This window comes from Nocardia kruczakiae NBRC 101016 (assembly GCF_001612965.1).
GTDB lineage: Bacteria > Actinomycetota > Actinomycetes > Mycobacteriales > Mycobacteriaceae > Nocardia > Nocardia kruczakiae.
In genome coordinates this window covers 1-57,671 of the sequence record NZ_BDBL01000048.1, presented here as the reverse complement: position 1 = coordinate 57,671, position 57,671 = coordinate 1, and the positions used below count along the sequence as shown (strand labels likewise).

47 protein-coding genes and 1 tRNA gene (1 of these 48 running past the window's edge) are annotated in these 57,671 nt (G+C 68.3%); 21 read left to right on the top strand and 27 right to left on the bottom strand.

Annotated elements, in window-relative coordinates:
- The 3 genes from NK1_RS28295 to NK1_RS28285 form a co-directional block, all read left to right on the top strand.
- Positions 1-831, top strand: partial view of an MBL fold metallo-hydrolase gene (locus NK1_RS28295; protein ID WP_063013585.1) — the 3' portion only. The gene continues 321 nt to the left of window position 1, outside the view; the window shows 831 of its 1,152 coding nt (coding positions 322-1,152); the start codon falls outside the window, past its left edge; its stop codon occupies positions 829-831.
- A 32-nt stretch (positions 832-863) separates the two neighbouring features.
- Complete coding sequence (locus NK1_RS28290; RefSeq protein WP_063013582.1) at positions 864-1,148, top strand: antitoxin; 285 nt, start codon at positions 864-866, stop codon at positions 1,146-1,148.
- A gap of 110 nt (positions 1,149-1,258) precedes the next feature.
- A complete protein-coding gene (locus tag NK1_RS28285) occupies positions 1,259-3,601 on the top strand; it encodes an ATP-dependent DNA ligase (RefSeq protein WP_063013580.1) in 2,343 nt (780 codons plus the stop codon).
- A 108-nt stretch (positions 3,602-3,709) separates the two neighbouring features.
- On the opposite strand, the gene NK1_RS28280 is transcribed toward NK1_RS28285, so the two are convergent.
- The 9 genes from NK1_RS28280 to NK1_RS28240 all read right to left on the bottom strand — a co-directional run bounded on the left by NK1_RS28280 (position 3,710) and on the right by NK1_RS28240 (position 14,768).
- Positions 3,710-4,384 carry a DUF8020 domain-containing protein gene (locus NK1_RS28280; RefSeq protein WP_245660886.1) on the bottom strand — a complete coding sequence of 225 codons (675 nt, stop codon included), beginning with the start codon at positions 4,382-4,384 and terminating at the stop codon, positions 3,710-3,712.
- A gap of 224 nt (positions 4,385-4,608) precedes the next feature.
- The gene (locus tag NK1_RS28275) at positions 4,609-5,346 is read right to left on the bottom strand and encodes an energy-coupling factor transporter transmembrane component T family protein (protein WP_063013578.1); all 738 of its coding nucleotides are present in this window, start codon (positions 5,344-5,346) and stop codon (positions 4,609-4,611) included.
- Positions 5,343-7,622: an ATP-binding cassette domain-containing protein gene (locus NK1_RS28270; protein ID WP_084461682.1), complete on the bottom strand. Its 2,280-nt coding sequence runs from the start codon at positions 7,620-7,622 to the stop codon at positions 5,343-5,345. The genes NK1_RS28275 and NK1_RS28270 overlap by 4 nt, the downstream gene beginning before the upstream one ends.
- Before the next feature lie 82 nt (positions 7,623-7,704).
- Positions 7,705-9,180, bottom strand: a complete 1,476-nt coding sequence (locus NK1_RS28265; RefSeq protein WP_063013576.1) for a flavin-containing monooxygenase — start codon at positions 9,178-9,180, stop codon at positions 7,705-7,707.
- Between the two features lie 81 nt (positions 9,181-9,261).
- The gene (locus NK1_RS28260) at positions 9,262-10,041 is read right to left on the bottom strand and encodes a metallophosphoesterase (RefSeq protein WP_063013574.1); all 780 of its coding nucleotides are present in this window, start codon (positions 10,039-10,041) and stop codon (positions 9,262-9,264) included.
- Positions 10,042-10,228: 187 nt separating this feature from the next.
- Entirely contained in the window at positions 10,229-11,005 is a 777-nt protein-coding gene (locus tag NK1_RS28255) for an RluA family pseudouridine synthase (RefSeq protein ID WP_245660884.1), read from the bottom strand.
- Between the two features lie 70 nt (positions 11,006-11,075).
- Positions 11,076-12,875, bottom strand: a complete 1,800-nt coding sequence (locus NK1_RS28250) for an acyl-CoA dehydrogenase (protein WP_063013572.1) — start codon at positions 12,873-12,875, stop codon at positions 11,076-11,078.
- Positions 12,876-12,975: 100 nt separating this feature from the next.
- Positions 12,976-13,554, bottom strand: a complete 579-nt coding sequence (locus NK1_RS28245) for a TetR/AcrR family transcriptional regulator (RefSeq protein WP_063013570.1) — start codon at positions 13,552-13,554, stop codon at positions 12,976-12,978.
- Positions 13,551-14,768, bottom strand: coding sequence for a cytochrome P450 (locus NK1_RS28240; protein WP_063013568.1), 1,218 nt, complete (start codon positions 14,766-14,768; stop codon positions 13,551-13,553). Before NK1_RS28240 ends, NK1_RS28245 begins: the two co-directional genes overlap by 4 nt.
- A 147-nt stretch (positions 14,769-14,915) precedes the next feature.
- Between NK1_RS28240 and NK1_RS28235 the strand changes: the two genes are divergently transcribed.
- From NK1_RS28235 to NK1_RS28225, 3 genes are all read left to right on the top strand, one after another.
- Positions 14,916-16,352, top strand: a complete 1,437-nt coding sequence (locus NK1_RS28235) for an amino acid permease (RefSeq protein WP_063013566.1) — start codon at positions 14,916-14,918, stop codon at positions 16,350-16,352.
- Between the two features lie 189 nt (positions 16,353-16,541).
- Entirely contained in the window at positions 16,542-17,120 is a 579-nt protein-coding gene (locus NK1_RS28230) for a C40 family peptidase (RefSeq protein WP_063906126.1), read from the top strand.
- A gap of 131 nt (positions 17,121-17,251) precedes the next feature.
- Positions 17,252-17,527, top strand: a complete 276-nt coding sequence (locus NK1_RS28225; RefSeq protein WP_063013562.1) for a hypothetical protein — start codon at positions 17,252-17,254, stop codon at positions 17,525-17,527.
- A gap of 33 nt (positions 17,528-17,560) precedes the next feature.
- Here NK1_RS28225 and NK1_RS28220 read toward each other — a convergent pair whose 3' ends face one another.
- On the bottom strand, positions 17,561-18,442 hold the full coding sequence (locus NK1_RS28220) for an MHYT domain-containing protein (RefSeq protein WP_245660882.1): 882 nt from the start codon (positions 18,440-18,442) through the stop codon (positions 17,561-17,563).
- 356 nt (positions 18,443-18,798) lie between these two features.
- On the opposite strand from NK1_RS28220, the gene NK1_RS28215 reads away from it, so the two are divergent.
- From NK1_RS28215 to NK1_RS28200, 4 genes are all read left to right on the top strand, one after another.
- Positions 18,799-19,242, top strand: a complete 444-nt coding sequence (locus NK1_RS28215) for a nitroreductase family deazaflavin-dependent oxidoreductase (RefSeq protein WP_218023184.1) — start codon at positions 18,799-18,801, stop codon at positions 19,240-19,242.
- Between the two features lie 65 nt (positions 19,243-19,307).
- Positions 19,308-19,796 (top strand): MarR family winged helix-turn-helix transcriptional regulator, encoded by a 489-nt coding sequence (locus tag NK1_RS28210; protein WP_063013560.1) that lies wholly within the window; start codon positions 19,308-19,310, stop codon positions 19,794-19,796.
- A 229-nt stretch (positions 19,797-20,025) separates the two neighbouring features.
- On the top strand, positions 20,026-20,775 hold the full coding sequence (locus NK1_RS28205; protein WP_063013558.1) for a neutral zinc metallopeptidase: 750 nt from the start codon (positions 20,026-20,028) through the stop codon (positions 20,773-20,775).
- A 140-nt stretch (positions 20,776-20,915) separates the two neighbouring features.
- A complete protein-coding gene (locus NK1_RS28200; protein ID WP_063013556.1) occupies positions 20,916-22,142 on the top strand; it encodes a fatty acid desaturase family protein in 1,227 nt (408 codons plus the stop codon).
- Between the two features lie 18 nt (positions 22,143-22,160).
- Here NK1_RS28200 and NK1_RS28195 read toward each other — a convergent pair whose 3' ends face one another.
- Both NK1_RS28195 and sigJ read right to left on the bottom strand, forming a co-directional pair.
- A complete protein-coding gene (locus tag NK1_RS28195) occupies positions 22,161-23,387 on the bottom strand; it encodes a cytochrome P450 family protein (protein WP_063013554.1) in 1,227 nt (408 codons plus the stop codon).
- Positions 23,388-23,536: 149 nt separating this feature from the next.
- Positions 23,537-24,424, bottom strand: a complete 888-nt coding sequence (sigJ, locus tag NK1_RS28190; protein WP_063013552.1) for an RNA polymerase sigma factor SigJ — start codon at positions 24,422-24,424, stop codon at positions 23,537-23,539.
- Between the two features lie 111 nt (positions 24,425-24,535).
- On the opposite strand from sigJ, the gene NK1_RS28185 reads away from it, so the two are divergent.
- Positions 24,536-25,306: a hypothetical protein gene (locus NK1_RS28185; protein WP_157104479.1), complete on the top strand. Its 771-nt coding sequence runs from the start codon at positions 24,536-24,538 to the stop codon at positions 25,304-25,306.
- An 18-nt stretch (positions 25,307-25,324) separates the two neighbouring features.
- On the opposite strand, the gene NK1_RS28180 is transcribed toward NK1_RS28185, so the two are convergent.
- From NK1_RS28180 to NK1_RS34780, 5 genes are all read right to left on the bottom strand, one after another.
- Positions 25,325-27,103, bottom strand: coding sequence for an ABC transporter ATP-binding protein (locus tag NK1_RS28180; RefSeq protein WP_063013603.1), 1,779 nt, complete (start codon positions 27,101-27,103; stop codon positions 25,325-25,327).
- The gene (locus NK1_RS28175; RefSeq protein WP_218023183.1) at positions 27,093-27,539 is read right to left on the bottom strand and encodes a lasso peptide biosynthesis B2 protein; all 447 of its coding nucleotides are present in this window, start codon (positions 27,537-27,539) and stop codon (positions 27,093-27,095) included. Before NK1_RS28175 ends, NK1_RS28180 begins: the two co-directional genes overlap by 11 nt.
- Entirely contained in the window at positions 27,536-27,787 is a 252-nt protein-coding gene (locus tag NK1_RS28170; protein ID WP_063013601.1) for a lasso peptide biosynthesis PqqD family chaperone, read from the bottom strand. The genes NK1_RS28175 and NK1_RS28170 overlap by 4 nt, the downstream gene beginning before the upstream one ends.
- 21 nt (positions 27,788-27,808) lie before the next feature.
- Positions 27,809-29,524 carry an asparagine synthase-related protein gene (locus NK1_RS28165; RefSeq protein WP_063013546.1) on the bottom strand — a complete coding sequence of 572 codons (1,716 nt, stop codon included), beginning with the start codon at positions 29,522-29,524 and terminating at the stop codon, positions 27,809-27,811.
- 158 nt (positions 29,525-29,682) lie between these two features.
- Positions 29,683-29,823: a keywimysin-related RiPP gene (locus tag NK1_RS34780; protein ID WP_157104478.1), complete on the bottom strand. Its 141-nt coding sequence runs from the start codon at positions 29,821-29,823 to the stop codon at positions 29,683-29,685.
- A 741-nt stretch (positions 29,824-30,564) separates the two neighbouring features.
- Between NK1_RS34780 and NK1_RS28160 the strand changes: the two genes are divergently transcribed.
- Complete coding sequence (locus tag NK1_RS28160; protein WP_063013544.1) at positions 30,565-31,827, top strand: diguanylate cyclase domain-containing protein; 1,263 nt, start codon at positions 30,565-30,567, stop codon at positions 31,825-31,827.
- Positions 31,828-31,848: 21 nt separating this feature from the next.
- Here the strand turns inward: NK1_RS28160 and NK1_RS28155 are convergent, their stop codons facing one another.
- From NK1_RS28155 to NK1_RS28150, 3 genes are all read right to left on the bottom strand, one after another.
- Entirely contained in the window at positions 31,849-33,051 is a 1,203-nt protein-coding gene (locus tag NK1_RS28155) for an FAD-dependent monooxygenase (RefSeq protein WP_063013542.1), read from the bottom strand.
- Between the two features lie 105 nt (positions 33,052-33,156).
- Positions 33,157-33,456 (bottom strand): hypothetical protein, encoded by a 300-nt coding sequence (locus NK1_RS34035; protein WP_157104477.1) that lies wholly within the window; start codon positions 33,454-33,456, stop codon positions 33,157-33,159.
- A 249-nt stretch (positions 33,457-33,705) separates the two neighbouring features.
- A complete protein-coding gene (locus tag NK1_RS28150; protein ID WP_157104476.1) occupies positions 33,706-33,852 on the bottom strand; it encodes a hypothetical protein in 147 nt (48 codons plus the stop codon).
- A gap of 231 nt (positions 33,853-34,083) precedes the next feature.
- On the opposite strand from NK1_RS28150, the gene NK1_RS28145 reads away from it, so the two are divergent.
- A complete protein-coding gene (locus tag NK1_RS28145; RefSeq protein ID WP_157104475.1) occupies positions 34,084-34,596 on the top strand; it encodes a serine hydrolase in 513 nt (170 codons plus the stop codon).
- Positions 34,597-34,759: 163 nt separating this feature from the next.
- Here NK1_RS28145 and NK1_RS28140 read toward each other — a convergent pair.
- From NK1_RS28140 to NK1_RS28130, 3 genes are all read right to left on the bottom strand, one after another.
- Positions 34,760-34,832, bottom strand: a tRNA-Arg gene (locus NK1_RS28140).
- A gap of 135 nt (positions 34,833-34,967) precedes the next feature.
- Positions 34,968-35,708, bottom strand: coding sequence for an oxygenase MpaB family protein (locus NK1_RS28135; RefSeq protein ID WP_245660881.1), 741 nt, complete (start codon positions 35,706-35,708; stop codon positions 34,968-34,970).
- A gap of 142 nt (positions 35,709-35,850) precedes the next feature.
- Positions 35,851-36,825 (bottom strand): Acg family FMN-binding oxidoreductase, encoded by a 975-nt coding sequence (locus NK1_RS28130; protein WP_063013536.1) that lies wholly within the window; start codon positions 36,823-36,825, stop codon positions 35,851-35,853.
- Positions 36,826-36,961: 136 nt separating this feature from the next.
- Here NK1_RS28130 and NK1_RS28125 point away from each other — a divergent pair, with 136 nt between their 5' ends.
- A complete protein-coding gene (locus tag NK1_RS28125) occupies positions 36,962-37,816 on the top strand; it encodes a universal stress protein (protein WP_063013534.1) in 855 nt (284 codons plus the stop codon).
- A gap of 22 nt (positions 37,817-37,838) precedes the next feature.
- On the opposite strand, the gene NK1_RS28120 is transcribed toward NK1_RS28125, so the two are convergent.
- Complete coding sequence (locus NK1_RS28120; RefSeq protein ID WP_063013532.1) at positions 37,839-38,774, bottom strand: TIGR03564 family F420-dependent LLM class oxidoreductase; 936 nt, start codon at positions 38,772-38,774, stop codon at positions 37,839-37,841.
- A 107-nt stretch (positions 38,775-38,881) separates the two neighbouring features.
- Between NK1_RS28120 and NK1_RS28115 the strand changes: the two genes are divergently transcribed.
- On the top strand, positions 38,882-41,119 hold the full coding sequence (locus tag NK1_RS28115; RefSeq protein WP_084461670.1) for a M20/M25/M40 family metallo-hydrolase: 2,238 nt from the start codon (positions 38,882-38,884) through the stop codon (positions 41,117-41,119).
- Between the two features lie 16 nt (positions 41,120-41,135).
- On the opposite strand, the gene NK1_RS28110 is transcribed toward NK1_RS28115, so the two are convergent.
- The gene (locus tag NK1_RS28110; protein ID WP_063013528.1) at positions 41,136-42,602 is read right to left on the bottom strand and encodes a flavin-containing monooxygenase; all 1,467 of its coding nucleotides are present in this window, start codon (positions 42,600-42,602) and stop codon (positions 41,136-41,138) included.
- 455 nt (positions 42,603-43,057) lie between these two features.
- Here NK1_RS28110 and NK1_RS28105 point away from each other — a divergent pair, with 455 nt between their 5' ends.
- From NK1_RS28105 to NK1_RS28095, 3 genes are all read left to right on the top strand, one after another.
- Positions 43,058-44,692, top strand: coding sequence for a long-chain fatty acid--CoA ligase (locus NK1_RS28105; RefSeq protein WP_063013599.1), 1,635 nt, complete (start codon positions 43,058-43,060; stop codon positions 44,690-44,692).
- A 298-nt stretch (positions 44,693-44,990) separates the two neighbouring features.
- Positions 44,991-45,476 (top strand): PaaI family thioesterase, encoded by a 486-nt coding sequence (locus tag NK1_RS28100; protein WP_063013526.1) that lies wholly within the window; start codon positions 44,991-44,993, stop codon positions 45,474-45,476.
- 254 nt (positions 45,477-45,730) lie between these two features.
- Entirely contained in the window at positions 45,731-47,365 is a 1,635-nt protein-coding gene (locus NK1_RS28095) for an acyl-CoA synthetase (protein ID WP_063013524.1), read from the top strand.
- Positions 47,366-47,410: 45 nt separating this feature from the next.
- Here the strand turns inward: NK1_RS28095 and NK1_RS28090 are convergent, their stop codons facing one another.
- Positions 47,411-47,803 (bottom strand): SCO5389 family protein, encoded by a 393-nt coding sequence (locus tag NK1_RS28090; RefSeq protein WP_030513337.1) that lies wholly within the window; start codon positions 47,801-47,803, stop codon positions 47,411-47,413.
- A 57-nt stretch (positions 47,804-47,860) separates the two neighbouring features.
- A complete protein-coding gene (locus NK1_RS28085) occupies positions 47,861-48,904 on the bottom strand; it encodes a nitronate monooxygenase (protein ID WP_174552763.1) in 1,044 nt (347 codons plus the stop codon).
- A gap of 202 nt (positions 48,905-49,106) precedes the next feature.
- Between NK1_RS28085 and NK1_RS28080 the strand changes: the two genes are divergently transcribed.
- From NK1_RS28080 to NK1_RS28070, 3 genes are all read left to right on the top strand, one after another.
- On the top strand, positions 49,107-49,979 hold the full coding sequence (locus NK1_RS28080; RefSeq protein ID WP_063013522.1) for a M23 family metallopeptidase: 873 nt from the start codon (positions 49,107-49,109) through the stop codon (positions 49,977-49,979).
- 53 nt (positions 49,980-50,032) lie between these two features.
- Positions 50,033-51,010 (top strand): helix-turn-helix transcriptional regulator, encoded by a 978-nt coding sequence (locus tag NK1_RS28075; protein ID WP_063013520.1) that lies wholly within the window; start codon positions 50,033-50,035, stop codon positions 51,008-51,010.
- 220 nt (positions 51,011-51,230) lie between these two features.
- On the top strand, positions 51,231-57,671 hold a 6,441-nt coding region (locus tag NK1_RS28070; protein WP_063013595.1), incomplete at its 3' end, for a non-ribosomal peptide synthetase.

Below are 57,671 nucleotides of genomic sequence, written 5' to 3'. Positions count from 1 at the left end.
GCGGTGACCTGGTTCGGCCACGCCACCGCGCTGATCGAGGTCGACGGCTACCGCATCCTCACCGACCCGGTGTGGAGCGAGCGGGTCTCGCCGTCGCCGCTGGTCGGCCCGGCACGGCTGCATCCGGTGCCGGCGCCGCTGTCGTCACTGCCCGCGCTGGACGCGGTGGTCATCTCGCACGATCACTACGACCATCTGGACCGTGAGACCGTGCGCGCGCTGGCGGCCGGTCAGGACGCCCCGTTCGTGGTGCCGATCGGGATCGGCGCGCATCTGCGCAAATGGCAGGTGCCGGAGGCGCGCATCATCGAATTGGATTGGAACACTTCCACATCCATCGCCCGTCCGGGGCACGGTGAGCTCACCGTCACCTGTACCGAGGCGCGGCACTTCTCCGGGCGCGGCTTCACCCGCAACACCACGCTGTGGGCGTCGTGGGTCTTCGCGGGCCCGCGCCGACGGGCCTACTTCGGCGGCGACACCGGATACACCAAGGCGTTCGCCGAAATCGGCGCGACCTACGGTCCGTTCGATCTGACCCTGCTGCCGATCGGTGCCTACGACGTGCACTGGCCGGATGTGCACATGAATCCCGAGGAGGCGGTGCGCGCCCACGCCGACGTGTGCGTCGGGGACGCCGAATACGGCATGTTGGTGCCGATTCACTGGGCCACGTTCAACCTGGCTTTTCACGGCTGGTCGGAACCTGTCCGCAGACTTGTTGCGGCGGCGCGTGCAGCGGGTACCCGGGTAGTAGTGCCGCTTCCCGGCGGGCGGATCGATACCGATGCGGTATCACCGCAGGTCTCCTGGTGGGAGGATGTGCGCTAGCAACGCAGTCGACGAGTGAAGGAGTGGGCTTCATGAGTTTGATGGATACGCTCAAGGGTCTGGTGGGTAAGGGCCGCGACGCGGCCTCGCAGAACGCGGACAAGGTGCACGGAGCGATCGACAAGGCGGGTGGCTTCGTCAACGAGAAGACCGGGGGCAAGTACTCCGATCACATCGACAAGGGCACCGAGGCCATCAAGAAGAACGTCACCCAGCAGGGCGGCAACACCCCGCCGCCGGCGCCCGAGCCGCCCGCCGCGCCCCCGCAGACTCCGCCCGCCACGCCGCCGCAGGCGCCGCAACCGCCGGAGGGCTGAGGGACGAGGCGGGATGCCCGGTTCGCCCGGGCTCACTCGCCGATCGACGACGGGTACCGTCCGGAGGTTGCCTCCTCCGGCGGTGCCCGTTCTCGCTTTACACTGCGACTATGGCGGCGCGCCGCGAGTTCGGGGGCATCGAGGTCGGTCTGACCAACCTCGACAAGGTGCTGTACCCGGCGACGGGCACCACCAAGGGTGAGGTGATCGACTACTACACCGCCATCGCGCCGGCTCTGCTGCCGCATATCGCCGATCGTCCGGTGACGCGTAAGCGCTGGCCCAACGGGGTGGGCGAATCCTCGTTCTTCGAGAAGAATCTGGCCGCGCACGCACCGAAATGGATCGAGCGGCGGCCGATGGAACATTCCGATCGCCGGGTGAACTATCCGGTCATCGATTCGGTGGCCGGTCTGGCCTGGCTCGGACAGCAGGCGTCGTTGGAAATCCATGTCCCGCAATGGCGTTTCGTCGACGGCTCGCGCGGACCGGCCACCCGCATCGTCTTCGACCTCGATCCCGGGCCCGGCGTGGAACTGGCCGATTGCGCGTCGGTGGCATTGTGGATTCGCGACACCGTGCGCGACGCCGGACTCGACGCCTATCCGGTGACAAGCGGCAGCAAGGGGATTCACATCTACGTGCCGCTGGATCGGGTACTGAGTCCCGGCGGCGCCTCGACGGTCGCCAAACAGCTGGCGACCGGCCTGGAGAAGCTGCATCCGGCGCTGGTCACGGCGACGATGGCGAAGGCCGTGCGGCCGGGCAAGATCTTTCTGGACTGGAGCCAGAACAATCCGGCGAAGACCACCATCGCGCCGTATTCGATGCGCGGGCGCGAGCAGCCGACGGTGGCGGCGCCGCGCAGCTGGGACGAAATCGCCGATCGACACCAGCTGCGGCAGTTGCGTTTCGACGAGGTGCTCGAACGCTGGCGCTCCGACGGGGATCTGCTGGTGGGTCTGGATCCGCCCCTGGGCAGTGCCGGTGCGCCGGATCCGCTGCAGACCTACCGATCCATGCGGGATCCCGCCCGCACCCCCGAACCGGTTCCGCCCGGCCCGCCCGACCCCGGTGCCGGTGATCGCTTCGTGGTGCAGGAACATCACGCCCGGCGACTGCACTGGGACGTGCGGCTCGAACGCGACGGTGTGCTGGTGTCGTGGGCGGTGCCGAAGGGGCCGCCGACCTCGCCCTCGCAGAACCGGCTGGCCGTGCACACCGAGGACCACCCCCTGGAATATCTGCATTTCCACGGCACCATCCCGCGTGGCGAATACGGGGGCGGGCAGATGACGATCTGGGATACCGGCACCTACGACACCGAGAAGTGGCGCGCGGACGAGGTGATCGTCCAGTTTCACGGCGAGCGCCTCAACGGCCGCTACGCCTTCATCCGCACCGACGGCAAGCAGTGGTTGATGCACCTGATGAAATCACAGGCCGCCGAGCCGGAAGAGGATGCGGGACAGGGCGGTTCGACCGACGGACAGCACGGCGCCGCCGAACGTCGGCGTGGTGGTTCCGAAACCGTTGTCGCGGGCCGTGATTCCGCCGCGCGGGCGGGAGCCGAGTTGCCGCGCGGGCTGTCACCGATGCTGGCGACCTCCGGGGAGGTGGCGAAACTGGGAGCCCGGGACTGGGTGTTCGAGACCAAATGGGACGGTTTCCGGGTGATCGTCGAAATAGACGACGACAGCGTGGTGATCCGCAGCCGCGCGGGCAATACCGTCACCGGCCGCTATCCGCGGATCGCCGAGCTGGGCCGGCAACTGCGGGGGCATCGGATCGTGCTCGACGGCGAAGCGGTCGTCTTCGACGCCGAGGGAGCGTCGAATCTGGCCCTGCTGCAAGCGGATCCGGCGCGGGCGGACCTGGTCGCGTTCGATGTGCTGTATCTGGACGGCACCTCGCTGCTGCGCAAGCGCTACGCGGATCGGCGGCAGGTGCTGGAGGCGCTGGCCGAGGGCGTGACCTCGCTGCTGGTTCCGCCGCGTCTGGACGGTTCGGGTGCGGACGCCATGGAATACAGCCGCGAGCATCGTCTCGAGGGAGTCGTCGCCAAACGCAAGGATTCGGTCTATCTGCCCGGCAAGCGCGGCCAGTCGTGGATCAAGACCCGCAACTGGCGCACCCAGGAGGTGATGATCGGCGGCTGGCGGCGCAGCGCCGCAAGAGAATTCGCCTCCCTGCTGGTGGGCGTCCGCCACGAAGGCGAGCTGTATTACATCGGTCGCGTGGGCACCGGCTTCAGCGATCGGGAGATGTCGGAGCTGACCGCGCGGCTGCGCCCGCTGCGCCGCAAGACCAGTCCCTTCGCCAACGAGCTGACCGCCGACGAACGCAAGGACGCCGTCTGGGCGACCCCGAAGATATCCGGCACGGTGCGGTATATGAACTGGACCGAATCCGGGCGGCTGTGGCATCCGGCGTGGGTGCCGGAGGAGAAGTAGCGGGAGCCGCACGCTGCGGCAATGTGGCTCTCGCGAACCAGGACTCGGCGGCCGCGACCGGGTGGTTCGCGGCCGCCGGGCAGGGATCGTAGGAGAGCCGCCGCGACCTCAGTACGTGGTGTCGTTCCACTTGGTCGTGCCGGCGGGGGCGGCCAGCGTGCTGACGAGGTCGACCCCCGCGATGATCAACGCGGGGCCGCCGACCACGATCGTGCCGATGATGGCTCCCACCGTTGCGCCGGTGATGAATCCGGCGATGATGCCGGGGCCGGTGGGCAGGGCGGCGGCCGCACCGATCACACCGCCGATGACCGCGCCGGCGGCAGTGCCGACGAAGCTACCGATTGCCGTCGCGAGTCCGAACTGGGTGGCGAAGGCGTTCATCGCATTCTGATTCTCCCGGGGCGATGCCACCGGCGTCACCGGAACCGGCCGGGCCGCCGCGGCATCCTTCACCACGGTCAGATCCAGGACCCGGGCGTCGTTGCGCACCTGATGGGGCATGGGGTACTCCAGGCCGTCCTGCCGGAAGGACAGCGGCAGCGTGACGAGTGTCCGGCCGTCGGTGTCGGTGACGTCGACGGTGCGTCCGTCCGCGTCGACGCGGAAAAAGCCGCCGTCGAGAGTGGTTTCGACGGTGTTGCCCGTCAGATGGGTTTCGTAGCGCACCGTGGGTGCGCCGGTATCGGCATGGACGGTACCTGCCCCGAGGGCAACGGCCACCACTGCCGGAAGGGCAACAGCGGCGAACTTGCGCAGAAACATTCCGGTTCCAATCTCCATCAGGAAGACATTCGGCAGCCGAAAACGACGCGCGCTGAGAACCCAATACCCCCGACGTATTTCAACCCCTGCGCGTGGAGCCGTGGTCCGGCTAACTCACTGAAGTAACCGTACCTTCACCCGGTCGTAAAGTGGAGCGAATTCGATCCGCTGACTTGGTTTTTCGCGCAGCGAACAGGTTTGCCCGGTTCTGTGGGAGATCGCTGACCATTTGCCTCGGCGAGTTACAGCAACACGCCGATTGCCGCCGCGCCGCCGCACACCACCACCGACACGATCAGGGCGAGGTAATCGGCGCGGTGGGGTCCGGCCGGATGGGCGGTCAATTCGCCCGTCCCGCCGCGCGCCGTGATGGCCTCACCCAATTCGCCGGCCCGGCGGGTGGCGACGGCCATGGCCGCGGTGAGAATGTCCACGAGAGGATTCGCGGCTCCGCGCGCCATGGAACCGTCCTTGGGACGGAGCCGGCGGGCGGCGCGCAACACCCGGATCTCGTCCATCAGCAGCGGCAGTCCGCGCAGGGTCAAGGCCACCACGACCGCCCACTCGTCCACCGGAATCCGCAGCACGCGCAGCGGCGCACCGAGTTTGGCGAGGGCGGGGGCGATCTCGCTCATCGGGGTGGTCCACGCGATCAGGAACGAGGTGGTCAGCAAGATCAGCCCGAACAGGGTGACCTGGACATACCGCAGGACGGCGGTTCCGCCGGTGGGGATGGTGATCAGTCCGCCGAGTGCGATCAGCGCCCAGAACCACCACGGCAGCCGTGGCAGCGTGCCCAGCGGCAGCCGGGCGGCCAGGCCGATCACGATCAGGAAGGCGACCACCACACCGAGTACCGGCCACGTGGGCTGCAACATCAGCAGGACGCTGATGAAGAAGGCGACGATCATCTTGGTGCCGGCCCAGAGCCGATGGATCGGGCTCTCGACCGGAACTTCGCGCAGCAGCACCATACTCATCGCGCACCTCCGAGGGCGTCGCCGTGCCGGCCCCGGCTGTGCCGCTTCCTGCCCCGCGACCGGTCGGATTCGGGGCGAGCGCCGTCCGTGCCCGCCTGAACGGGTTCGGATCGCGTGCCCGCGATGCCGACTTCCCCGCGCCCGTCGCCGTCGGCGGGCGGACCTACCACCGGTTCGGCCGGTCCCGCAGACGCCGCCGGGGCGCCGGCGGTATCGGCAGGACTGTCGGCAGCGGCCGCGACGGCGGGCAGGCTTTCCAGAATCAGGCCGGATTGCAGGTGGACCGTGCGGTCGCAGACGCTCTCCATATCGGCCACGTCATGCGAGATGACGATCAGCGTCAGTCCCGAATCACGCAGCCGGGCGAGCAGTTCCACCACTTCCGCGCGACCCTGCGGATCGAGTCCGGCCAGCGGTTCGTCGAGCACCACGACCTGCGGACGGCTGGCGACGATCGCGGCGAGGACCACGCGCTTGGCCTGACCGCCCGACAGTTCCTCGATCGAGCGCGAGGCCATCGCCCGGTCCAGCCCGACCGCGTCGAGGGCGCGACCCACCGCGCCGGAGCCGGTGCCGTGCCCGCCCCAGTCCTCGATCTCGGCGCCGACGGTCTGGCGCTGCAGTTGCAGCCGGGAATGCTGGAAGGCCAGCTCGACCGCGCCGATGCGCTTGTGCACGGGCCGGGATCCGGTGTAGTCGCACAGCCGGCAACTGCCGGTGGTCGGCACGACGAGTCCGGCCATGATCCAGGCCAGGGTGGATTTCCCCGACCCGTTGCCGCCGACCACGAGCAGCGTCTCGCCGCGGTGGACGGTCAGGTTCACCCCGCGCAACGCGGTCGCCGCCCACGGGGTGCCGCGATTGTAGGTGTGGCGCACGTCGCGCAGTTCCAGCAGCGGTTCGCCGATCGGGTAGCGGCGCAGATTGCGCACCGGGCGCGGCCAGGCAGGCAGATGCTCGACCTGGCGGCCACCGGAGAGATGGATGACCCGGTCGGCGGCCGCCGCGTCGGCCTCGTGGTGGGTGACCAGGACGACGGCCATCCGGTGCCGGGCGGGCAATCCGGCCAGCAGCGCGACCAGTTCGCGCCGGCCGTCCGGATCGATCATCGAGGTGGCCTCGTCGGCCACGAGCAGTGCGGGATCACGAGCCAGCGCGGCCGCCACCGCCAGGCGCTGTTGCTGGCCGCCGGACAGGGTCGCGGTCTCCGCGCCGCCGAGCCCGCTCAGCCCGACCTCGCACAGCAGCGCCTCCACGTCGACGGCCCGCGCGGCCTCGGCGGGCAGGCCCCACACCACGTCGTCGGCGACCAGCACTCCGAGTGTCTGGCTCTCGGGCCGCTGCAGCACCAGCGCGGTGCCGCCGATCACGCCGAGCCCGGCCGAACCGGGACGTTCGACCGTGCCGCCGGTGGGCGGAAGTCCGGCCAGCAGGCGGGTCAGCGTGGATTTACCGGATCCGTTGTGGCCGACGACGGCGACGAATTCGCCGATCTCGACGCTGAGGTCGATATCGGTCAGCGCGTCGGTACGCGCCCCCGGATAGCGGAAGGACACCCCGCGCAACCGCACCGGCACCGGCGCGACCGCCCGCGTATCGGCCGGAGCTTCCAGCCGATCCCGCCCCGGCAACCACTCGAGCCGATCCAGGACCGAGCCGAGGACGAACCAGGAGAACACCGCGGTGAAGACCACGCCGAGGTACACGCCGCCGCCGATGTAGAGCCACCACCAGGCCAGCACACCGTCGGTCACCGAGACGACACCGTTGCCCAGCGATTCCAGCTGCTGCTGCCGGGAGAGCATGTGATCGATGCCCTGGGCGATATTGCGCACGTTGTCGAAGACCAGTCGGCGCGAGGCGGCGAACAGGAAGAGCATGCCGACCGAGAACGCCGCCCAGATCAATCCGGCCAGGGACGACAGGACCAGGACCGTGATCAGTCCGCGTCGCCGTCGTTTGACGGTGCCGATGATGCCACCGATCGTCGCCGCGCTGACCACGGTGGCCGCCGGCACCAGACCGGCGGCGACGAAACTCACCAGGGTCGCGGCGACGGTCGCACCCAGGATGGCGCGCAGCCGGTAGCGCTGCGCCAGCAGACCCATCGGCACCGCGGCGACCAGATTGAGGGCCGCCGCGTAGGGCACCACCGAGCCGATGGTCACCAGCCCGACGGTCACCCCACCGAGGACCGCCGCGGTGGCGAGTTCGACGGGGCGCAGCGGGCCGTGAGCGATTCGCGGCTCGGCGCCGGCGGAGGGAGGCGCGGTCACGGCTCAAGTCTGCCAGCACCGGCGGACTGCGGGACGGCCCTCGCCGGGGCGAAGGGCCCGCGCGGCCCGCCTGCACTGGTCATCACGTGCGGACCGGCTCCGGTGCGCGCAGCACGTAGTCGTCCGGGTTCAGCGACCGGGTGCGCACGCGGTACGCGGTGACGGTGCCGGGCCAGTTGTTGGTGATCCGCCCGGCGGCATTGCGATACCAGCTCGAGCACGCGGTCCACGGCGTGCGCAGCAACCGGCGCTGGGTGTGCGCATCGAAGGCGGCCGCGGTCTCGGGCTTCACCTCGAGACAGGATCCCGGATGTTCGCTCAGATAGCCCACGGCCTGCCGGATGTAGCGGGCCTGACATTCGATCATGTAGATGATCGAGCCGATGCCCAGATTGGTGTTGGGCCCGTACATGAGGAACAGATTCGGGAATCCCGGCACCGTCATCCCGAGATAGGCCCGGGCCCCCTCGGCCCACACCTTCTCCAGGTCCGCGCCGTCGCGCCCGAAAATCCGGATCGGCCAGAGGAATTCGCTGCCCTTGAAGCCGGTGCCGTAGACGATCACATCGGCCGGATGGACGGTCCCGTCGGCGGTGCGCACGCCCTCGGGCACCACCTCGGCGATGGGCTCGGTGACGACGTCCACATTCGGCCGCACCAGCGCCGGGTAGTACTCGTTGGAGAACAGCACCCGTTTGCACAGCACCGGATAGTCGGGTGTCAGCTTCGCGCGCAGGTCCGGATCGGGCACATCGTGGCGAAGGGCGCGCGTCCCCAGCCAGGTGGCGATGCGCCGGATCGGCGGAATCGCGGCCAGGCCGAGAGCGAAGAACTCCAGGAAGCACCACACCCACAGGCGTTGAGCCAGTCGCAGCCCGGGGACGTGTTCGAACAGTGCGTGGTGGATGGGCCGATACTCGCGATCGGTGCGCCGCACCACCCAGGCGGCGGTCCGCTGGAACAGCGTCAGCCGCGCCACCTCGGGAGCGATGGCGGGTACGAATTGGATTGCGCTGGCGCCGGTTCCGATCACCGCGACCCGTTTCCCGGCGAGGTCGACGTCGTGGTCCCACTGCGCGGAATGGAACGACGGTCCGGTGAACGTCTCGATGCCCGCGATATCGGGCATCCGGGGGCGCGACAGCTGTCCGACCGCGCAGATCAGCACGTCGGCGCAGCGGATCTCGCCGTCTGCGGTGCGGATCGTCCAGCGCCCGGTGTGTTCGTCGAAGCTCGCCTCGGTGACGTCGGCGCCGAATCGGATCCGCTCGAGCAGCCGGTGTTTGGTCGCCACCGCATGCAGGTAGCCCAGGATTTCGGTCTGACCGGAGTAGCGGTGCGGCCAATCCGGTTTCGGTTCGTAGGAGAACGAGTACAGCGGGGAGGGCACGTCGCAGGCCGCGCCCGGATAGGTGTTCTCTCGCCACACCCCACCGAGGTCGTCGGCCCGCTCCAAGAGGGTGATGTCGTCGAAACCGTTGCGCTGCAGCTCGATTGCCACACCGAGCCCCCCGAACCCGGCTCCGACGATGACGACCGACGGCTTGGTAGCGGGCATGCGCGCGCTCCTCGAATCGAGAACAGTATCTCCACTGTAGGCGCGTGCCGCCGGCTCCGAACCCCGATCCGCGATCCCTGCTCAGCGCGGTTGTACGCGGATCCGCCCGCCCATCGGCACGGTGCGAACGATCGAGGTCAGCCGCCGATCCGCGACGGCGTGCAGCACCACGGACGGGTCCGGCGCGTAGTCGATCGGAACGTCGCCGGGCTCCTCGACCTCCCATGCCCCGCCGATGGCCGAGGCCACGCTGGGCGCCACCACCAGTTGCCGCCCGCCGAACAGCGTCGTGCCCATGGCGTGCATATGGCCGGTGAGCACGCCGAGAATTCGCGCGTCACCGGCGATGGTGTGTTCCAGCCGTTCCGGATCGGCGAGCCGGATCGGATCGACCACCGTCGAATACATCGGCACCGGCGGGTGATGCATCGCCACCAGCACGGAGGCGTCCGCGGGCGTGGCGGCCAGCAACCGGTCCAGCCATGCGTAGGTTCGTTCGCCCAGCTCACCGCCGCCCGAGCCGGGGATCGTGGAATCGAGCAGCGCCACGGTGAGCTCGCCGATCGCGACGGCCTGGTTGATCGGCCCGTCCTCGGCGGGGCCGTCGAGCAGTGTCTGTCGCAGATTCGCGCGGTCGTCGTGATTGCCGGGCAGCACATACAGCGGAATGTCGGTGGTCAGCCATTTGCGGGCCTGCTCGTACTGGGCGAGGGTGCCGGATTCGGTGAGGTCGCCGGTGACGAGGATGGCGTCGGGCCGGCGCGGTAATCGGTCGAGGTAGCCCAGGACGGCGGCGACTCGTTCGGCGTTGCGCGGATCCAGATCGAAGTGAGTATCGCTGAGCTGTGCCAACAGAATCATGGCGTCCGCTTTCTCGTGGGATCGCACCGTTGCGCCCGTCGCCGGGAACGACCTGTGCGAGCCCGTGTGGAATCGGCCCCCGGGTGTGATCGCTTCGGCCGCATGCGTGCCGATACGGCACTTGTCCAGAGTAGAAGGTCCTCAGCCTGCCGTCTGCGTGACGGAGGCCACCTTTTATAGCGAACGGCTATTCCGTGGTGATTCGTTCGAGCAGGTCGGCCGGATTCTCGAGGATCGGTTGCGATCCCGTCGAGAAGAAATCCGCACCCGGCGTGGCGGTCAGCGCGAGTTCGGAGTCCGCGCGCCAGGGCGCCTCCACCCGCAACGACAGCGAATGCAGATGCGTGCGCGCGTACTCACCCGATTTGTCGAACAGCGGATCACCGGCGATCGGATAGCCGATCCAGGCCAGATGGACGCGGATCTGATGCCGCCGCCCGGTGATCGGCCGGGCCAGCAGGATCGTGTGCCGATCGGTGCGCGCCACGGTGGTGAACTCGGTCCGGGACGGATAGTTCTTACCGGCCAGCAGATCGCTCTCGTCGACCGTCCACCGCTGCCCCTCGCGCCGGATGGTGTCGCGGGGCGCCGCGATCCGGACGCGGTTCTTGCGCCCGACGCTCAACGGCAGGTCGATGACGCCGGTATCGGGTAGATCGGTGGCGGCGGTGACGACCAGATACCGCTTGTCGGCCGTACGCTTGGTGAATTGCCTGGTCAGGCCGCCGTGGGCGGTCAGATCCTTGGCGAACAGCACGAGACCGGAGGTGACCTTGTCGATGCGGTGCACCGGGTAGAGAGTGATTCCCTCGGCCGCGGCCAACTCGACCAGGTCGGTGTCGTGGCGTTCCCCGGTCACGGCGATACCCGCCGGCTTGTTCAGCGCGATGATCGCCTCGTCCTCGTCGACGAGGCACTGCTGCGCCAGCTGCTGCCAGCCCATCTCCACCGAATGCGTCTCCACCGGGCCAGATTAGTGGGCGGCTCGATGGCCGAATATCGCCAGGAGGGGTGGGTGTGTCCGGCCCGCTGTGCTAGAGCCAGGCGTCGTCGAGGTCGGTCGTGGTGCGATCCATCGCGTCGAGCAGATCGAAAAGCGGTGCGGTGCGGGGCAATTCCCAGTGGAAGAAGTACCGTGCGGCGGCCCGCTTACCGCGGTGGAAGTCCTCGGATCCGCGGGCGGCGGCCACCGCCTGTTCCAGCCAGATCCAGGCCAGCACGACATGTCCGAACGCCTCCAGGTAGGCGGACGAATTCGCCAGTGCCGCTTCCGGATCGGCGTCGCGCCACACCGTGGCGGTGGTGGTCGCGATGCGTCCCGCGGCCGCGGCCAGCGCATCGGCGAAATCACCGAGTTCGCCGTCGCCGGTCGCGCGAGCGCGGTCGACCGTTTCCCCCATGGTGTCGAGCAGCAGTGTCAGCGCCGCGCCGCCGTCCGCGACCACCGCCCGGCCGAGCAGGTCCAGGCTCTGAATGCCGTGTGTCCCTTCGTGAATCGGATTCAGGCGGTTGTCGCGGTAATGCTGTTCGACGTCGTAGTCGCGGGTGTAGCCGGCGCCGCCGTGTACCTGGATGGCGAGGTCGTTGGCGGCCAGGCACCACTGGCTCGGCCAGCTCTTGGCGATCGGGGTCAGCACCCGCAGCAGGAGGGCGACGCGCTGCGCCTCCGCGGCGTCCACGGCGCTGCGCTGACGATCGATCAGCGTGGCGCAGTACAACTGCAGCCCGAGCGCGCCTTCGGCATACGCCTTCTGCGCCAGCAACATTCGGCGCACGTCGGGATGTTGTGCGATCGGGACCTGCGCGCTCGCACCGCCCTTCGCGGTCACCGGGCGGCCCTGCGGCCGATTGCGGGCATAGTCGAGCGCCTTGAGGAAGCCGGTGTATCCCAGCGCGGTGGCGGCCAGGCCCACGCCGAGGCGCGCCTCGTTCATCATGTGGAACATGTAGGTCAGTCCGCGATTCGGCTCACCCACCAGGTAACCGACCGCGCCCGGCGCGCCGCCCGGGGTGAACGCGCCGTCGCCGAAGACCGGCGCCGTGTTCACTGTGCCGCGCCAGCCCATCTTGTGGTTGATCCCGGCCAGCACCACATCGTTGTGCTCACCGAGCGAACCGTCCTCGGCGGGAAGGTATTTCGGCACGATGAACAGCGAGATACCGCGCGTTCCGGCATCCGATCCGGGAATGCGCGCCAGGACCAGATGCACGATGTTCTCCGACAGGTCGTGATCTCCGCCGGAGATCCACATCTTGCGGCCGAACAGCCGGTACGTGCCGTCGTCCTGCGGCACGGCTTTGGTGGTGATGTCGGCCAGCGAGGAGCCCGCCTGCGGTTCCGACAGCGCCATCGTGCCGAAGTAGCGGCCGGTCAGCATCGGCCGCACGAACCGGTCGAGCTGATCCGAATCGGCATGCGCGGCCAAAAGATTGGCATTGCCGATGGTCAGCAGCGCATAGCTGGCGGTCGCCACATTGGCGGCGTAGAACCACGCCATGCACGCGGTGAAGACGGTGTGCGGCAATTGCATACCGCCGACCCGCTCGTCCATCGCGGCACCCACGAATCCGGCCTCGGCGAAGGCCGACAGGGCGGTCGCCACCTCCGGAATGATGTGCACCTTCTCGCCGTCGAAGGTCGGCTCGTGCAGATCGCCCCGGCGGTTGTGCGGGGCGAAATACTTCTCGGCCAGTTCCCGGCTCAGCGCGAGCACCTGATCGAAGGTTTCGCGGCTGTGCTCCCGATAGCGCTCGCGCTCGGTCAGCCCGGTGACGTCGAGCCACTCGTAGAGCAGGAAATCGAGGTCGCGGGCGGACATGATGAGCGAATCCATATCCCAAGCCTCCTGGGCAACGCCCGTGCGCGCAAGGGTGCGCGGGCGTTGCCGTCGCCGGGGTGGCTCGTTGCGGCGCCGCCGGGCCGGGCCGGTGTGCTCAGCTCGCCGGGGCGACGAGGGGAGCGATGAAGCGCTCCAGCATGTCGCGCTCCTCGGCCTCGTCCCGGCCGGGCACCGTGAGCAGGGAGACGATGATGCGGGTAAGCCAGCGGGCCAGCCGGGTCCAATCCTCGTGCGCCTCATCGGGTGCCGAGGACGTTTCGGCGGCGAACAGCGAGCGGGCGATGGCCTCGATCACCTCGGAGGTCTGGGCGATCTGCAGCGTGGCCCCGGCGTCGCCGGGCCGGAACCACGCGATCAGCAGGGGATCCGAACGCACTGCGCGCAGGCTGGCCAGCACTCCGGCGACGGCGCGTTCACCCGGGTCGGTGATGGCCCCGATCTCGGCGGTCACCCGGGCGCCCACCCGCCGCGCCTCGCGATGCACATACGCCAGCTGCACCGCCTGCCGGTTGTCGAAATAGCGGTACAGCGTCGCCCGCGAGCAGCCGGCGGCCTTGGCGATATCGCCCATCTGCGTCGCGTTCACGCCTCGTTCGGAGAACAGGCTCGCCGCCGCGTCCAGGATCCGCTCGGCCGCCTGCAGGGAACGCGGATGCGCCAGCCAGTCGCTCATGCCGGGACGAAGGGGACGTTGACCGGCCAGCGCACGTAACTGCCCTCGGTGTATCGGACGCCGTCCAGGTCCACGCCGAAGTCCGGGCAGCGGGCCAGCAGTTCCCGCAGCGCGATGGTGGCCTGCATGCGGGCGGCGGCCGCGCCGAGGCAGTGGTGGTTGCCGTTGCCGAAGGTGAGAATATTCTTGGGATTGCGCGTCACATCGAGTTCGCTTGCGTCCGAACCGTATTCGCGTTCGTCGCGATTGGCGGACGCGTACAGCATCAGCACCCGGCGGCCGGCGGGAATGGTGACGCCCTCGATTTCGACATCGCGGGTGGTCGTGCGGGCCAGGCCCTGCACGGGCGAGGTCATCCGCAGGAATTCGTCGACCGCCCCCGGAATCAGGCTCGGATCGTCGAGCAGGCGCTGCCGCTGCTCGGGAGCGCTGGTCAGCAATTGCACCGCGCCGCCCAGATTTCCGGTGGTGGTGTCGTTGCCGCCGGTGATCATCGTGAACGCGAAGCCGATGATCTGCAGGATTTCGCCGAAGTCGCCGTCGGCGCCCAGCCCGGAGGCGACCAGATGCGAGACGGTGTCGTCCGCCGGTTCGCGTTTGCGCTTCTCGATCATCGCGATGAAGTATTGCGTCAGCTCACCGACGGCTTCCTGCGCATGCTCGATGCCGCCGGTCGCCGAGGCCGCCACGATCGCCTCGCTCCACCGGTCGAACTGTGCCCGATCCTCCTCCGGCACACCGAGATAATGTGCCACCACCATGGTCGGCAGCGGTTTGAACAACTCCACCGAGATGTCACCGCCACCGGCCGCGCGCAGCTTCTCGAGCCGCTCGATCACGAACGCCTCGACCGCGGGCCGGATCTCCTGGACCTGCCGCGGCGTGAAGCCCTTGGCCACGCGGCGCCGGAAAACGGTGTGGTCGGGCGGATCGGTGAAGACGAACGGCCGGTTCTCGCCGAGCCCGATCTCGCTGAGGTTGTTGTAGTCGACAGTCAGGCCCTGGGCGGAGGAGAACGTCTCGGGATCGCGCACGGCCGCGTAGATGTCGGCGTAGCGCGACAGGACGTAGTAGTCCTCGTGCGGGCGGCTCTCGGGGACGACGTGGTGTACCGGGTCGGCTTCGCGCAGCGCGGCGTACATCGGCCAGGGGTCGCGCCAGGATTCGCCGGACCGCAGGGTGAAGCGTGCCGCGTGAGACATCGTCTTGCTCATGTATCGACGGTAAGACAAATCTGAACTTATGTCTAGAACGTGTTCTTTAATCGCGCGCCGCCGGGGCGCCGCCGCCGATACCGGGCGACCGGCCGGTGAGATCGGTACTGTGGGCTCACCAGCGCCGCCCTCGGACAAGGAGCGCCCATGCGAACCGGTCCCGCTCTGCGAGAGTTCTTCCGGCGCAAGCCGATCGACCAGATCCAGGACGAATCCGCCACCACCCTGCATCGCACACTGGGCCTGTGGCAGCTCACCGCCATCGGGGTGGGCGGGATCATCGGCGCCGGCATCTTCACCCTGGCCGGTGCGGTCGCGAATCAGACCGCCGGCCCGGCTGTGCTCGTCTCCTTTCTGATCGCCGGGATCGCCAGCGCCGCCGCAGCGCTCTCCTACGCCGAATTCGCCGGGCTCATCCCGCGCGCGGGTTCGGCCTATACCTACGGCTACGCGGTCCTCGGCGAGCCGGTGGGCTGGTTCATCGGCTGGGATCTGCTGCTGGAATACACCGCGATCGTGTCGGTGGTGGCGATCGGCATCTCCGGCTACATCCAATTTCTGCTGGGGCAGTTCGATATCGGGCTCCCCGAATGGATGCTGGGCGCACCGGGAACCGGCCACGGCCATGTGGTGGATCTGTTCGCCGCGCTGCTGTGCCTGCTCATCGCGGCCCTGCTGAACCTGGGTATCCGGGCCGCGGCGCGATTCGAAACCTTCGTGGTGGGCCTGAAGATCGTGGTCGTCGTGGTGGTGATCGCGGTCGGGTTCTTCCACATCGACTCCGCCAACTACCACCCGTACTTCCCGTTCGGTATGTCCGGCGCGGTCACCGGGGCGGCGACCGTCTTCTTCGCGGTCTTCGGCTACGACGCCATGTCGACCGCGGCGGAGGAGTCGGTGGACGCGAAACGCCATCTGCCCAAGGCGATCCTGCTGTCGCTGGCGGTGTCGATGGTGCTCTATGTGCTGGTCTGCCTGGTCCTCACCGGCATGCAGCACTACACCGACATCGATCCGGAGAGCGGGCTGTCCACCGCGTTCGAATCGGTTGGCCTGCCCGGTCTGGGCAGTCTGATCGCGGCGGGCGCGATCGTCGGCATCATGACGGTGCTGTTCACCTTCATGCTCGGCGTCACCCGCGTCTGGTACTCGATGAGCCGGGACGGCCTGCTGCCCCGGTGGTTCGCCAGAACTCACCCGGTGCGCCAGGTGCCCACCCGGATCACCTGGATCGTCGGTATCGCGTCGGCGGTGATCGCGGGGCTGCTGCCGATCGGACAGGCCGCCGAGCTGACCAATATCGGCATCCTGCTGGCGTTCATCGTGGTCTGTGCGGCGGTGATCGTGCTGCGCTATCGCCGTCCGGACCTGCCGCGGAGTTTCCGCACGCCGTTGATGCCGGTGGTGCCCCTGCTCGGGATCGGCTTCTCGATCTGGCTGATCACCTACCTGCAGCCGGTGACGTGGTTGCGCTTCGCCGTCTGGTTCGCCGTCGGCGCGATCGTCTACCTGAGCTACAGCCGTCGCCATTCCCTGCTGGCGACCGGCCCGGATGCGTCCGAAACACCCGCCGGACGACCGTAGGGATTGTATCGATATACCGCCGATATCTGAGGTATTTCGCGAATTTATCGTTTCGTTATTCGAATTGGTGTGTTCGTATTTGTTTTCGCTCCGACCGTGGCGAATCATGGCTCCCCGGATCCAACGATCGACTGATCACCGTGGTGTTTCGGAAATCTGCTCTCGCTACGAGACTCGGAGGAACGCATCATGGCAGGAACCGAGGCGGGTCGATGTACCCGCCGTTTGCGTCGTAAGGCCTGGTCGAGCGCGGCATCGCTGGTCGTTGCGCTCGGCGCGGCGGGCACGATGGTCGCGACCGCCGGCCCGGCACACGCCGACTCGCCATTCCCCGCCCCGGTCGTACCGGGAATTTCGCTACCACCGCAGTTCACAATTCCCGGGCTCTTCCCGGAAATCACTCCGGCCCCGCCGGAGTCCATGAAATCGGTCGGTGAGCGGGCACTCGAGGCCGCCGAGTCCAAGATCGGCTCGGCCTACATCTCGGGTGCCGCCGGACCCGACGCCTTCGACTGCTCGGGCCTGGTCCAGTGGGCGTACCGGCAGGTTGGGGTAGACCTGCCGCGCACCAGCTACGACCAGTTGTCCGCCGGTACACCGGTCGACCTGGATACGCTGCAGCCCGGCGATCTGGTGTCGTTCTACGGCGGCGGTCATTCCGCCCTCTACGCGGGTGACGGCACGGTCGTGCACGCCGCGACGAGCGGGGAGGGTGTCATCCGATCGGCGATCGGGCAGATGCCGGTCACCGGCGCTCGCCGTTTCTGAGGCCGGCGGCGGGTACGCCACGCGGCTCGCCGATCCCGGGGTTCGAATCCGCTGCGAGGATATGTTGCGCGACAATGTGCATGAGCTGGACCAGCATTGGACTGCAACGTGAATCGCGGAGGAGGGGGCCGGTGGCCGAGACCCGGGCTGATGCCGCCGACGAGCCGTTCGGGCCGGTGCGCCCCTCGGATGCGGTCGACGGCTGGGAGTTGGCCGGTGACGGAACCCGCTGGTGGCTGGTCAAGGCGTTCGGCGAAGCCCGCGGTCTGGTGAAGCCGACCACGCGGACCACCTGTGCGTGGCGCGTCGAAGCCGCCGACGGCCGGATGTTGCGTGAGGTCAGCGCGCGATCGGTCGCGGAGGCGAAAGCCGCTGCGGAAGAATGGATCCGGAGGACGATCGGCTGAGCTGTCGCTCGGCCGATCGTCCGTACCGCCCGGCTATCGCCGGTGCGACTGCCGCTTCGACATCGCCTGCAGACTGACTGCCGATGACGGCCGATCGGGAGCGGGCGACTCCTCGGTGTAGGCGCGCGGCCACGCGCGGCCGCTGTCGGCGAGATCGAGATCGCCTGTGGGGTCGACGTTCTCGCGCCGCGAGGGCCCGTCGACCTCCGCGAGTCCGACGAGTACCACGAGCATGATGGTGACGAGCGTGACCACCATGATCAGCGGCGTGAGCAGCTGCACCGAGTCGACCCCGCCCGACGGTTCGGACATGTTGTCCATGCGATGCGCGGTCATGGATGCCATTCCGGTGTAGTGCATTCCGCATACCGCCAGGCCCATGATGAGCGCCGCGCCGACGGTGGCGGAGAACCCGCGCACGTGCAGGACGAACCACAGCGCCGCGGTCGCCGCCACCACGGCGATCAGCAGTGACAGGGCAACCAGTCCGGTGCTGTATTCGATGTGTGCGCCGGCGTGCATGGCATGCATGCCGAGGTAGTGCATGGCCGCGACGCCGAAGCCGGTGATCATCCCGCCCAGGGGCAGGGCGATCGCCTCCCGGTGCCCGCGCACCACGATCGACAACCCCGCCCAGACCACGACGATCGCGATACCCGCGCTGAGCAGCGTCATCGGCACGTCGTAGCGGATGTTCGCGCCGTGGATCGAGAAGCCGAGCATGGCGGTGAAGTGCATGACCCAGATACCGGCGCCGCCGAGTGAGACGGCCGCGGCGACCAACCAGCCGCCCGGCCAGCGCGAGGCCCGGGCGTGCGTGGCGCAGCGCAGCGCCAGAACCGATCCGATGAAGGACATGAGATAAGCCAGGACCGGGGTTACCCAGCCGTGGCTGAAATGGTCGAGTTCGAGCACAAGGTCTCCCGAAGCGAAAGAGGGGTTATCGATTCGTGACCGGACGATAGTTCACATTGCTCATGATCGTTAGCGGCGCTCGTTCGTATCCTGGCGCGGGCGGTCTTGTCTTTCGCCGGGCAAATATGCAGGTGACACAGGTTCATGGGGCGTGTGCACGGTGTTTGCCGACCTGTCGCCTGGGTGACATCGAACCGGAGGTGTGTTCTGGCGCACTTGCGCCACCTCCGGGACCTATGGCCCTTGACGGGTTTACCGGACGAATCCGGACGTTCGGGACTATCCCAAGTGATACCGTATAGATATAGTATGGAAACCATAGGATATGGTTTCGAAAGTAGCGGAGGTTCCGGAGTATGGATGCGCAGCGGTATCGGCGGATGGTCAATCGACTCAATCCGCTCGTCGTCGGCCTGCAACGGCTGGGAATCGGTTTCGGGCCGATGCAACTGCTCACCGTCGCCGGTCGGCGCAGCGGGCAACCGCGCACATTTCCGATCGCGGTCAACGAGTTGAACGGGGGGAGCTACATCGTGCAGGCCTATCCTCGTGCGGCGTGGGTGGCCAACGTGCGGGCGGCCGATTCGGTCACGCTGACGCGCGGGCGCACCTCCTCGACCGCACGACTGGTCGAGGTTCCGGTCGGGCAGCGTGGGGATCTGCTGCGGGAATTGGTCGAATCCGGACCCGCCAGTGTCGGGAATCGTTTCGTCACAACCGGTTTGGCCGACTCCGCGACGCCGGACGGGGTGGCGGCGGCGGCCGAGCGCATCGCGGTGTTCCGGGTGGAACGGCACTGACGTGTCAGGGCTGTTCGCGCCGGGGATATCATATGAAAACCGTATGAATCGACCGGAGGGTGCCGATGAGCTCGGAGGCGGATCGCGCGGCCGCGCAGCAACGGCGCCGGTTGACCGTCGACGTCAAGGATGCGTTGCGCGACTTGAACATTCAGCTCGCTCTGCTGAATCGCCGATTCGGCGGCCGGGTCGAACTCCGCGACGTGGACTGGACCTGTCTCGACCTGATCAACCGGCAGGGTCCCCTCTCGCCGACCGCCCTCGCCCGGCGCACCGGTTTGCACCCGGCCACCCTCACCGGCGTCCTGGACCGGTTACAGAAGGGCGGCTGGATCGTCCGGGAACGTGACCCCGAGGCGAGCGATCGGCGCGCAGTCACCCTGCGCGCCGTCCGCGAACGCAATTCCGAACTCTTCCACGTCTTCTCGGGTATGAACCGGCGCATGGACGAACTGCTCGAGCGGTATTCGGAAACGGAGCTGGAGGTGATCGCGGACTTCCTCCGGCAGACCGGTACCGCAGGATCGGACTCCGCATCCGAACTCGGAAGCTGATCGGCGGCACACCGTTCGTCGCCGACCGGCCGCGGGCGAGCTCTGGTACAAGTAGGGCGTGAAATTGCTTCGTGGGGGGATCTTTTCAGCTGTCGCCGCTCTGCTCCTCTGTGGATGCGCGACGGCCCACTCGCCGGAACCCGTCGACTCGCCGGTCATGCCGCAGGCTACGGCGCGGGCCACACCCGGCCCGACGGCAGTCGCCGGAAATCGTCCGCAAACCGGCCCCGTGAAATCCGATCCGGAACTCGGTGGCAATCCGGTACTCAGCGAACAGGGTGTGGGTCTGTCGAGCGTCGATTGCCGGCTGCCCGGCTGGCGGAACACTCCGGACGGTGCGGAGGCGTACTACCGGGCCGCGATCGGCTGCCACGACGCCGCGTGGGCGCCGACCCTGGCTCACTTCCGGATCGCCATGTCCTCGCCCGCTCTGTGGGCGGGCGCCCGAATCGGTGACTACCACGGTGCGTGCAGTTCCACCGGCAGCAATCGGGAAGCGTTCTACTGCGCCGCCGACCGGACGATCGTGATGCCGTTCGACACCATGGCCCCGGTCATCGGGTACGGAGTCGGCAATGTGCTCGCGGTGCTCTCGCACGAATACGAGCACCACGTGCAACAGCTCACCGGGATCATGGCCGCCTTCCAGGCCCGAGCCTCGGCATTGAACTGGAGCGGACCGGAGGTCGACCTGCTCAACCGGCGGTTGGAGCTGCAGGCCTGGTGCTTCTCCGGGATGTTCTACGGCGTCAACACCGGACGCGGTGCGATCACCCGGAGCCTGGCCGACCGGGCCTACACCAACAATGCCGGTGCGGGCGATCGGCCGGGCGAACGACGCTGGCACGGGACCAACCAGAACATCGCCAACTGGTTCGGGTGGGGCATGAATCCGAGCAGCGATCCCGCCTCCCCCGCTGAACCGTCGCTGTACGAATGCAATCCGTGGGCGGCGCGCAGCGACGCGTGGCTGGAATGAAACACGCGGTCGCGCGACACCTCGGTCGTGTCGCGGGCTGTTCATCGGGTGCGGGTAGGCTCGGGGCATCGGCGGGTCTCCGCATATGTCCTCGTCGGTGGGCGTTCGCGCCACCACACACCAATTCGAGGATGTAGACCATGGCAATTACCGAGATCGGCGCGTACGCACATCTCGGGCCCGCCGATATCGAGGCGCTGGGGCGTGAGCTCGACCGTATTCGCGCCGATGTCGAGGCCGATCTGGGGGCGCGCGACGCGAACTATATTCGCCGGACGATCGTCTTTCAGCGCACTCTCGACGCCGCCGCGCGACTGATCATCCTCGGCGGTCGCGGCCGCCTGGCCTGGTTGCTCGGTACGGCGGGCCTGGCGACGGCCAAGAGCGTCGAGAACATGGAGATCGGGCACAACGTCTCCCACGGTCAGTGGGATTGGATGAACGACCCGGAAATCCACTCCACCACCTGGGAGTGGGATATGGCCGGGCTGTCCGCTCAATGGCGTTATGCGCACAACGTCCGCCATCACCTCTACACCAACGTGCTGGGAATGGACGACGACATCGGCTTCGGCGTCATGCGGGTGACCAGAGATCAACGCTGGCACCCACGCCTGCTGCTGCAACCGTTGCAGAACGTGCTGCTGGCGGCGACGTTCGAATGGGGTATCGCCTGGCACGATCTGGACTCCGAACACGACCGGGCCGCCGATCCCGCCGAGAAGGCCGGTCAGACCCGAGCGTTGCTCGGAAAACTGATCCGGCAGGCCGGCAAGGATTACGTACTGTTTCCGGCGTTGAGCGGAAAACGCTGGCGGCGCACGCTTTTCGCCAACCTCGGCGCCAATGTGCTGCGCAACCTGTGGGCGTACCTGGTGATCTTCTGCGGGCATTTCCCCGACGGGGCGGAGAAATTCACGCCGTCGGTGCTGGAATCGGAAACCAAGGCGGAATGGTATCTGCGCCAGATGCTGGGCACCGCGAACTTCGATGCCGGGCGGGTGCAGGCCTTCATGAGCGGCAACCTGTGCTACCAGATCGAGCACCACCTGTTCCCGGATCTGCCCAGCAACCGGTACCGCGAAATCGCCGCCCGCGTGCGTGCGCTGTGTGAAGAATTCGATCTGCCGTACACCACGGGGCCACTGCTGCGGCAATACGCGCTCACCCTCCGCACGATCCACAAATTGGCGCTTCCGGACCGCTTTCTCACCGCGACCTCCGACGATGCGCCCGAAACCGCCTCGGAGCGAAAGTTTCTCGGATATCGCCCCTTCGCCGCAGCGGACGGCGCGCCTCCTCGTTCGCGACGAGGGCTGCGCACCGCGCTGCGTGCGGTGGCGGCGAAGACCGCGCTGCCGGCCTGATGAGCCGGTCGGTCCGGCCTAACCGTGCGGGCGCACCGGCAGTTCCGTCAGGCCGCGCATGAGCAGGCTCGGCTGCCATCGCGGAGTGAACGAAGGCGCCAGGGCCAGCTTCGGAAAGCGATCCAGCAGAGCGGTGAAGGCGACGGCCGCCTCCATCCGAGCCAGGGGAGCGCCGACGCAGAAGTGGATTCCGTGGCCGAAAGCCACATGCCCGGACGGTTTTCGGCCGATATCGAGTGCGTCCGGCGAATGGTATCGATCGGGATCGCGATCGGCCGCCGACAGGGCGACATAGACCAATTCGCCTGCGGGAACGACGGTTCCGCCGATGTCGACGGGTTCCTCGGTGTACCGGACCGTGGCCCAGCCGACCGGGCCGTCGAGCCGCAGAAATTCCTCCACGGCGGCGGGGATGCCCTCCGGATCCGCGCGCAGCGCATCGAATTGGGGCCGGTTGCGCAGCAGTGCGAAGGTGCCGTTGCCGATGAGATTCACCGTCGTCTCGTGGCCGGCCACCAACAGGAGGAAAGCCATCGCCACCAATTCCTGATCGGTGAGACGGTCACCGTCGTCGGATTCGGTGGCCAGCCCCGACAGCAGGTCGTCGCCGGGCCGGGCGCGCTTGTCCGCCAGCAGAGCCGTCAGATATCCGCCCATGTCGGCGGATGCGCGGTCGCGGTCCGCCAGGTCTCCGGCGGCGCCCACCAGGATCTTCGTCCACAGCTGGAAATCGTCGCGATCGGTGAAGGGAACCCCGAGCAATTCGCAGATCACGGTGACGGGTAGCGGGGTCGCGAACGCGTGCAGCAGGTCGACCTCGTCGTGCGCCGCCACCTCGTCGAGCAGTCCGGCGGTGATCTCCTCGATGCGGGGACGCAATGCCGCCACCCGCCGTGGCGTGAAGGCCTTGTTCACCAGCTTCCGCAGCCGCGTATGTTCGGGCGGATCGGTATTGAGCATATGGGTGCTCAAGGCCTGCACATCCGAATTCGACAGCACCGCAGAACCTTTGCGCCGGAACAGGTCGATGGTGCCGGCGGAGTTCTTGTGCAATCGGGGATCGGCGAGCGCTGCCCGCGCTTCGGCGTGGCCCACCACGACCCAGCACGGAATCCCGCGCTCGTGCGTGAACCGCACGTGATGCACCGGCCCCCGGGCCCGCCAGCGCTCGTAGTACTTGTGCGGATCGTCGTGGAAGTCCTCCTCCACCAGTTCGATCTGCTCGGATACCTCGGCCTCGGCCATACTGTGCTCCCTGCTACCGGCGCCGCTCGACGCTCCCCACGGTGTCAGCCCAGTCGTAACGGTGACCGTATCCAAAGTACCGAAAATCGCGCCGGGACGCGGATGCCCGATTCGCGTAGATCCGTTCCGCGCGAACCGCTTTCGTCCGGTCAGGCTTCCGTCCACTGCCGCAACTTCTCCGGATTGCGGATCGCCCAGATGCGGGTGATCCGGCCGTCGGCGATATCGAAGGCGTAGACGGTCGCGATGGTCCCGTCGATCTGCGCCACCAGGCCGGGCTGGCCGTTGACGGTCCGCTCGAGCAGCGTGACTTCTCCTGCGCGGGAGGCGATGTGGATCCAGGCGCGCGCGATCTGCTCGCCGCCGTTGATCGGGTCGCGGAACGCCAGTACCCGGCCACCGCTGTCGGCCGTCGCGACCGCCCGCGGATCCAGAATCTCGATCAACGCCTCGATATCCTTCGTTTCCCAGGCCCGTTTGAAGTCCCTGACAACCTCGGCGCGCTCGTCCCGGGACGGACTCGCCGAGGTCCGGACGCGGCGGCGCGCGGAGGAGGCGAGCTGGCGGCAGGCCGCGGGCGTGCGGCCGACGATATCGGCGATCTCCGCGAAGGAATAGCGGAAGACATCATGCAGGACGAAGGCCACCCGCTCGGCCGGCGTCATGGAATCGAGCACGACGAGGAACGCCATACTGATCGATTCGTCGAGCGTCACCCGGTCGGCCGGATCGGCCGGTGCGGGTGCGCCCCACTCGCTGCGATCGGGCACCGGCTCCGGGATCCATTCCCCGACGTAGCGCTCGCGCCGGGCCCGCGCCGAACCGAGCAGATCCAGGCAGATGCGGCTGGCCACGGTGCGCAACCAGCCCCCGGGCGCCGCGACGGCGCGCTGCTGTTCCGGGGACATGGCGTACCAGCGCGCATAGGTCTCCTGCACCACGTCCTCGGCCTCGGCGAGGGAGCCGAGCAGCCGGTAGGCGAGGTTGAGCAGTGCTCGCCGCTCGCTCACCACGGCGCTCGATTCCGGATCGGTCATGATGTTCGCTCCCTCGTTCGGTACAGGCCCTTTCCACTGTGGACGAAACAGCGCGGCGAAATGTGAGGCCGATATATGCTGCCGTTCGCCGTGAGAGTGGGGGAGTTCGCCATGAAAAGCTCGGTTCTGGTTGCGATCGTGGTCGGTGCGGTCGCGCTTTCGGGTTGCGGCGCCGGGGAAGACGGTGCTTCGGCGCCCACGTCGTCCGAACCGGTGGCTCGGCAGATGACCGCTGCGCCCGATCAGGACGCCGGTTGTCCGCTTCCCGCCGCGCCGGCGGCAGGGCCTTACGGTGGCATCACCGTGCCGGTGCGAGAGCAGACCCCGAGCCTGACGACCGACGTCGTGCTGCCGCAACTCGAGGGGGGTGACCAAGCGGTTCGCGATCGGTTCAACTCGGCGATGCGCGCATCGCTGGCCGATCTGAGCGGCGGTGCCGCGGACGGTGCGCTGCATGCCGCCCAGCTCCGTTGCGGCGAAACGAGCCGCGTCACCCGCATCGGCGCGCATGTCGTTGCGGGCGTGCTGATTACGGATCACACATGGGAGGGCGGCCCGCATCCGGTCAACCAGATCGGCACCGTGGTGATCGACACCGGCACCGCGCAACCCGTCATGCTGCCGACGGCCCTCCGTGACCCTGGCCAGGCCTGGGGCGCGCTCGCCACCACCGCCCAGAGCCTGGTGCCCGCGGACGGGCCCACGCTGTTCACCCACGCTCCCGGCGCTGACGATTTCGCCGACTGGGTGCCCGCTCCGGAGGGACTCACCGTCTACTTCTCCGTCGCCCACGCTCGGGGCGACTACTACCCGGTTCAACTCCCGTGGAACCGAATCCGGGACTTGTTCGACCCGGCCGCACTAGCGACGCTGTCGAGCTGACCGGCCGCCACCGCCGATTCACACCTTCGCGCCCACCAACTGTCGATAGTCGGCATTGCGGGCGACCAGTTCGTCGTGCGGACCGCTGTCGACGATCCGCCCGTCCTTCAGGAACAGGACGGTATCGGCCTCGCGGATGGTGGACAGGCGATGGGCGATCACCAAGAGGGCGCATTCTTTTCGCACGTTCCGGATGGTGCCGTTGAGCGCCTTCTCGGTTTCGGCGTCGAGCATGGCGGTGGGTTCGTCGAGCATCATCAGTACCGGGCGGCGGATCAGCGCTCGGGCCAGCGCCACGCGTTGGCGCTCGCCGCCGGAGAGCAGAACACCGTGCTCGCCCACCGGGGTGTCGAGGCCGCGGGGGAGCCGGGCGACGAGATCGGCCAGGCCGGCGAGCTCGATCGCGCGTCGTAGCTCGTCATCGCCGAGGCCCGGCTGCCGGTAGGTCAGATTGTCGCGAAGGCTGCCGAACAGCAGCGGCGCGTTCTGCTCCAGCAAGCTGATCTCCGAGCGCCACGCTCGGCGTGGCCGGCCGGCGTAGGAGCGGCCGCCGAGCAGAATATCGCCGGTGTCCGGATTGTAGAACCGGCTCACCAGGGAGAATACGGTGGATTTTCCGGCACCCGAGTGGCCGACCAGGGCCACATGTCCCCGCGGAGGTACCGCGAAACTCACGCCGCGCAGGATCGGCCGCTCGTCGTAGGAGAAACGCACGTCCCGGAATTCGAGTGCGGGATGTCCGTTCTCCGAGTGGGTCTCGATCACCGAACCAGCCGGTTCGACGCCGCCCTGCGGGATCTGGTCGACATCCTCGGCCGGCAGACTCAGTGTCGATTCGATCCGGCTGAGCGCGCCCAAGGCCTTCTGCAAACCGACGGAGCCGTTGAACAGATCGCCGACCGGAATCAGCAGATTCATCGCGAGCAGCATCATCGTGACGAGACTGCTCAGCTCCATCTGATGATTCGCCACCCGTACGCCGCCGACCAGCAGTGACACCACGAACGACCCGGTCACCGCCAGGTGCATCGCCGGATTTCCGAGCGCCTTCAACCGGGCCGCGCGCACGCCGGCGGCGAACGCCGCACCGGCCAGCTCGGTCAACCGCTCGTGTTCGCGATCCTCGGCATTGTTGACCTTGACCGTGCGCACACCGTTCAGCGCGCGCTCGATATCGGCGGACAGCGCGCCGACGCTCTCCTGCAAACGAACCGAAGCCACCTCGATTCTCGTCATGACCAGCAACATCGCCCCCGCGGCAACACCCACGGTGACGAAGACGATCGAGAACAGCAGCCAGTCGAGATAGATCATCACCACCACGGTGCCGACGAGTGTGATTGCGCCCGTGACTATCTGGACCACACTGCTTCCGACGGCGTTGCGGATCACGGTCGAATCGAGCGTGATCCGGGAGATGAGATCACCGACCCGCTGTGACTCCAGCGTGGGAATCCGCAACCGCAACAGATGCCCGGCCAGGCGACGGCGCACGGACAGGAGCACGGATTCGCTGGTTCGCTCGAGGATGTAGGTGCCGCCGGTGTCCGCGACGGCGTACAGGAGATAAGCCCCCACCAACGCCGCGAGCGACCATGCGATTGTCGTGCCCGACGACGCATCCCGCACGACCTGCCCCGCCAGCAGCGGCTGCGCCAGCGACAACCCGGTGCCGACGAGAAGCAACGCCGTCGCCGCCAGCAGCGAATGACGTTGGGGTACGAGCAGTCTCAGGAGCGCGCCGACCCGCCGCGGCCAGGAATCGCCGTGGTGAACCGCCCCGTCGTCAGTTGACATCGGCATCCACGTCCTGCCGGCCGACCACGATCAGTCGACTGAATGTCGTCATATCTCCCGCCTCCCCGACCAGCTTCCCGTCTGCTTCGACCCATGCGTGTGCAGCGAACGGTAATTCTGTGCGCACGCCGACACACCAGGTTGTCCACGCACCGTAGCGCCGGCTCAACAGCGTCGTCGCGACGGACCTGATCAGGCAGCCGTATCGTCCGGCGGCATCGGGACTTACCTCGACGACCCGGTGTCGCCACCGTTCGGCATCGTCGAACGGGGCGGGACTACTTCCTCGATGCAATTGCCTCAGAATCCATTCGATCCGTCGCGGCGGCAACCTGACGATGATTCGTGCGGCCCGAACGGCCCACGCCGCCGCCACGCGTTCGCCTCGGCGTCCGTCCGCCTCCGCTACGGTCCCGAGCGACATCTGTTGGCTCACGCCGTCACCAGCCCGACATCCCGGAGGTGGGTCACCAGTTCGCCGACGTCTCGCCGTGCGGTCACGGCATCGACGTCGAACCGATCCAGCACTGCCGCCACGGGATCGGCGCCCTCGCCGGCGACGAGTGCGGCGAACACCTCCGCGCCGACCGGATTGAGCCGCCAATATTCGCCTTGCTGCAGATCGAGAACGACGCCCCCGTATTCCGTTCGCACGAAAGACAAACCGAGCCTCGGTGTTGTCATATCCATGGTCCCTCCCACTCGTTACCCGTTCCTCGCGCCGGTGTGGTGCGGCTCGAGAAAGTCACGTTCCAGATCACGCAGCCAGAGCTCGCAGGCGATGGTGCTGAACATCGTTCCGTCTTCCAATTCGAACGAACTGGGATTGGCGCACAAGCGCTTCAGTCGCTCGGAGTCGATCAGGCCGAGATCGCCGAGTTTCGATCCTTCCCACAGCGCCACGAGCTCGTCGCGGTGTTGCCGCAAGCCCAATTCGACATCTCGTGATCCGCTGTCCTTGGTCTGTCTGCGCAACACCTCGTCGGGCACGATTCCGCTGACCGCCGCGCGGAGCAGAGGTTTGTATGTCCAAGCGCTGACTCGGTGTGGCACCGCCACCGACAAGGCAGCCGAGATCACGCCGTCGTCGAAATAGGGTGCGGACAGCGGCGGACCACCGGATGCCAGTGAGATCCGATTCAACACGGCCACCGTGCGGGCGCCCTCGACGACCGACTCCAGTTCGACATGGCGGCCGCGTGCCGGGGCCAGCGGTTCGGTGGTGGTTGCCATCCACGAGATACCCTCGTGCACAGCGCTTTTTGCCGACTCTGTCGCCCAGGCGGGAATTGATGGAACGAGTGCCCAGCCCAGCATGGGTTTGCGCCGTTCCGGCACACCTGTGATCGGTGTGGAATTCCTCGTCCACCACGAACGGAAATCGGCGGACTCGACCGCGCCGTACAGGAGATCTCGTGAGCGCCATCCGCCGAGTGCGCCGAAGCTGCGCAGCCCTCGCCAAGCGGTCAGCGGACGATGCCACAGCAGATCGCGGTAGAGCGCCGGCAGGCCGGTGAACAGATGGTCGCCTCCGTGGCCGGTCAGGTGCACGGTCGATCCGAAGGTCGCAGCCAATGCCGCGAGCGCACCGACTCGGCTCCTGCCGACGATGAGCGGTGACGGCTCGTTCAGCCAGGTCGGGCCGTCTCCCAATCCGGCGTAGGTGAAGGGCAGTTCGGTGTCCGGAAGGATCGTGTGCCGCACATGCGGCAGGTGCCGGGCGGCGAGCAGGGCCCACTCGAGGTCCTCGTTGGCGGAATCGCGTCCGCGGGCCGTCAGCAGCGTGATCTCCGCCGGTCCGCGCGCGGCGAGAAAGCTGATCGCCGTCGAGTCGTAGCCGCCCGACAGTTCCGAGGTGACCGTGCCGCCCGCCGCGGTCCGCGCGTTTACTGCTGCCGAGAGCCGGCTCCGCACGTCGTGCGCGCCCGCTTCGAGGTCCTGGACGACTGTTCTTCGCGCGTGCCGGACCGGGCGGGATGCACCGTTCGGTGTGAGCACCAATCCGGTGCCGGGGGCAAGCGGTTCGATTCCCTCGAGCAGCGGACGTTGTGCGAGGTGATGTGGAACGGGTTCGAGCAGATGTGCGGCGAGAACGCCGGCATCGAGTTTCCCGCCGACGAGATGGCGGAGGGCGTGCACGGTGTCGGCGGTGATATCGATGCCGTCCACGCGAGAGCGGTACAGGCCGCGGGATCCGTAGGCGGCGCCGTTCACGTGGATGTCACCGTTCACCTCGACGATCGAGTGAAAAGATCCGTCGACCGCGTCGAGGACCACCCGCCATCGGGCCGGTGAATCTATCGACATCGCGTAGGCGAGAACCGCGTCCTCATCGATCAGAGCGTGGCCGAGTATCACGACCCGCGCCGCCCGTCCGATCGTGCGGATGATCGGCCGGTCGGGACAATGTCCTACGACCATCGGCCGTCCCGAACGGTGCTCGGCCACTATTCGCGCCCATGGGAGAAGACGCCTGGCGATGCCCGCTCCCGCCGCGTGATCGGGCAGAACGACGAAACCTGTCCGGGCATCGCCAGTCATCTTCTAACCCCCTACGATTCGAGCTCGGCGATGATGGCTCAGATCATTCCGCGGCGTCCGACCAGCAGGTCGGATTCCGTGGTGAAGACGCCCCCGGTGAGCTTCCGGAAATCGCCACATTTGGCGACCACCGGCTTCTCGTAGACCTTCTTGTCCGAGCTTTCTGCCGTGTTCTCCATCTTCACTTTCCTTCCTTCCTCGCACTCCCCTTGGAGGCGGTCTCATTCCGCGTCGATCTGTTCGACGCGGACGTGCGCAACCGAGAATCGATGAAGCCGTTCGAGGAAAGCGGATCGTGTCGAAAATGCCGACACCGCTGATCAACCCCCCGTACAGTCGGGACAGACACGTGGTTGTCGTACCGAATGTAAGTCGCCCTACCGCAAAGACTTTCGGGCCTGTTGCGAATCCTCCCCTGATATCGCCCGGCGACCTGCTCCCCGTCCCCGCCCGCTATTCTGCGCTGTAAGCAATGGCTCGTCAAGGAACTTCGAGCGCTGGCCACGAAATCGCTTGTTGAGCTTGATTTTTCACGGCGCCCGACGCCCCTCGGCGGGGGGCGCGTTCGCTGGTGCGCCCCATCGGGCGACTTCGGCCACCGACCGCACGGACGTGGTGAGCCGGTCGGCTCTACCGTCGAAGAGCGCCTCGCTCGCAGCCGCGAATCGGTGACGGGCTGCGTTCGGGCGGTCCGGCGTCCCGGAAGCAGGTGCCGTCGACGCGGCCGGTTCTCCGATCCCGACGCCGTGCGGGTGAGGTTTGCCCGATCGGTGCGGGCGCACAGTTCCCCGCGGTCGTGTGCCGGTTCGTGCCGTCGCCCACACGGCAGGGCGGTTCTTTCGTATGCTCGTTGTTAGCGAATGGGGAGGGTCGTCGGTGCCGGGCCCCGCGGGTCCGGCGATGGAGGAAGGTCCTCGCGGATGGACAGGCGCGAGGCCGCCGATATGGCGCGGGACTGGTCGGCGGCCCTGGTCGATTGCGGTGGCGTGCCGACGGCTCTGCCGCGCGCCCACCGGTTGACGGAATGGATCGTCGACCTGGAGGCCGCCATGTCGGCCGAACCGTTCGATCCGTCGCCCGCGTACCGAGTCGGGGTCGAGATGGTGCGGTGGAAGCTGACCGACCCCGCCCTGATGACTCCGTCCGCGACGGTGCTGGCCTGTTTGCTGGAGCGGTCGCAGCGGCCGGATCGCACGCAGCGGTTCGGTGCCCTCCTGGGCGAACTCGGGCGCGGCTACAGCGCCGAGTTGTTGAAGGTCCACAAGGACAGCCAGGAAATAGCCGACCAGCGGTTCCGGGTGGTGTTCGACAACGCGGCGGTGGCGATCGCGCTGTACGACAGCAACGGCATCACGCTGGAAGCCAACCCGACCACGGCGCGGATGGTCGGGATGAAACCGGAGGAAGTGCCGGGTATCGCGGGGCTGGATCTGATGCACCCCGAGGATCGCGACAAGCTCCAGCAGGTGGTCGTCGATCTGTATCAGCGCCGGCACGGCACCGTGCACTTCGAAGGCCGCTTCTGCCGCCCCGACGGCACCGTCTGCTGGGGTTCGTGGACGATGACGCTGGTGCGCGGCGCGGGCGGGCGTGATCTGCGCCTGCTCGCGGTCGGGGAGGACATCACCGAGCGCCGCGCGATGGAGCAAAAGCTGTGGTGGCAGGCGCGTCACGACCCGTTGACCGGTCTGCCCAACCGGCACTGCCTGCTCGAGCAGTTGGAGGCCATCGTCGCGACGGCCGGCCCCGCCGACCACATCGGTTTGTGCTTTCTGGATCTCGACGAGTTCAAGCTGATCAACGACCGCTACGGCCACCGCGCGGGCGACAGCGTGCTGGTCGAGGTCGGGCGGCGGCTGGAGGCGAAGATGGCCTCACCGTCGGTCACGGTCACCCGCATCGGCGGCGACGAGTTCGTCGCGCTGCTCGCACCGCCCTGCGACGAGGAGACCGCCCATGCCGCCGCAGAGACGATGCTCGCGACCCTGCGAGAACCGGTTCCCGTCGGTCCCACCGATCTGCTGGCGATGTCGGCCAGTATCGGCGCCGTCGTCGCCCCGGTCGCGGGAGCGAACGCCGAGAAACTGTTGAACGATGCCGACGTGGGCCTCTACCGGGCCAAGGCGGCCGGCCGCGGCACCTGGGTGCTGCATCGTGACGAGAACGGTCGCGCCGCCGAATAGCTCAGGGCGGGCCCGTCCGGATCAATGCGGGCCCATCGCGAGTTCCCCTCGCCGCGCGGCCCGCCACCACCGCTGTCCGGAATCGACGGCACGCCGCAACGTGCGCACGGCGGGTATCTGCATGAGCAGGTGCATCTGGTAGCGCCACGGCATCTGCAGCCCGTGCCGGACCGCCATCGCGTAGGCGAACTGCACGGCATCGCGGTCGAGATACCGGTCGGCGCGTTCGAACCAGGTCATGCTGGCACGGGCCGCGGCCTGAGTCGGGCGCATCGCGGCGCGCCGTTGCGCGTCGTAATCCTCCAGCGCGTCGGCGATCTCGCCGTGTTCGTACAAGCTCTGCGCGAGCACGATGGCGTCGATGATCGCCAACCGGGTGCCCGAACCGATCGTGAAGTGCGTCGTATGCGCCGCGTCGCCGAGCAGCACCACATTGTCGTGGTACCACGATTTGTTGGTCACCTCGGGAAAACAACTCCACCTTGCATTTTCGCCTCGCGACTTGCCAATCAACGAATGACCGTCGAGCACGCGCGGGAAAATGCTTTCCAGCACACGCACATTCGCCGCGGTGTCCGGGGAATCGAATCCCAGTCCGCGCCAGGTCTGTGGTTGGCATTCGACGATGCAGGTGCTGATTCTTCCGGTGATCGACGGATAGGCGTGGAACCAGATCCAACCGGCCGGGGTGTGTTCGAAGGCGAAGGTGAATCGGGTGAAGACCTTGTCGGTGCCGAGCCAGATATAACGATTCTCGCCGAGTGTCACCGATGTTCCGAACCGATGATCGTCCAGCTGCCGCACCCGGCTGTTCGCACCGTCGGAGGCGACGATGAGATCGGCGTCGTCGAAGCCGGACAGATCGTGGACCTCTCGGCCGTACCGGACGTCGACGCCGAGATCGCTCGCCCGGCGCGACAGCACCTCGAGCAATGCCGCGCGGCCCATGCTGAAGCCGTAGCCCGGGAAGTACGCGGTCCGGTCGCCCACATGAACCGCCTGCTCACGCCAGAGGACCGAGCCGGCGCGCACCGCCTGTGCGCTGTCGGGGTCGTTCCGATACAGGATGTCGAGCAGGTCGTCCCAGTACACGACGCCCCAACCGTAGGTGGAGCCGGGAGGATCTCGATCGATCACCGTGATGGCATGGGCCGGGTCGCGGCGCTTCATCGAAATGGCGAAGTACAGTCCGGCGGGCCCGCCACCGATACACACGATTCTCATTCGGTCACCAGTTTCCGCCCGGTGGGTCGATTTCGGCGGCGCGAGAACGGTATTCGATGCGGCCGAGCCCGGCACGGTGTGCGTGTCCGGGCTCGGTCGTCGGCACTAGAAGCTTCCCCAGCCGCCGGCGAATGGGTTCCACCAGCCGCCGAATGGGTTCCACCAGCCGCCGTTACCCCAGCCGCCGTTACCCCAGCCCCAGCCGCCGTGGCCCCAGCCGCCACCACCCCAGCCGCCGTTGCCCCAGCCGCCACCACCCCAACCCCAGCCGCCACCACCCCAGCCGGGGCTGTCGACGGATTGGGTTGCCGATGTCGGTGTGGTCGTGTCCGTGGCGGACGCCTGCGTCGCGGCTGCGACGACCGGAACCGCGGCAACCGCGGCTATTCCGGCGGCAGCGGCCAACCGAGCGAATTTCCTGTGTGAATTCCTTTTCTGGATCATGATGGGCTCCAAATAACTGTCCCGACCTGCTGGAATTCTACGCGTTTTCGCCGAATGCAAAAGTTGCCGAGACAACCTGTTTCACGATCTCGGGGGACGCCTCACACTTCGGGTCGCTGATTCGTCGCCTCAGGTATGGACGCACATACCGAAAGAGGCCGATCATCGAAGCCGCGAATCGGTATCGCGACGTCTTCGGCGCTGTGGGCATCAGCCGAATTCCGTTGCCGGGGGGGTGTTCTGGCGATCGGCCTGCGCATCGGTGACACCGAGGTCCACCTCGCCGGCGAACATCCGGACATGGGGATCGTGTCGCCATCGACTCTGGCCCTCGGGGCCGGCGCGACCGAGTTCCATCCGCTGTCGGACACCTTCTACGGTGACCGGGCTGGACAATTCATCGATCCCTACGGTCACCGGCTGTTTCGATCTGCACTGTCGCTCTGCTGCTGTCCGCCTCGGCGACCGGCGCGGCTGAACCCACAGGTCCCCTCCGGTTGGATGCCGTGCAGGCCGACCTCGACGCGGTGGTCCGCTCAGGGGCGGCCGGGGGTGTTGCCACGGTGACCCAGCGCGGCGACACCCGCGTTGCGACCGCCGGGCGGGCCGACATCGTCAGCGGGGCACCGATTCCTTCCGAGGTGGCTGCAACTGTCGAACACCTACCTGCCCGCCACCGGCGATACCGCCCTGCGCGACCCGCACCCCATCGGTTATGCCACCCTCGACGGCACCGTCATCGACACCACCCGGATGGAGCCGTCGCTGCCGTGGGCATCCGGTGCGCTGGTCAGCACCGGCGCCGACCTCAATCGCTTCTACCTGGCCCTGCTCGCCGGACAGGTAGTGCCGCAGCCGCAGTTGCGCGCCATGCTCGACGGCGTGGACATGGGCAAGCATGACGGCATGTCCTATGGGCTCGGCGTCGGCTACACCGAACTTCCTTGCGGTGCACAGTATGTCGGCCACATCGGCGGCGTGCGCGGCTTCACCACCATTTCCGGCGCCACCGCCGTGGGACGCGCGGTCACCTACTCCTTCACCGGCACACCATCTTCCGTGGACATCGGCGGGCTGCTCACTCGCGCGCTATGTGGGTGAGGTGCTCGAGCGCTACGGCCACCTCTTCGAGGACGAACTCGACGGTGTTGCCGACCGCCTCGATGCCCACTTCGCCCGAGGCGGCTGAGCGAGAGTGTGGGCAAGACCCTCCGCGCGGCGAACCGAGCGCGAGGGAAGGGTGACCTGACCTGCCCTGATGCTGTGCCCTCGGCAGGATTCGAACCTGCGACACCCGCTTTAGGAGAGCGGTGCTCTATCCCCTGAGCTACGAGGGCGTGGAGCGTGCGGGAAAGTGTGGAAAGTCCCGTTTCGCAACGGCTTTCGCATCTGTCTCGCAGTGGTCCACGGTGCCTGGGTCTCCCGGGGGTGACGATCAGGCGTGGTCAGTCTAGCGTGTGGTGAGCCGGTGGCTAGCTCGCCAGGGTGGCTCGCGCCGACGGGAGGTAGCGCAACCAGGACGGGGCGACGGCCGCGCCCAGGCGCAGGCCCCTGGCGTAGGAGCGGAAGGCGGCCTGGTCGCCGGGTTCCGGGTGGACGCCGAACAGGTCGCGGGCGCGCGGGTGGAGGACCTCGCGGACGGCGAAAGTGGGGAGGTAGCGAGGGATCCAGGCGGTCGGCCGGATCACCTCGGGAGCGAAGGTTCGTGCGGCCGGACCGAGGCGCAACTGCGCGGCGCAGGTCTGCTCGAAATAGTCGACGAACGCGGCCCAGTCCGCCGGCATGTTGCGCGCCGACACCCCGAAGCGGAGGTACCACTCGCAGCATTCCTCGTAGAGCCGCTCGTGGTCGCGGTCGGAGAGGGGAGTGATGAGCGCGTTGGTCGCGAAGACCAGTGTCTCCACGTACGTGGCGTGCTGGAAGAAGAACAGCTCGGGCTTCAGTGCGTGATAGCGCACGCCGTGGTCGTCCACGCCTTTCACGTGCTGATGCATGCCGAGTATGAAGTGGCTGTGGTCGCGGTCCTCGTAGGCCGCCCGGATGGTCCGGGATACGGTGCGCCGCTTGTGGTACCACAGCCGCATGGGTGGCATGTGTTCGTCGAGCGCCGCGGCGATCGAGGGATGCAGGATCTGCAGGCCGACCGCCCGCGGTAGAGCCAGCAAGAAGCGCCGGTCGCCCACATAACGGTGGAGCAGGGAGGTCCGGCTCACGTTGCCCATCGTTTCCCTCTCGCGCAGGAGCTTCCGGCCGCCGGCGCGGCGGCGTCACTGAAAAGGTGACATGCAAACCTTCTCAGCAATTCACGCTCGGGTCAACGGTGCGATCCGTCTCGCTTCCGGGCGGCGACGCGCCTCAGCGCGGCAACGACAGGAAGTCCTCGACCGGGCGCCGCGGGGTGGGCGGGACGAAGGTGTCGTGGGGTGCGGTGCCCAGGCGGATGAGTACCTGGGGTATGCGATCGGGGTCGGGGAGAAGGCTGCTGATCGCGCGGACGGCGGCCGGGATTTCGGTGATGTGGGTGAGGGGGCAGGTCGCCAGTCCGGCGGCGGTGGCGGACAGCAGGGCGGTGGACAGGGTTTCGCCGGTCGCCAGCCATTCGTGCGGGGTGTTCTCGGCGGTGCTGAGCACCACCAGGGTGGCGTGATCGGGTTCGCCGGTGCGGTGCGGACTTCCGGGCGGTATCGGAAAACCGCGGCCGACGTCGACCAACGCGGCCTCCTGCGCGGTGGGCAGCGCGGAAGGTGGGATACCTTCCGGTAGATCGAAATTACCTGTCCACCAGCGTAATTCGTTCTGGTACGGGGTGTCGAACTGCTGCATGGCGGCGGTCTGCTCGGAGGCGGCGGCGAGCCGCGGACGCACGGAATCGTCGACCGCGTTCAGCCGCACGCCGTCGATCTCGGCCACCTCCCGCAGCTCCCGCACCAGCTCCGGCCGGTCGGGCGCCGACATCGGAAGCCGGTCGGTGCGGCGCGCGCGGATCGCGGCGGCGAGGGCCCGTTCCCGGTCCGACGGCGCGCGCGGCGGCTCGAATTCGGCGACGGCCAGCAGGTCGTGCAGCCCTTCCTCGGGAACGTAGGACACCGTGATCGGATGTCCCTGCTCGGCGAAGGCGATCCGGGCGTGGTGCAGATTGGCGCCGCAGCTGATCACCTCCTGCCGCCCGCTCGGATCGGCCACCTTCAGTTGCCGGGTGGAATCGCTGAACAGGTGCAGGCGGGTCCCGTCGAAATCCCAGTGCCACGGCTGGGTGTTGTGCACGGACGGGGCGCGGGCGGCCAGCCGCAGGGCCGCGACGATGGTCGAGCGGTCGGGAACGTGCTGCATGATGCCTCCCAGAGCGATATTTCGTCGGGTGCATTCGCCAGAGTATTGCCAGTATCGCAGTTGTCACCATCGCGGCCGGTAGGGTGGGGGTGTCTTCGCCCTGGAACGTTCGTGAACCGCTCGGAAGGTGGGACGCATGGCCTCGAAGGCGCCCGTGGTGGTGGGAGTCGACAGTTCCGACGACGCGCTGCGGGCCGCGCGCTGGGCCGCGAATGATGCGGCGCTGCACCGGGTCCCGCTGGAAGTGATCTCGGCGGTGCCGCCGGTTCCGCAGGACCGTGCCGCGGACGAGGGCGTGTGCGCCTACCACGAGCGCTCGCGCGAGCAGGCGCAGCGCGCCGTCGCGCAGGCCGCTCGGGTGGCGGCCGATATCGCCCCGACAATCGATATCGACACCGCCGTCATCGACGCGCCGATCATTCCCGCGTTGCTCTCCCAGGCCGACGAGGCCCGCCTGGTGGTGGTCGGCGCGCGCGGGCTCGGGGCATATCAGCGCAGCCTGCTCGGCTCGGTCAGTACGGCACTGGTACGGCACGCTCGCGGCACGGTCGCCGTGGTGCCGGCGGATCCGCTGCTCGGTTCCGAACGGCCGGTGCTCGTCGGATACGACGATTCCCCGTGCAGCGCACAGGCTCTCGCGATCGCCGTCGACGAGGCGCGGCGGCGCCGGACCGATCTGGTGGTGGTGCACACCTGGCAGCGGTTCGGCGACTACCCCTCCCCGGCGGCCCTGGAAGAGGAGGGCAATCGGCTCCTCGACGCCGCCCTGGCCGCGCACGAGGATCCGGACGAACCGATTTCGGTGCGGCGGATCGTCGTCGAGGATCGGCCGGTGCGGCGCATCCTCGACGAATCCGCCGCCGCGCAACTCGTCGTGGTCGGCAGCCATGGCAAGGGCGGATTTCCCGGGATGACGCTGGGTTCCACCAGTCAGGCGCTGATGCACAGCGTCGAATGCCCGATCGTCATCGCCCGGCCCCGCACCGCTTGATCGGGCGGTGAGGATGATGTGATCAAGCGGTGAGTTCGGCCAGCAACTTCCACGTGCGCAGCTGATCGTCCTCGCCGCCGAGGTCGGTCTGGTGGATCAGCAGTTCGGTGGCACCGGCGTCGACATAGGCCCGCAGGCCGCGGGCGACATGCTCCTCGTCGCCGATCAGCGCCACATCGACCGCGTGCGCGACACCCTCGCGGTCGAGAACCGCACGGTAGGAATCGAATTGCTCGTAGAACCCCAGCGCCTGCGCCGCGGTCTCGCGCACCTCGTCGGCGCGATCGGTCACCACCGCGACCACACCGGCGACCACCTGCAGCGGCCGCACCGGATTCGCGGGGCGGGCCCGCTGCAGGGTGGGCACGATATGTGATTCCAGCGTGCGCGGACCGGCGAGGAACGGCAGCACGCCGTCGCCGGCCTCGCCCGTGGCCCGCAGCGCCAGCGGGCCCATGGCTGCCACGAGCAGCGGGATATCGCCGCCGCCGTGCACCGTCGTCGGGATCGGCGGGCGGGCGTACACCCGCTCGCCCTGGACATCGACGGTGCCGTCCTCGATGGCCTGGCGCAGCGCGATCAGATATTCGCGCAGCCGCCGCACCGGCTTGTCCTCCCGGATGCCGAAGGCCGCCGATTCCAGTGGCGGAGCGCCCAATCCGATTCCCAGGCGGAAGCGGCCACCCGACGCGGCCTGTGCGGTCTGGGCCTGCGACGCGACGACCAGCGGATGACGCGGATTGATCGGCACCACGGAGGTGCCCACCCCGATCTCCGGCACGGCGAGTCCGACGACCGCCGCGAGGGTCAGCGCATCGAGATCGAATTTCTGCCCGAACCACACCGAGTGCACCCCGGTGTGCTGCGCCGCGGTGGCGAGTCGGAGGACCTCGTCGACGTCGTTGGCCGCGTCGGGCCGCGGCCACACCGACACCCCGATCGGAACTGGAAGGCTCATCGGACCGAGGCTAATCCGCGCATCGGGCGATCCCACCGTTGTGCTCGGGCGGATCGAAACCGTTGCCGTGGCGGCCATTTGCGCGTCGCCGCCGCTACCATCGCACGATGGGGCGTCGAGTATCGGGTGTGCTGGCCTTCGCTGTCCTGGTCCTGATCGCGATCGCGACGGCCTGGGAGCAACAACCGCACGGATATCGCGACGTCGCGACCCCGGCCGGGGAGTTCAGTGCCGAGCGCGCGCTGGCGACGATCCGGGAGATCGCCTCGCGGCCGCATCCCGTCGGCACCGCCGAACACGACCGGGTGCGCGACCATCTGGTGGGACGGCTGCGGGAGCTCGGGCTGGACACCGATGTCCGCTACGGGGTGGGCAGGTATCCGGTGGATCCGCATCGCGCGGTAGCGGTGCTCGGGCAGGCCGGAAATATCGTCGCCCGCTGGCCCGGCCGCGCCGCGACCGGCACGATTTATCTTGTCGCGCATTATGATTCGGTGCCGCCCGGCCCCGGTGCGAACGACGACGGGGCCGGCGTCGCGACCGTCCTGGAGACGGTGCGCGCGCTGCGGGCGAGCGGACTGCGGCCGCGCAACGATCTCGTGGTGCTGCTCACCGACGCCGAAGAGGTGGGCCTGCTCGGCGCCGAGGCCTTCGCGAGTTCCGGCGGCGCCGATCCGCGCGGTGGTGTGGTGATCAATCACGAGGCACGCGGCGCCGGCGGTCCGCCGATGCTGTGGCGGCTCAGCCATCCCGATGCCGGGTTGATCAGCGTGGTCACCGGGGTTCCGCATCCGAACACCGATTCGCTGTCCACGACCCTGGGCGGTGACCAGACCGGGAGCAATACCGATTTCGCGGCGCTCGATCCGCACGGCTTCCGGGTGCTCGACTGGGCCTTCGCCGGTCGGAATGCCTACTACCACAACCCGTTCGACGATCCCGACCATGTCGACCTCGCCACCGTGCAGCAATTCGGTGACAACACCACCGCCGCGGCGCGCGAATTCGCGGCGCGGGACCTGCGGGCCGTGGCCGATCAGCCGGATCGCGCGTATTTCCCGCTGCCGTTCGGTGCGCTGGTGGTACTGCCGCTGTGGATGGTGATCGTGGCCGCGGTGGCCTCGGTGCTGCTCGTGGCCTGGGTGGTGTGGCGGATCCGGCGGACCGGGGAGGCCACGATCGGCCGGACTCTGGGTGCGGCGGCGACCGCGCTGCTGGCGGTTCCGATCGGGATGGGCGTCGTCTACGGGTTGTGGACGGCGATCACCGCGATCCGACCGGAGTACCGCGCGCTGTTCGTCGATCCGTACCGGCCGCAGTTCTACGGCGCGGCCGTGATGATGGCCTGCGTGGCGGTCCTGGCCGCCTGGTACGCCCTGTCGCGGCGGCTGTTCGGGCCCTCCGCGACCGCCGTGGGTGTGCTGTGCGCGGTGACGGCGATCGGTGCGGTGGTCACGGCCCTGTCACCCGCGGCCGGTGTGATGGTGGTGATCCCGGCGCTCGCCGCCGTCGCCGGTGTCGTGCTGACGTTCACGGTGCCCGACCGCCTGCGGTTGCCGGTGCTCACCCTGTTCCTCGTCCCGGCGGCGGTATTCGCCGGCGGCACCGCGTACGCGGCATTGCAGACCGGAATCGCCGCCGCCGCCTATCTCACCGCGCCGGTGGTGCTGGTGCTCGGCGGGTTGTTCACGCTCACCCTGACCCATGCGTGGCCGAGCCGCCGCGGCGTTCTGGTCCCCGTCGCGGCGGTGGTCCTCACGGTGGCGCTCGCGGCGGCCGGGACGATGGTCGACCGGTTCGACGCTCGGCATCCGCTGATGTCGCAACTGTCCTATGCGCTGGATGCGACCAGCCGCGAGGCGCAGTGGATTTCCACCGCGCCGCCGGATCGGTGGACGCGGAAATTCGTCGAATCCGGTTCTCCGCACGGGGCATTCGCGCAGCTGTGGACGGACGCGGCCGCCGTCGGCGCCGCTCCGGCGCACGACCTCTCCGGTCCGGCGGCCGAAATTCTCTCCGATCGCACCGAGGCGGATCTGCGCACCGTGCGAATGCGGCTGCGGTCCACGCGCGGAGCCACCTCCGTCGCGCTGCGGTATTCCGGGCAGGTCCGCTCACTGACGGTCGCGGGGCGGGACATCACGCCGGTGCCGGCCGAGGGGGTCCGGTTCTACGCGCCGCCCGCCGCGGGGGTCGAGGTCGAGCTCACGGCGCCGGCCGGGCCGCTCACCCTCCGAGCCGTCGATTACAGCTGGCTCCCCGACGCGCATCTCGCCGACGCACCGGCGGACATCTACTACCGGCAGGACAGCGCGGTCGCGGTGTTCACCACCATCCGGTTGTGAACACCGCGGTGGTGAATCAGGATCCGGCCACGCCCTCGGCGTAGTCGGCCGGATCGAAACGCCGTGTCTTCCATCGGAACAGCAGGGTGGCGCCGGGCCAGTTGTTGGTGATGCGGCCGGAGGCGTTGCGGTACCAGCTGGAGCAGAAGTTCCACGGCGTATCGGCCAGCCGCTTGCGCAACCAGTCGTCCCAGGCCTGTTCGGCGGCGGGCCGCGCGGCGAGGAAACGGCCGGGTTCGGCGGACAGGTACTCCACCACCTGCCGGATGTAGCGGGCCTGTGATTCCAGCATGTAGATGATGGAGCCGGAGCCCACATTGGTATTGGGCCCGTACATCATGAACAGATTCGGGAAGCCCGGCACCGACATACCCAGGAATGCCCGCGCGCCCTCCGGCGCCCATTCGTCGGACAGTTTGCGGCCGCCGAGACCGTAGATGCGCATCGGCGCGAGGAATTCGGTGCCCTTGAATCCGGTGCCGTAGATGATCACGTCCACCGGATGCTCGACGCCGTCGGCGGTGCGGATCCCGTTCGCCGTCACCGCCTCGATGGCGGTGGTCTCCACGCTGACATTGGGCTGGGCGAGCGCGGGGAAGTACTCGTTGGAGAACAGGCCGCGCTTACATCCGGCGGCGTAATCCGGAGTGAGCTTGGCGCGCAATTCCTCGTCGGGTACGGCCTTGGCGCGATGGCGGTCGGCGATCGCGATCACCGGATGTTTGATCCACGGCACGTCGGTCAGGGCCAGCGCCATGACCTCGAAGAAGGTCCAGATGGCGAAACGTTCGGCCCACCGGCTGGGCGGAAAGTACTTGAACAGCGCGTGATGGAGGCCGGTGTATTCGGTATCGAATTTCGGCAGCACCCAGGCCGCGGAGCGCTGGAACAGGGTGAGATGTCCGACGGTCGGCTGAATGGCCGGAATGTATTGAATCGCACTGGCTCCGGTGCCGATGCACGCCACGCGCTTACCGGTGAGATCGACATCGTGGTCCCATTCGGCGGAGTGGAAGGCGGGACCGGTGAAGGTGTCGACGCCGGGGATGTTCGGCATCGCCGGACGCGAGAGCTGGCCCACCGCCGGAATCAGGACATCGGCGGTGAGGGTCTCGCCGTCGGCCGTGCGCACCTGCCAGACGCCGCGCACGGCATCGAATTCCGCATCGGTGACCTCGATGCCGAAACGGATCTTGCGCGGCAGATCGTGCTTCTCGGCGACCGCGCGCATATACGCGTGGATGTCGCGCTGCTGCGAAAACCGGCGCGGCCAGTCGGATTTGGGTTCGAACGACCACGAGTACAGCGGGGAGGGCACATCGCACGCCGCGCCCGGATAGGTGTTCTCGCGCCAGACACCGCCCAGATCACCGGCCTTCTCGACGATGGTGAAATTGTCGATACCGGCGCGCTGCAACTCCAGCGCCATGCCGAGGCCGGCGAATCCGGCGCCGATGATCAGGATGGACGGCGTGGCAGTCATAGTCGAAGAGTAGAGCGCCGAGCGGCCGTGTCCGAGAGATCAGCGGCCAACGAATCAATATTTCCGGCCACGCCGCGGAGGCTGCGCTGGACCGGACAGGCGACTCCGCTGGACAGTTCCGGCCCGCCGAACCTACTATCTATAGCAGTTCCTCTTCAAAAAGCCTGTCCCGGTGGGCATTTGGCGTTTCGACGGCGCTGCAGGGGGTGTCGTCGCGCGTCCGCGTTCATTCGGGACGGATCTGCCGTACCCGGGTGCACCCGGACGGCAGGGACGGCTGCACGTGGCGATCAGGGGTTCGCCACGTGCAGCCGATTCATCCCATGTCTGTGCTGTTCACGCCGCGTGTCGCGGAAAAGTGGACCATCCGGTCGGGCTCGTAACCGCTACGTCCGGTTTCGGCTATCCTCGCGGCAGGTGTGACGTCGTTCACCGGTGAAGGAGTGCGGTTACTGATGTTGAGCACGATGCAGGACGATCAACTGTCGCTGGCCACCCTGCTGCGATATGCGTCCACGTTCCACGGCGATGCCACGGTGTCGACCTGGACGGGCGACGGGGTGCGCACCATGACCTATCGGGAATTGGGTGCGGAATCGGCGCGGCTGGCCAACGCGTTGCGGGGGCTGGGGATCGATGTGGGCGATCGGGTCGCCACGTTCATGTGGAACAACAACGAACATATGGTCGCCTACGCCGCCGTGCCCGCGATGGGCGCCGTGCTGCACGCGCTGAACCTGCGGCTGTTCCCCGAGCAGGTCACCTACGTGGCCAATCACGCCGAGGATCGGGTCGTGATCGTCGACGGCTCGCTGCTGCCGATGTTCGCCAACTATCTGCCGACGCTGAAGACCGTCCGCCACGTCATCGTGGCCAACGGCAACGCCGCGGAGCTGACCGCCCCCGAGGGTGTGCAGGTGCACTCCTACGCGGAACTGCTTGCGGGACAACCGGATACCTACGATTTCCCGGTCGTCGACGAACGCTCCGCGGCCGGGATGTGCTACACCTCCGGCACCACCGGCGACCCCAAGGGCGTGGTGTATTCGCACCGGTCCAACGTGCTGCACGCCATGCAGGTGCTGACCAACGCGAGTATGGGATTCACCTCCGACGACACCGTGCTGGCCATCGTGCCGCTGTTCCACGCCAACGCCTGGGGCCTGCCGTATGCCGCGATGCTGTCGGGGGCGAGCGTGCTGATGCCCGACCGCTTCCTGCAGCCGGCGCCGTTGCTGGAGATGATGGCCGCGGTGCAGCCGACCTTCGCCGCGGCGGTACCGACAATCTGGGGTGGCGTACTGGCGCAGTTGGAGGCGAAGCCGCAGGACATCACGCATCTGCGCGAGGTGGTCGTCGGTGGATCCGCGCTGCCGCCGTCGATGATGCGGGCCTTCCAGGAGAAGCACGGGGTGCGGCTGCTGCACGCCTGGGGGATGACCGAGACCTCCCCGCTGGGCAGCGTCGCGCATCCGCCCAAGGGCGTCACGGGCGAGGACGAATGGGAGTACCGCTACACGCAGGGACGGTTCCCGGCCCTGGTCCAGGCGCGTCTGGTCGGCGACGACGGCTCCGTGCTGCCCAACGACGGCGAGGCCGTGGGCGAACTCGAGGTGCGCGGCCCGTGGATCGCGGGGGCCTATTACTCACCCGAGGGCGTATCCGTCGACCCGGACAAGTTCGACGACGGCTGGCTGCGCACCGGTGACGTCGGCAAGATCACGCCCAACGGCTACCTCACGCTGGTCGACCGATCCAAGGATGTCATCAAGTCCGGCGGCGAATGGATCTCCTCGGTCGATCTGGAGAACGCGATCATGGGTCATCCGGCCGTCGCGGAGGCCTCGGTGATCGGGGTGCCGGACGAGAAGTGGGACGAGCGCCCGCTGGTCGCCATCGTCCTCAAGGAGGGCTCGACCGCCGAACCGGCCGAATTGCGCGACTTCCTGGCGGACAAGTTCGCCAAGTGGCAGTTGCCCGAGCACTGGACCTTCATCGACGAGGTGCCCAAGACCAGCGTCGGCAAATTCGACAAGAAGCGGCTGCGGGCGCGGTATGCCGACGGCGAATTGAGCGTCACGACGCTGTGAAGTCGAGCGTCACGACGCTGTGAAGTCGAGCGTCACGACGCTGTGAAGTCGAGCGTCCCGACGCTGTGAGTCGAGCGTCCCGACGCTGTGAGATCGAGCGTCCCGACGCTGCGAACGAATCCCCGCGGGCGCGGCCGGAACATCCGGTCGCGCCCGCGGTGTGCGCGGGGGTGCGGTGGTACCCGCCGGTGCCGGTCGGCGGGCGATCGCGGCACCTGTTGGCGCTATGTCAACAAGGTGTCGTAGGCTGAGCACCGGCGTCCGGTGGGCGTCCGATCACGTGCAGAAAGGGTTGGCGATGACCGAGACGAGCAGCGCCGAGACGAACAACGACACCCCCGCCTTCGCGGATGTGGTGAACGGCGCGCTGGAGTTCACCATCCCGATCGCCCACAAGATGGGTGTGCAGGCACTCGAGGTGCGGCCCGGATTCGCCGCCACCACCGTGCCGATCGAGGGCAACGGCAACCACTTCGGCGTCATGTACGCCGGCGTGCTGTTCACCGTCGCGGAAATTCTCGGCGGCGCCATTCCGATCGCCACCTTCGACAGCGCCAAGTACTACCCGCTGGTGAAGGATCTGCAGATCTTCTTCCGCAAGCCGGCGAAAACCGATGTGCGGGCCCAGGCTTCGCTCTCGGATGAGGAGATCGCCCGGGTGATCGCGGACGCCGAGGCCAACGGCAAGGCCGACTTCACCCTCGAGGCCACCGTCACCGACGCCGACGGCGTGGTCGTCGCCGAGACTCGCGGGCTGTACCAGCTGCGCGCGCACGGAAAGTAGCCACTCGGGCCGCACGCTCGCGGGCGGCCGATGCCGCACGCTGCCGGTCGACGACAGTGTGCCGCGGGGCTACGGTGAGGGCGCGTACCGTCGAAAGGACGGTGTTGTAGCGCCCGACAGGGGAGCCCGCGTGGCCACGCAGCCGTTGCCTCCTCGCGGGCCCCGTTTCACCGGGCGGGGACAGAGAGGTCCGGCGTAATGGGCGTGCACCGCCATCCGATGCGAGACAGTCGGCGCGGCAGGGGGATTCGAGCATGACGGTGAATCTGTTACGCACCGTGATCGCGCGGGCGTGGGCCGAGCTGGAATATCTGCGGCTCGCGGTCGGCAGTGGCGTGGTCGGAATCGACTCGCCGTTGACGTTGCTGTCCGCGGGTGACGCGCTGCTCCGGCACGGTGCCCTGCCCGCGCTGCTGCGGCTGGCCGCCGCCCGTTACGGCGATCGCGCCGCGGTGATCGACGAACTCGGCACGCTGAGCTATCGGGAACTCGAGGACCGCTCCAACCGGCTCGCCAACGAATGGCGCAAACGCGGACTGCGCACCGGCGAGGGTGTGGCGATTCTGGCTCGCAACCACCGCGGCCTGCTCGACGCGGTCTTCGCCGCGGCCAAGTGCGGAGCCCGGATCATCTTGTTGAACACCGATTTCGCCGGGCCGCAACTGCGGGATGTGGCGGCTCGCGAGGGCGCCGATCTGCTGGTGTACGACGAGGAGTACGAATCCATCCTCGGCGATCTGAGCCCTCGGCGCGGGGCCTACCGGGCGTGGTCGGAGACCGGGCACACCTCCAGCCTGGAGTCGCTGATCACCGCGGGCTCGCCCGCCACGCCGCCGATCTCGCGTTCCGGCGCCAAGATCATCCTGTTGACCAGCGGCACCACCGGCACGCCCAAGGGCGCGCCGCGCTCGGAGCCGCGTTCACTGGAACCGCTGGGCGCGATTCTCAGCAAGGTGCCGTTCCGGACCCGTGAGGTGACCGAATGTCCGGCGCCGTTGTTCCACACCCTCGGTTTCGCCATGTCGTTGCTGGCCATCGGCTTCGGCTCGACATTGGTGATCCGGCGCCGATTCGATCCGCAGCGGGTGATCGACAGTATGGCCGAGCACGGTGCGACCGCGCTGATCGTGGTGCCGGTGATGCTCACGCGCATGGTCGAACCGGGTCCGCAGGCGGTGCGCGAGCGGGATCTGTCGGCGCTGCGCATCATCTTCGTCGCCGGATCGCAGCTGGGCGCCGAGCTGTGCCGGCGGGTGACCGCCGCGTTCGGGCCGGTCGTCTACAACCTGTACGGATCCACCGAGGTCGCCTACGCCACCATCGCCACGCCGGATGACCTGGCGGAGGAGCCGGGATGTGTGGGGTCACCGGTGGTGGGCGCGGTGGTCGAGATCCTCGACGAGCAGGGCGAACCCGTACCGCCCGGGACGACCGGGCGGATCTTCGTCCGCAACGCGATCCCCTTCGATGGCTATACCGGTGGCGGCGACAAGGAGCGGATCCGCGGCCTGATGTCCACCGGCGATGTCGGCCATTTCGATTCGGCCGGAAGGCTTTTCATCGACGGACGCGACGACGACATGATCGTCTCCGGCGGGGAGAACGTGTTCCCGGCCGAGGTCGAGGAATTGCTCGACGCACATCCGGACGTGCGCGAGGCCGCGGTCATCGGCGTACCCGACGACGAATACGGCGCCCGGCTGGTCGCTTTCGTCGTCCGCACCACCGAAACCCTCGGTGCGGAGGAGATCAAGGCGCATGTGAAGGCCAACCTCGCGCGCTACAAGGTGCCTCGCGAGGTGGTGTTCATCGATGAACTGCCACGCAACCCCACCGGCAAGGTCCTCAAACGGCGGCTGCGGGAATGGGGCGAGGGCGCCGGAGCGTGACGCCGATTCCGGCGCCGGACACCTCCGGCGCCGGAACCGTACGGCTCAGCAGTTACGCAGTTCCGGGCTCTGATTGAGCAGTTGAGCGCGGGTGGAGATGAAGGTGGAGTAGGTGTCGCCACCGACGGCCGACAGCGGGAAGGCCGCCACCCGATGGCAGTTCTGGAAGGCGAGCTTGATGCCGAAATGCCGCTCCAGGCTGCCGCGAATCGAATCCGACGCCATCGCGCGCAGCAGTTGGCCGCGGGCCGTCTCGTCCGGCGGGGGAACCTGATTGTCGGCGAATTCTGCTGTGCCGGAACGCAAGTCGGCGGCCACCCGGCTGACGACCTCGTAGGCGTAGGGCAGTGAGGTACGAACGCATTCGACGAATTCCTCGTCGCTGACCGGACCGCTTTCGGCGCGTTCGAGCAGTGCGGCTGGGACATCCAATGACATGACGCTCTCCTCGTGGGATGGCGGGTGATGTCCCACGAGTCTAAACGACAAACGTTGTCAACAAGACCCGAATGGCCGCGAAAGTGCCGATTGCAGAGCGGCTTTCGCTTCCTCGGTGAGCGTGCGCACCAGGTCGGCGGCCGGAACGGCGTCGGCGAGGGTGTGCGCCTGCCCGGCCCACAGGTTCACCGCGTCGGGGTTGTCGGCGGCGCGGGCCTGCGCGCGCAACGGTCCGGTGGCGTAATGGATTTCGGGATAAGCCGCGGGCGCGTCGGGGTTGTCGAGCATGAATTGATTGCGCAGGCCGCGGGCCCGGCGGCCGCTGAAGGCGCGAGTCAGCATGGTGGGCGTCTCGATCGCGAGCGCATCGCGATGCAGTGCCGAGGTGCCCGCCTCGGGGCAGCGGAGGAAGGCGGTGCCCAGCTGTGCGGCCGTGGCGCCGGCGGCGAGGACCGCGGCGATACCCGCGCCGGTGGCGATGCCGCCCGCCGCGACCACGGGGGTGTCGACCGCGGCGCGCACCAGCTGCACCAGCGCCAGGGTGGTGAGGGGATCGGTGCCGTCCTCCTCGGGCCGGTCGGCGAAGCCGCCGCGATGTCCGCCGCCTTCCGCGCCCTGGGCGACGAGGACATCCGCACCCGTCTCTGCGGCGACCCGGGCCTCGGGTACCGAGGTCACCGTGACCCACACCTCGGTTCCGGCGCGATGCAGGCGCTCGATCTCGGCCTCCGACGGGCAGCCGAAGGTGCACGAGACCACCGCGACCGGCTCGGCGGTGAGCAGATCGAGCTTCTCGTCCCAGGCGTCGGTGTCGAACCGCGCCTCGCCGAGCGGGAAACGCCGGCCCAGCCGGTCGAGGTAGACCGCGAAGTGTTCCGGCGGTGTGGGCGCGCCCGGAACGAACAGATTCACCCCGAAGGGAGTCTCGGTCAGCTCGCGCAGCGCCGCGATGCGCGCGGCGGTATCGGTGGCGCTCAGATATCCGGCGGCGAGGAATCCCAGGCCGCCCGCGTTGCCGACAGCGGCGGCGAGTTCCGGGGTGGACGGGCCGCCGGCCATCGGCGCCAGCACGATCGGGGTGCGCACGTTGTCGAGGATCACCCCCTCAGTCTGGACCCGGCCCCGGATCTCGGTAACGGTGCCCGCGGGTACCAAGATCAGCCTTCCACCTGCGAATTCCGGCGCGGAGGTTGCGAAAAGGTCACGACGGAGTACAGTTTCCGTCACAACAGATGCCGAATCGTTACCGAATGTCAGGTTTCGGCCGGCGTCGCCGCCGAGTTGATCGACGCTAGGACGAGCCTTGCCGCAGCACCGTGAGACATCCAGTTCCGTATCCGTTCAGGACCTGCTCGGTGACATCTCCGCCGGTAGCGGCGCGGCCGAGCGTCGCACTCGCCATCGTGCCCAGCCGCGCACCGGCGACCGGATGAAGCTCGCCGCCAGCGCCGCGGTCGCGACCGGCGCGCTGATCAGCACCGCCACCCAGTTCGCGCACGCCGCGCCCCTGCTGCCCGGTGGCCACAACGACACTCCGGAACCGGTCGCGCTGAAGTCGGCCTCCGAACCCGCGCACGAGGCCGAGCAGGCCGCGCCCGTCGCCGCCCCGGTCGCCGCCGAGACTCCGGCCGCGCCGCAGGCCCAGCCGGTGGCCGCGCCCGCGCCCGCCCCGTTCGGTCTGCAGAATCTGCCGCCCGAGGTCGCCGGCCCGCTCTCGCACGCCGAAGAGGTGCTGAAGGGTATTCAGCAGCAGCTCGCGCCGGCCCAGGCCGTGCGGCCGGTGGCCGGGGTCGTGAGTTCCGGCTTCGGATCCCGGTGGGGCGCCATGCATTACGGTGTCGACTTCGCCGATGCGATCGGCACTCCTATTCATTCGGTGGAGAACGGCACGGTGATCGACGCCGGTCCCGCCTCGGGCTTCGGGCTGTGGGTCCGAGTGAAGCAGGACGACGGCACCACCGCGGTGTACGGCCACGTCAACGACATCCTGACCCACGTCGGTCAGCGCGTGAACGCCGGTGACGTGATCGCCACCGTCGGCAACCGCGGCAACTCCACCGGCCCGCATCTGCATCTGGAGATCTGGGATCCCAGCGACGTCAAGATCGATCCCGCCCCCTATCTGGCGAGCAAGGGCGTCGTCCTGTCCCAGCAGTCGTGGGGGGCGGGCGAATAGCGCCCGCGCTGTCGTCGGCCGCCCGGCTCGGCCGGCAGCGGGGGGTTGATGCATTGACTGGTTTGTACGAGTTGTTCGATTCCGGATCCTTGCACGGCCGCACCTATACGGCTCTGGTGCAGCATCCGCGGTCCAGCCTGTCGGAACTGGCGCAGTATCTGGAGTGCTCCCGCGAGGCCGTCGCGGCCGCACTGGACGCACTCTGCGAGATGCAGGCCGTGGTCCGCATCGAGATCGACGACACCGTCCGCTGGGATGCCCACGCTCCCGAGGCCCTGTCGGAAGCCGAATCCCGCCGCCGCCAGGCCGAAACCGCGCGCATGCACGACGCCGCGGCCCGGCTCGGCGAGACGTTCCGCTCGGTGCGGCGCACCGCGCGCGGCGACGGCACGGTGGTGCCGATGTACGAGACCCGCGAGGTGATCGCCGAATTCGAGGATCTGCAGCGGGCCGCGCGCAGCCGGATCCGGATGATCGACCGGGGCCCGTATCTGTGCGAGGGCGAGCGCGCCGCGCGGCTGTTCGACCTGCGCTCGGCGCGGATGTCGGCGGGCGTGCGCTATCAGACGCTGTATCAGGACACCATCTACCAGGATTCTGATCGGCTGCGCTTCGCGCTGCGGGCCAATACCGCCGGAGCGCAGGCACGCACCCTGCCCGATCCGCCGTTCAAGGTGATCATCGCCGACGACGACCGCGCGGCGCTGATGCTGCATCACGACGAACGCCGCGGCGATCCGATGGGCCTGCGCATCGCGGCCTGCCCGACGCTGGACGCGATCGTGCACACCTTCGAGGTGTTGTGGTCGCTGGCCGCGCCGATCTCGGTGAATCCGGACCAGCCGCTGGACGAACGCGACCGGGCCATCCTGACCCTGATGGGCCTGGGCGCGACGGACGACACCATCGCCCGGCGGCTGGGCATGTCCCGGCGCACGGTGGTGCGGCGGACCGCCAGCCTGCTGGAACGCCTGGGTGCCAGTACCCGGTTCCAGGCCGGCGTGCAGGCGATCCGCCGCGGCTGGCTGTGACATGCGGCCGCTGGTGCGGCTGTGACTAGAGTCACGGAGGTCGACGCGGGGTGCAACACCGAGGCACCCTGGCAGCGATGAGAACTAGGAGAACCGGCGGGTTGCGGCCGTAGATCGGCCGTAACCCGGGGGCTCATCCATCCTTATATGATTGCTCGGACCGCGCGAGGGGGTGTTGGACCGTGCGGACCTGCTGGACGCGAGAGGTGAAGACACTCGAATGGATACTGCCCGCCGTTCCGCTCGTGGAGGTCGTCGCCGCCGGTCGGGCAGCCCGCTTTTCGGTCAGCTGCTGACCGCTGCGGTGGAATCCGCCGCGGACGCGGTAGCGATCCGGTTCGATCCGACCGGTGAGCCGGCCGATGCGCGGCAGCTGACCTATCGAGAGTTGGACGAGGCGTCCTCGCGCCTGGCCCGGGAACTCATCGCGCGCGGTATCGGCGCGGGCGACGTGGTGGCCATCGGCATCGCGCGCTCGATCGAATCGGTGCTGTCGGTGTGGGCGATCGCCAAGGCGGGTGCCGCCTACGTGCCGGTCGACCCGGCCTATCCGCCCGACCGCATCGCGCATATCGTCGACGACTCCGGCGCCGTCCTCGGCCTGACCACCGGCGCGTATCGCGGTGCGCTCGGCAGCGGCGTGTACTGGCTCGAACTCGACGATCCGGTTGTCTCCGAGCGGATCGCCTCGCATCCGGCGCACCCGATCTCCTACACCGACCGCGTGCGCCCGCTCACCGAAGCGCATCCGGCCTACGTGATCTACACGTCCGGTTCCACCGGCCGCCCCAAGGGCGTCGTGGTGACGCACGCCGGCCTCGGCGGACTGGTCGCGGCGGAGCGGGAGCACTACGGCGTGACCGAAGGCGCCCGGGTACTGCATGTCTGCTCGCCCAACTTCGACGTCTCGGTGCTGGAACTGCTACTGGCCTTCTCGTCGGGAGCGACCCTGGTCGTCTCGCCGCCGGACGTGTTCGGTGGTTTCGAACTGGCGGATCTGCTACGGCGCGAACGCGTCTCGCACATGCTGATCACGCCGGGCGCCTTGGAGTCGGTGGACCCGGCCGATCTGCCCGACCTCGAGGTCGTGGTGGTCGCGGGTGACAAGTTCGGTCCCGAGCTGGTCGGGCGCTGGGCGCGCGACGGCCGCCGCTTCTACAACGGCTACGGCCCGACCGAGGCGACGATTCTCGCCACCTCCACCGCGGAAATGGCTGCCGACCAGCCGATCACGATCGGTACGGCGATCTCCGGCATCGGGGCCTACGTCCTCGATTCGCGGCTTCGCCCCGTTCCCGCGGGCGTGGTCGGGGAGCTCTATCTGGCCGGCCCGGCGCTGGCGCAGGGCTATCTGAATCGGCCGGGCCTGACCGCCGAGCGATTCGTCGCCAGTCCGTTCGGCGCGGAGGCCGGGCGACCCGGTGGACGGCTGTATCGCACGGGTGACCTGGTGCGCCGCAACGAATCTGACGGCACCATCGAATATCTGGGCCGCTCCGACTTCCAGGTCAAGATCCGCGGTTTCCGCATCGAGCTGGGCGAGATCGACAACGCGCTGACCGCCCATCCCGATATCGATTTCGCCGCCACCATCGGCCGCACGCTGCCCTCGGGCGCGACCGCGCTGGTGTCGTATGTGCTGCCGCGTTCCGGAGCCGCGCTCGATATCGCGAGCCTGGACGATTTTCTGGCGGAATCGCTGCCCGCGTACATGATTCCCGCGGCGATCATGGCGCTGGACGAGATTCCGCTGACCCCGGTGGGCAAACTCGACCGCGCCCGGCTGCCGGAACCGACCTTCACGGCCCGCGAATTCCGCGCTCCCGCCACCCCGGTGGAGGAAATCGTCGCCGAGGTGTTCGCGGCCCTGCTCGTCCCCGGCGATGGGGACAACCCCGGCCGGGTCGGCGCCGACGACGACTTCTTCGAACTCGGCGGCAATTCGCTGCTGGCCGCCCAGGCGGCGGCCCGGATCGGCTCGGCGCTGGGTGCCCGCGTACCGGTGCAGTTGCTGTTCGAGGCCTCGACCGTGGCCGCGCTCGCCGAACAGGTGGAACGCCACGCCGGAACCGGAACCGGGGAGCGGCTGCGGCCGATGCCCCGTCCCGAACGCATCCCGCTGTCCTACGCGCAGCAGCGCATGTGGTTCCTCAACCGCTTCGACCCCGCCGGGGCCGTCAACAACATTCCGGTCGCGGTGCGGCTGAGCGGACGTCTCGACGTGGACGCGCTGCGGTCCGCGGTGCGGGATCTGGTGGAACGCCACGAGGTGCTGCGCACCGTCTACCCCGAACTCGACGGCGAGGGCTACCAGCAGGTGCTGCCGCTCTCGGATTCCCGTGCGGTACCGCAGATCCCGCTGGTCGAGGCGGCCGAGGACGAGGTGGCCACCCTGGTCGCCGAGACCGTCTCCGGCGGCTTCGATGTGACGACCGCGCCGCCGGTGCGCCTGCGGGTGCTGCGGCTGGGCGAGACCGAGCACGTGCTGGTGTGCGTGATCCACCACATCGCCGGCGACGGCTTCTCGATGGGCCCGCTGACCCGCGATCTGATGACCGCCTACCTCGACCGGGCGCGCGGCGGTCACCCCGAATGGTCGCCGCTCGCGGTGCAGTACGCCGACTACGCTCTGTGGCAACGGGAAACGCTGGGCAGCGAGGACGATCCCGAGTCGGTGCTCGCCGCGCAGATCGCCTTCTGGCGCCGCGAACTCGCCGCGCTGCCCGAGCAATTGGAGCTCCCGGCCGACCGCCCGCGCCCGGCGGTCGCGTCCTATCACGGTGGCACCCACGACTTCGAGATCGACCCGGCGGTGCACGCGGCACTGAACCGCCTCGCCCACGAGCATCAGGCCACGCTCTTCATGGTCGTGCACGCAGCCCTGGCGGTCCTGCTGGCCCGCCTGTCCGGCACGCGCGACATCGCGATCGGCACTCCGATCGCGGGCCGCGGCGACGAGGCGCTCGACGAGTTGATCGGCATGTTCGTCAACACCTTGGTGCTGCGGACCGAGATCGATCCGGCGCGCAGTTTCGAACAGGTGCTCGCCGACGTGCGCGGCACCGACGTCGCCGCGTTCGGCCACGCCGATGTGCCGTTCGAGCGGTTGGTGGAGATCCTCGACCCGGCGCGGTCGACCGGCCGGCATCCGCTGTTCCAGGTCATGCTGACGTTCCAGAACCTGGCTCGCACCGAACTGGAACTGCCCGGCCTCGCGGTGTCGGGAGTCGATCTGGCGATCGATTCGGCCAAATTCGACCTGCAGCTCGCCATGGCCGAGCGTGTCGACGAACACGGTGTGCCGCAAGGCATCTCGGCATCGTTCAGCTACGCGACGGATCTGTTCGACGAGGCGACGGTGCAGGACTTCGCCGATCGTTTCCTGCGCATCGTGAGCGCTGTCGCGGCCGATGCGGCCGCGATCGTCGGCGACGTCGATGTTCTCGCCCCCGGTGAGCGGGAACTGGTTCTGCACGAATGGAATTCACCCGGAGCGCTGGTCCCGCCGGTGACGCTGGTGGATCTGATCGAGGCGCAGGCGCAGCGGCGCGCGGGCGCGGTGGCGATCCGGTTCGGCGACACCACCGTCACCTTCGGGGAGCTGCTGCGGCGCGCCAATCGGGTGGCGCGCGCGCTCATCGCTCAGGGCGTGGGCCCGGAATCCCTGGTGGCGGTGGCGGTTCCGCGCACCGAGGAGCTGCCCGTCGCACTGCTGGGCGTCCTGCTGTCGGGCGCGGCCTACCTGCCGATCGACACCGGCTACCCCGCGCAGCGGCTGGAATTCATGCTGTCCGATGCCGAACCGGCGTGTGTGCTGACCACGGCCGCCGTGCGGCCGGAACTGCCCGCCGCGGAACTGGCGACGGTTCTGCTGGAAGAGACCGGGAACTTCGCCGACGCCCCGATCACCGACGGCGAACGCGTGCGTGCGCTGCGCCCGGCCGATCTTGCCTATGTCATCTACACCTCGGGTTCCACCGGTGTGCCCAAGGGCGTGGGCGTCACTCATCGCAACGTGCTGGAGTTGTTCGCGAACACGCAGCTGCTGTTCGACTTCGACGAGACCGATGTGTGGACGCTGTTCCACTCCTTCGCCTTCGACTTCTCGGTGTGGGAGTTGTGGTGTTCGCTGGCCACCGGTGGTGCGGTGGTCGTCGTCGATCATCTGACCTCGCGTTCGCCGGAAGCGTTCCGCGAGTTGCTGATTCGCGAACAGGTCACGGTGCTGAATCAGACGCCGTCGGCCTTCTATCAGCTGGCCGAGGCCGATCGCGCCGCGCAGAATCACGCCGGCGGGGATACGGCGGTGGCGAGTGCGGGCAAGTTCGCCCTGCGCTACATCGTCTTCGGTGGCGAGGCATTGGATCTGCGCCAGCTCGGCCGCTGGTACGAGCGGCACGGTTCGTCGGCGCCGCGACTGGTGAACATGTACGGCATCACCGAGACCACGGTGCACGTGTCGTTCCTGGCGCTCGACGAGGGTCTGGCCGATCATCCGGCCAGCGTGATCGGCCAGGCGCTGCCGGGTCTGGAAGCCTACGTCCTCGACGAACGCCTGCACCCGGCTCCGGTCGGTGTCGCGGGTGAGATGTACATCGCGGGACGCCAGCTTTCGCGCGGATACCTGGGCCGCCCGGGCCTGACCGCGACCCGGTTCGTGGCGAACCCCTTCGGGGCCCCCGGTACACGCATGTACCGTTCGGGCGATATCGGCCGCTGGGCCGGTTTCGACGGGGAGGCCGCCCTCGAATATGCCGGACGCAGCGATCAGCAGGTACAGCTGCGCGGCTTCCGTATCGAACTGGGTGAGGTCGAGGCCGCGCTGTTGCGCTGCCCCGGCATCAGCCAGGCCGTGGCGGTGGTCCACACCGATCACGACCTCGGTGACCGGCTGGTGGGTTACGTCGTCCCGGAGGCCGGGCAGGTCGCCGACCCCGGTGCGGTGCGCTCGGCGGTGGGCGAATTCCTCACCGGCTACATGGTTCCCGACGTGGTCATGGTGCTGGAGTCGCTGCCGCTGACTCCGAACGGCAAACTGGACCGGCGTGCGCTGCCGGAGCCGAAGGTGCTGGGGGAGCGCGAGTTCCGCGCTCCCGTCACACCGGTCGAGGAAGCGATCGCCCGCGTGTTCGCCGATGTGCTCGGCGCCGAGCGGGTCGGCCGCGACGACGACTTCTTCGCCCTGGGCGGCAACTCACTGGTCGCCACCCGGGTCGTCGCGCGGGTGAACGCCGCGCTCGGCGCCGCGGTCGCGGTCCGCGACCTGTTCGAGGCGCCGTCGGTGGAGCAGTTGGCGATCCGCGCCGAAGCAGCCGTCGCGCCCGCACAACGTCCCGCGCTGGTGGCGGGGCCGCGCCCGGAGCTGGTGCCGTTGTCGCTGGCACAGCAGCGGATGTGGTTCCTCAACCAGTTCGACACCGCCTCCCCGGCCAACAACATTCCTTTCGCCGTCCGGTTGACGGGTGAGCTGGACCTGACGGCGCTGCGATCGGCCGTGGGTGACGTGGTGGCCCGGCACGAGGTGCTGCGGACCGTCTACCCGGCCGTGGACGGCGTGGGACATCAGAACGTGCTGCCCTCGTCCACCGTGCCGGATCTGCCGGTCGTCGAGGTCGGCGAAAGCGCTGTGGTGGACTGGATCTCCCGCTTCGCGCTGCGCGGATTCGATGTCGCGGCCGAGGTGCCGTTGCGGATGGCGGTGCTGACGTCGGCCCCCGACGTGCATGTGGTGGTCGTGGTGACGCACCACATCGCGGCGGACGGCGCGTCGGTGGCGCCGCTGGTCCGGGACCTGATGACCGCCTACCTGGCGCGCGTCTCGGGTGAGGCTCCCGCGTGGGCGCCGCTGCCCGTGCAATACGCGGACTACGCGCTGTGGCAGCGGGAGCTGCTCGGGGACGAGAACGATCCCGAGTCGCCGGCCGCGCAGCAGCTGGCGTTCTGGCGCGCGGCGCTGGCCGACGCGCCGGAGCGGATCGACCTGCCCGCGGACCGGCCGCGTCCGCAGACGCCCTCGGGCGTCGGCGGGGTGTATTCGTTCGCGATTCCGGCGCAGACGCATCGCGCCGTATCGGAGATCGCGCGCGCCCGCAACGCGTCCGAGTTCATGGTGGTGCACGCGGCCTTCGCGGCATTGCTGTCGCGGCTGTCGGGCAGCACGGATGTCACGCTGGGCGCCCCGGTGGCCGGGCGTGGTGAGCGCGAGCTCGACGATCTCGTCGGCATGTTCGTCAACACCCTGGTGCTGCGCACCGAGGTCGAACCCGGCACGAGTTTCGTCGATCTGCTGGACCGGGTCCGCGAGTCGGATCTGGCCGCGTTCTCGCACGCCGAACTGCCCTTCGAGCGGTTGGTCGAGGTCCTGGATCCGGTCCGGGCACCGTCGCACCATCCGCTGTTCCAGGTGGCGCTGTTCTTCCAGAACGTCGATGCCGCCCGGCTGGAACTGCCCGGACTGGCCGTCGAGGAGGTCGACTTCGACGGAGCCGTCGCGAAATTCGATCTGCAACTGACGATTTCGCCCGTCGACGGTGACCGTGAACAGCCGGCCGTCTTCACCTATGCGACGGATCTGTTCGACGAGTCGACGGTTGCCGGATTCGCGGAGCGTTTCGTGCGGTTGCTGAGTGCGGTCGTCGCGGATCCCGATGTCGCCGTTGGT

What these genes read in the sequence shown, in the direction of transcription:
- NK1_RS28100 (WP_063013526.1), top strand. Translation starts at nt 44,991, where the DNA reads ATGACCGAGACGAGCAGCGCCGAGACGAACAACGACACCCCCGCCTTC.
- NK1_RS28185 (WP_157104479.1), top strand. Translation starts at nt 24,536, where the DNA reads ATGAAAAGCTCGGTTCTGGTTGCGATCGTGGTCGGTGCGGTCGCGCTT.
- NK1_RS28275 (WP_063013578.1), bottom strand. Translation starts at nt 5,346, where the DNA reads ATGAGTATGGTGCTGCTGCGCGAAGTTCCGGTCGAGAGCCCGATCCAT.
- NK1_RS28230 (WP_063906126.1), top strand. Translation starts at nt 16,542, where the DNA reads ATGGCAGGAACCGAGGCGGGTCGATGTACCCGCCGTTTGCGTCGTAAG.
- NK1_RS28150 (WP_157104476.1), bottom strand. Translation starts at nt 33,852, where the DNA reads ATGGAACTCGGTCGCGCCGGCCCCGAGGGCCAGAGTCGATGGCGACAC.
- NK1_RS34780 (WP_157104478.1), bottom strand. Translation starts at nt 29,823, where the DNA reads ATGGAGAACACGGCAGAAAGCTCGGACAAGAAGGTCTACGAGAAGCCG.
- NK1_RS28200 (WP_063013556.1), top strand. Translation starts at nt 20,916, where the DNA reads ATGGCAATTACCGAGATCGGCGCGTACGCACATCTCGGGCCCGCCGAT.
- NK1_RS28280 (WP_245660886.1), bottom strand. Translation starts at nt 4,384, where the DNA reads ATGGAGATTGGAACCGGAATGTTTCTGCGCAAGTTCGCCGCTGTTGCC.
- NK1_RS28215 (WP_218023184.1), top strand. Translation starts at nt 18,799, where the DNA reads ATGGATGCGCAGCGGTATCGGCGGATGGTCAATCGACTCAATCCGCTC.
- NK1_RS28090 (WP_030513337.1), bottom strand. Translation starts at nt 47,803, where the DNA reads ATGTCATTGGATGTCCCAGCCGCACTGCTCGAACGCGCCGAAAGCGGT.
- NK1_RS28240 (WP_063013568.1), bottom strand. Translation starts at nt 14,768, where the DNA reads ATGAGCAAGACGATGTCTCACGCGGCACGCTTCACCCTGCGGTCCGGC.
- NK1_RS28235 (WP_063013566.1), top strand. Translation starts at nt 14,916, where the DNA reads ATGCGAACCGGTCCCGCTCTGCGAGAGTTCTTCCGGCGCAAGCCGATC.
- NK1_RS28265 (WP_063013576.1), bottom strand. Translation starts at nt 9,180, where the DNA reads ATGCCCGCTACCAAGCCGTCGGTCGTCATCGTCGGAGCCGGGTTCGGG.
- NK1_RS28160 (WP_063013544.1), top strand. Translation starts at nt 30,565, where the DNA reads ATGGACAGGCGCGAGGCCGCCGATATGGCGCGGGACTGGTCGGCGGCC.
- NK1_RS28250 (WP_063013572.1), bottom strand. Translation starts at nt 12,875, where the DNA reads ATGGATTCGCTCATCATGTCCGCCCGCGACCTCGATTTCCTGCTCTAC.
- NK1_RS28195 (WP_063013554.1), bottom strand. Translation starts at nt 23,387, where the DNA reads ATGGCCGAGGCCGAGGTATCCGAGCAGATCGAACTGGTGGAGGAGGAC.
- NK1_RS28125 (WP_063013534.1), top strand. Translation starts at nt 36,962, where the DNA reads ATGGCCTCGAAGGCGCCCGTGGTGGTGGGAGTCGACAGTTCCGACGAC.
- NK1_RS28110 (WP_063013528.1), bottom strand. Translation starts at nt 42,602, where the DNA reads ATGACTGCCACGCCGTCCATCCTGATCATCGGCGCCGGATTCGCCGGC.
- NK1_RS28260 (WP_063013574.1), bottom strand. Translation starts at nt 10,041, where the DNA reads ATGATTCTGTTGGCACAGCTCAGCGATACTCACTTCGATCTGGATCCG.
- NK1_RS28095 (WP_063013524.1), top strand. Translation starts at nt 45,731, where the DNA reads ATGACGGTGAATCTGTTACGCACCGTGATCGCGCGGGCGTGGGCCGAG.
- NK1_RS28180 (WP_063013603.1), bottom strand. Translation starts at nt 27,103, where the DNA reads ATGTCAACTGACGACGGGGCGGTTCACCACGGCGATTCCTGGCCGCGG.
- NK1_RS28285 (WP_063013580.1), top strand. Translation starts at nt 1,259, where the DNA reads ATGGCGGCGCGCCGCGAGTTCGGGGGCATCGAGGTCGGTCTGACCAAC.
- NK1_RS28290 (WP_063013582.1), top strand. Translation starts at nt 864, where the DNA reads ATGAGTTTGATGGATACGCTCAAGGGTCTGGTGGGTAAGGGCCGCGAC.
- NK1_RS28165 (WP_063013546.1), bottom strand. Translation starts at nt 29,524, where the DNA reads ATGGTCGTAGGACATTGTCCCGACCGGCCGATCATCCGCACGATCGGA.
- sigJ (WP_063013552.1), bottom strand. Translation starts at nt 24,424, where the DNA reads ATGACCGATCCGGAATCGAGCGCCGTGGTGAGCGAGCGGCGAGCACTG.
- NK1_RS28105 (WP_063013599.1), top strand. Translation starts at nt 43,058, where the DNA reads ATGTTGAGCACGATGCAGGACGATCAACTGTCGCTGGCCACCCTGCTG.
- NK1_RS28120 (WP_063013532.1), bottom strand. Translation starts at nt 38,774, where the DNA reads ATGAGCCTTCCAGTTCCGATCGGGGTGTCGGTGTGGCCGCGGCCCGAC.
- NK1_RS28155 (WP_063013542.1), bottom strand. Translation starts at nt 33,051, where the DNA reads ATGAGAATCGTGTGTATCGGTGGCGGGCCCGCCGGACTGTACTTCGCC.
- NK1_RS28245 (WP_063013570.1), bottom strand. Translation starts at nt 13,554, where the DNA reads ATGAGCGACTGGCTGGCGCATCCGCGTTCCCTGCAGGCGGCCGAGCGG.
- NK1_RS28210 (WP_063013560.1), top strand. Translation starts at nt 19,308, where the DNA reads ATGAGCTCGGAGGCGGATCGCGCGGCCGCGCAGCAACGGCGCCGGTTG.
- NK1_RS28170 (WP_063013601.1), bottom strand. Translation starts at nt 27,787, where the DNA reads ATGACAACACCGAGGCTCGGTTTGTCTTTCGTGCGAACGGAATACGGG.
- NK1_RS28115 (WP_084461670.1), top strand. Translation starts at nt 38,882, where the DNA reads ATGGGGCGTCGAGTATCGGGTGTGCTGGCCTTCGCTGTCCTGGTCCTG.
- NK1_RS28130 (WP_063013536.1), bottom strand. Translation starts at nt 36,825, where the DNA reads ATGCAGCACGTTCCCGACCGCTCGACCATCGTCGCGGCCCTGCGGCTG.